This window comes from Phyllobacterium sp. SB3, assembly GCF_040009165.1.
Classification (GTDB): Bacteria; Pseudomonadota; Alphaproteobacteria; order Rhizobiales; family Rhizobiaceae; genus Phyllobacterium.
Window position 1 is genome coordinate 115,344 of sequence record NZ_JBDYKI010000011.1, and the last position, 40,658, is coordinate 156,001.

36 protein-coding genes and 6 pseudogenes (1 of these 42 only partly in view) are annotated in these 40,658 nt (G+C 54.5%); 14 read left to right on the top strand and 28 right to left on the bottom strand.

Annotated elements, in window-relative coordinates; genetic code table 11:
- From ABKW30_RS26905 to ABKW30_RS26935, 7 genes are all read right to left on the bottom strand, one after another.
- Positions 1–235, bottom strand: the beginning of a protein-coding gene (locus ABKW30_RS26905) for an ABC transporter ATP-binding protein (RefSeq protein WP_348602025.1). 494 nt of this gene lie to the left of the window's left edge; 235 of the gene's 729 nt are visible here — the first part of the coding sequence; the start codon lies at positions 233–235; its stop codon lies beyond the left edge, outside the window.
- Positions 236–250: 15 nt separating this feature from the next.
- Positions 251–1,384, bottom strand: a complete 1,134-nt coding sequence (locus ABKW30_RS26910; RefSeq protein WP_348602026.1) for an ABC transporter substrate-binding protein — start codon at positions 1,382–1,384, stop codon at positions 251–253.
- Between the two features lie 44 nt (positions 1,385–1,428).
- Entirely contained in the window at positions 1,429–2,979 is a 1,551-nt protein-coding gene (locus ABKW30_RS26915) for a hydantoinase B/oxoprolinase family protein (RefSeq protein WP_348602027.1), read from the bottom strand.
- Positions 2,976–5,090: a hydantoinase/oxoprolinase family protein gene (locus ABKW30_RS26920; protein ID WP_348602028.1), complete on the bottom strand. Its 2,115-nt coding sequence runs from the start codon at positions 5,088–5,090 to the stop codon at positions 2,976–2,978. The genes ABKW30_RS26915 and ABKW30_RS26920 overlap by 4 nt, the downstream gene beginning before the upstream one ends.
- A 17-nt stretch (positions 5,091–5,107) precedes the next feature.
- On the bottom strand, positions 5,108–5,989 hold the full coding sequence (locus ABKW30_RS26925) for a 3-keto-5-aminohexanoate cleavage protein (protein WP_348602029.1): 882 nt from the start codon (positions 5,987–5,989) through the stop codon (positions 5,108–5,110).
- Positions 5,986–6,780: an aldolase/citrate lyase family protein gene (locus ABKW30_RS26930; RefSeq protein WP_348602030.1), complete on the bottom strand. Its 795-nt coding sequence runs from the start codon at positions 6,778–6,780 to the stop codon at positions 5,986–5,988. The genes ABKW30_RS26925 and ABKW30_RS26930 overlap by 4 nt, the downstream gene beginning before the upstream one ends.
- 64 nt (positions 6,781–6,844) lie before the next feature.
- Complete coding sequence (locus ABKW30_RS26935; RefSeq protein WP_348602031.1) at positions 6,845–7,213, bottom strand: cupin domain-containing protein; 369 nt, start codon at positions 7,211–7,213, stop codon at positions 6,845–6,847.
- 111 nt (positions 7,214–7,324) lie between these two features.
- Between ABKW30_RS26935 and ABKW30_RS26940 the strand changes: the two genes are divergently transcribed.
- Positions 7,325–8,218, top strand: coding sequence for a LysR substrate-binding domain-containing protein (locus tag ABKW30_RS26940; protein WP_348602032.1), 894 nt, complete (start codon positions 7,325–7,327; stop codon positions 8,216–8,218).
- A gap of 1,155 nt (positions 8,219–9,373) precedes the next feature.
- Here ABKW30_RS26940 and ABKW30_RS26945 read toward each other — a convergent pair.
- The 3 genes and pseudogenes from ABKW30_RS26945 to ABKW30_RS26955 all read right to left on the bottom strand — a co-directional run bounded on the left by ABKW30_RS26945 (position 9,374) and on the right by ABKW30_RS26955 (position 10,893).
- Positions 9,374–9,958 carry a nucleotidyl transferase AbiEii/AbiGii toxin family protein gene (locus ABKW30_RS26945; RefSeq protein ID WP_348602067.1) on the bottom strand — a complete coding sequence of 195 codons (585 nt, stop codon included), beginning with the start codon at positions 9,956–9,958 and terminating at the stop codon, positions 9,374–9,376.
- A 37-nt stretch (positions 9,959–9,995) separates the two neighbouring features.
- Positions 9,996–10,115: pseudogene (locus ABKW30_RS26950) on the bottom strand (nucleotidyl transferase AbiEii/AbiGii toxin family protein); the annotation flags it as partial.
- A 163-nt stretch (positions 10,116–10,278) separates the two neighbouring features.
- Complete coding sequence (locus ABKW30_RS26955) at positions 10,279–10,893, bottom strand: type IV toxin-antitoxin system AbiEi family antitoxin domain-containing protein (protein ID WP_348602033.1); 615 nt, start codon at positions 10,891–10,893, stop codon at positions 10,279–10,281.
- A gap of 190 nt (positions 10,894–11,083) precedes the next feature.
- On the opposite strand from ABKW30_RS26955, the pseudogene ABKW30_RS26960 reads away from it, so the two are divergent.
- Positions 11,084–12,080 (top strand): annotated as a pseudogene (locus tag ABKW30_RS26960) (IS110 family transposase).
- 543 nt (positions 12,081–12,623) lie between these two features.
- Here ABKW30_RS26960 and ABKW30_RS26965 read toward each other — a convergent pair.
- Both ABKW30_RS26965 and ABKW30_RS26970 read right to left on the bottom strand, forming a co-directional pair.
- Positions 12,624–13,262, bottom strand: a complete 639-nt coding sequence (locus ABKW30_RS26965; protein ID WP_348602034.1) for a dihydroxyacetone kinase subunit L — start codon at positions 13,260–13,262, stop codon at positions 12,624–12,626.
- A 10-nt stretch (positions 13,263–13,272) separates the two neighbouring features.
- A complete protein-coding gene (locus ABKW30_RS26970) occupies positions 13,273–14,274 on the bottom strand; it encodes a dihydroxyacetone kinase subunit DhaK (protein ID WP_348602035.1) in 1,002 nt (333 codons plus the stop codon).
- Between the two features lie 427 nt (positions 14,275–14,701).
- Between ABKW30_RS26970 and ABKW30_RS26975 the strand changes: the two genes are divergently transcribed.
- From ABKW30_RS26975 to ABKW30_RS26990, 4 genes are read left to right on the top strand one after another with little or no spacing between them, the layout of a single operon-like run.
- Positions 14,702–15,898: a CoA transferase gene (locus ABKW30_RS26975; RefSeq protein ID WP_348602036.1), complete on the top strand. Its 1,197-nt coding sequence runs from the start codon at positions 14,702–14,704 to the stop codon at positions 15,896–15,898.
- A gap of 52 nt (positions 15,899–15,950) precedes the next feature.
- Entirely contained in the window at positions 15,951–17,696 is a 1,746-nt protein-coding gene (locus ABKW30_RS26980) for an acetolactate synthase catalytic subunit (RefSeq protein ID WP_348602037.1), read from the top strand.
- A gap of 36 nt (positions 17,697–17,732) precedes the next feature.
- Positions 17,733–18,629: a CoA-transferase gene (locus tag ABKW30_RS26985; RefSeq protein WP_348602038.1), complete on the top strand. Its 897-nt coding sequence runs from the start codon at positions 17,733–17,735 to the stop codon at positions 18,627–18,629.
- Positions 18,626–19,468: a CoA-transferase gene (locus ABKW30_RS26990; protein WP_348602039.1), complete on the top strand. Its 843-nt coding sequence runs from the start codon at positions 18,626–18,628 to the stop codon at positions 19,466–19,468. The genes ABKW30_RS26985 and ABKW30_RS26990 overlap by 4 nt, the downstream gene beginning before the upstream one ends.
- 207 nt (positions 19,469–19,675) lie before the next feature.
- On the opposite strand, the gene ABKW30_RS26995 is transcribed toward ABKW30_RS26990, so the two are convergent.
- The 6 genes from ABKW30_RS26995 to ABKW30_RS27020 form a co-directional block, all read right to left on the bottom strand.
- The gene (locus tag ABKW30_RS26995) at positions 19,676–20,410 is read right to left on the bottom strand and encodes an ABC transporter ATP-binding protein (protein WP_348602040.1); all 735 of its coding nucleotides are present in this window, start codon (positions 20,408–20,410) and stop codon (positions 19,676–19,678) included.
- Positions 20,411–20,412: 2 nt separating this feature from the next.
- Positions 20,413–21,171 (bottom strand): ABC transporter ATP-binding protein, encoded by a 759-nt coding sequence (locus ABKW30_RS27000; RefSeq protein WP_348602041.1) that lies wholly within the window; start codon positions 21,169–21,171, stop codon positions 20,413–20,415.
- Positions 21,161–22,174 (bottom strand): branched-chain amino acid ABC transporter permease, encoded by a 1,014-nt coding sequence (locus ABKW30_RS27005; RefSeq protein ID WP_348602042.1) that lies wholly within the window; start codon positions 22,172–22,174, stop codon positions 21,161–21,163. Before ABKW30_RS27005 ends, ABKW30_RS27000 begins: the two co-directional genes overlap by 11 nt.
- Positions 22,171–23,028: a branched-chain amino acid ABC transporter permease gene (locus tag ABKW30_RS27010; protein WP_348602043.1), complete on the bottom strand. Its 858-nt coding sequence runs from the start codon at positions 23,026–23,028 to the stop codon at positions 22,171–22,173. Before ABKW30_RS27010 ends, ABKW30_RS27005 begins: the two co-directional genes overlap by 4 nt.
- Positions 23,029–23,045: 17 nt before the next feature.
- Positions 23,046–24,239: an ABC transporter substrate-binding protein gene (locus ABKW30_RS27015; RefSeq protein ID WP_348602044.1), complete on the bottom strand. Its 1,194-nt coding sequence runs from the start codon at positions 24,237–24,239 to the stop codon at positions 23,046–23,048.
- A gap of 69 nt (positions 24,240–24,308) precedes the next feature.
- Positions 24,309–25,322: a MaoC/PaaZ C-terminal domain-containing protein gene (locus ABKW30_RS27020; RefSeq protein ID WP_348602045.1), complete on the bottom strand. Its 1,014-nt coding sequence runs from the start codon at positions 25,320–25,322 to the stop codon at positions 24,309–24,311.
- Positions 25,323–25,928: 606 nt separating this feature from the next.
- Between ABKW30_RS27020 and ABKW30_RS27025 the strand changes: the two genes are divergently transcribed.
- Positions 25,929–26,840 carry a LacI family DNA-binding transcriptional regulator gene (locus ABKW30_RS27025; protein WP_348602068.1) on the top strand — a complete coding sequence of 304 codons (912 nt, stop codon included), beginning with the start codon at positions 25,929–25,931 and terminating at the stop codon, positions 26,838–26,840.
- A 46-nt stretch (positions 26,841–26,886) separates the two neighbouring features.
- Here ABKW30_RS27025 and ABKW30_RS27030 read toward each other — a convergent pair whose 3' ends face one another.
- The gene (locus ABKW30_RS27030) at positions 26,887–27,756 is read right to left on the bottom strand and encodes a 2-dehydropantoate 2-reductase (protein ID WP_348602046.1); all 870 of its coding nucleotides are present in this window, start codon (positions 27,754–27,756) and stop codon (positions 26,887–26,889) included.
- Between the two features lie 156 nt (positions 27,757–27,912).
- Here ABKW30_RS27030 and ABKW30_RS27035 point away from each other — a divergent pair, with 156 nt between their 5' ends.
- From ABKW30_RS27035 to ABKW30_RS27050, 4 genes are all read left to right on the top strand, one after another.
- Positions 27,913–29,169, top strand: a complete 1,257-nt coding sequence (locus ABKW30_RS27035; RefSeq protein ID WP_348602047.1) for a mandelate racemase/muconate lactonizing enzyme family protein — start codon at positions 27,913–27,915, stop codon at positions 29,167–29,169.
- 95 nt (positions 29,170–29,264) lie between these two features.
- Complete coding sequence (locus ABKW30_RS27040; RefSeq protein WP_348602048.1) at positions 29,265–30,356, top strand: mandelate racemase/muconate lactonizing enzyme family protein; 1,092 nt, start codon at positions 29,265–29,267, stop codon at positions 30,354–30,356.
- Between the two features lie 13 nt (positions 30,357–30,369).
- Positions 30,370–31,530: an alpha-hydroxy acid oxidase gene (locus ABKW30_RS27045; RefSeq protein WP_348602049.1), complete on the top strand. Its 1,161-nt coding sequence runs from the start codon at positions 30,370–30,372 to the stop codon at positions 31,528–31,530.
- A 72-nt stretch (positions 31,531–31,602) separates the two neighbouring features.
- Positions 31,603–32,526, top strand: coding sequence for an N-acetylneuraminate lyase (locus ABKW30_RS27050; protein WP_348602050.1), 924 nt, complete (start codon positions 31,603–31,605; stop codon positions 32,524–32,526).
- A gap of 90 nt (positions 32,527–32,616) precedes the next feature.
- On the opposite strand, the pseudogene ABKW30_RS27055 reads toward ABKW30_RS27050, so the two are convergent.
- Positions 32,617–32,736 (bottom strand): annotated as a pseudogene (locus ABKW30_RS27055) (transposase domain-containing protein); the annotation flags it as partial.
- A gap of 249 nt (positions 32,737–32,985) precedes the next feature.
- Here ABKW30_RS27055 and ABKW30_RS27060 point away from each other — a divergent pair.
- Together ABKW30_RS27060 and ABKW30_RS27065 are read left to right on the top strand one after the other, a co-directional pair.
- A complete protein-coding gene (locus ABKW30_RS27060; protein WP_348602051.1) occupies positions 32,986–34,167 on the top strand; it encodes a Fic family protein in 1,182 nt (393 codons plus the stop codon).
- A gap of 12 nt (positions 34,168–34,179) precedes the next feature.
- Complete coding sequence (locus ABKW30_RS27065) at positions 34,180–35,994, top strand: SIR2 family protein (RefSeq protein WP_348602052.1); 1,815 nt, start codon at positions 34,180–34,182, stop codon at positions 35,992–35,994.
- Here the strand turns inward: ABKW30_RS27065 and ABKW30_RS27070 are convergent.
- From ABKW30_RS27070 to ABKW30_RS27105, 8 genes and pseudogenes are all read right to left on the bottom strand, one after another.
- A complete protein-coding gene (locus ABKW30_RS27070; RefSeq protein WP_348602053.1) occupies positions 35,933–36,445 on the bottom strand; it encodes an ABC transporter permease in 513 nt (170 codons plus the stop codon). The genes ABKW30_RS27065 and ABKW30_RS27070 overlap by 62 nt on opposite strands.
- 92 nt (positions 36,446–36,537) lie before the next feature.
- Positions 36,538–36,873, bottom strand: coding sequence for a cobalamin-dependent protein (locus tag ABKW30_RS27075; protein WP_348602069.1), 336 nt, complete (start codon positions 36,871–36,873; stop codon positions 36,538–36,540).
- Between the two features lie 244 nt (positions 36,874–37,117).
- Positions 37,118–37,234, bottom strand: a pseudogene (locus ABKW30_RS27080) (hypothetical protein); the annotation flags it as partial.
- A gap of 4 nt (positions 37,235–37,238) precedes the next feature.
- Positions 37,239–37,604: pseudogene (locus ABKW30_RS27085) on the bottom strand (methylmalonyl-CoA mutase family protein); the annotation flags it as partial.
- Positions 37,549–37,953, bottom strand: a complete 405-nt coding sequence (locus ABKW30_RS27090; protein ID WP_348602054.1) for a methylmalonyl-CoA mutase family protein — start codon at positions 37,951–37,953, stop codon at positions 37,549–37,551. The pseudogene ABKW30_RS27085 and the gene ABKW30_RS27090, both read right to left, overlap by 56 nt.
- A 363-nt stretch (positions 37,954–38,316) precedes the next feature.
- Positions 38,317–38,952: a LysE family translocator gene (locus tag ABKW30_RS27095; protein WP_348602055.1), complete on the bottom strand. Its 636-nt coding sequence runs from the start codon at positions 38,950–38,952 to the stop codon at positions 38,317–38,319.
- A 213-nt stretch (positions 38,953–39,165) separates the two neighbouring features.
- A complete protein-coding gene (locus ABKW30_RS27100) occupies positions 39,166–39,561 on the bottom strand; it encodes a CopG family transcriptional regulator (RefSeq protein WP_348602070.1) in 396 nt (131 codons plus the stop codon).
- Between the two features lie 38 nt (positions 39,562–39,599).
- Positions 39,600–40,241: pseudogene (locus ABKW30_RS27105) on the bottom strand (type IV secretory system conjugative DNA transfer family protein); the annotation flags it as partial.
- Here ABKW30_RS27105 and ABKW30_RS27110 point away from each other — a divergent pair.
- A complete protein-coding gene (locus ABKW30_RS27110) occupies positions 40,237–40,437 on the top strand; it encodes a hypothetical protein (RefSeq protein WP_348602056.1) in 201 nt (66 codons plus the stop codon). The pseudogene ABKW30_RS27105 and the gene ABKW30_RS27110 overlap by 5 nt on opposite strands.
- The last annotated feature ends 221 nt before the right edge of the window (positions 40,438–40,658 follow it).

Here is a 40,658-nt window from a genome sequence, read left to right on the forward strand (position 1 = left end):
CCGGATTGTTGCGTTTTGTTTCCTGTCCGAGAAATGCCACCGAGCCCGAATTTTCGACAAGTCCCATAGTGGCGCGCATGAGCGTGGATTTGCCTGCACCGTTCGGCCCGAGAACGGCAACAAACTCACCCTTGTCGAGATGAAAACTTGTCGGACGCAGGGCCTGTACATTGCCGTAGTTCGCGGTCAATTCCCTGACTTCGAGAAATCTATTTTCCGGTACCTCCACGCTCATACCTCCCAGTACGATTTACTTGGCGAAAACCAAGGCTCCACCCGAAATCTGCATCAATGAGAGCGGGTTTTCCGTCATGCCGAAATGGGCTGTAGGGGAAAAATTATAGATTCCGCCAGCACCCTGTAATCCTGATAGCTTCTCAATCGCATCGCGGACCTTGGCTCCTTCAGTAGTCTGGGCTTTTTTCATTGCCTCAGCAGCTATCATCACTGAATCCCAGCCCCTCACTGCCCAGTTTGGATCGCGCTGCCCATACTTCGCGCGCCATGGTTCAAGAAACTGCCAGATTGCTTTTTTCTGCTGACTGTCATCCAGCAGGTCGTAGATTTGCGGAGGTGACGCCACAAAGAAAAACTTGTCGCCAAGCACTTCCGATACAGGCTTGAACACCGCTACGTCCTCCAGCGACGTGAGCAAGAGCACATCAAAACCGAGCTGTTTGATGTTCTTTGCCGCAGTCAAAGTGGTGCCGCCAAGACCAATTTTTAAAATCGCACCAGCGCCAGCTTCTTTTGTCTTGATAATCTGCGTACTGAGGTCGGCATCATCCTGCTTGTATCGCTCATTGGCGACCAGCGTAAGACCGAACGACTCTGCCCTCTTTTCTGCAATGTCCGACTGAAGCTTTCCGTATGGGCTTGGGTCGGAAAGGACGGCGATCTTTTTGATCGAGGTATAATCTCTTATATACTCAAGGCGCTTTTCAATTTCGAACGCTGGTGGTGTTATCGGGGTAAAAGCCCATTTTTCCTGAGCGGGTGGCTTGGGAAGAATGGAGCCGAGCAACATGGGAATTTCCGCCTGTACTGCCAGCGGAGCACCGGCGAAATTGCCCGCAGACAGAACGCCGTTGACCAGGATGTCGACTTTATCAGATGTGATCAACTTTTTATAGATCGTCACCGCCTCCTGCGGCTCCGAACGGTTATCTTCGGCTTGCACAATTATTTGCCGGTTCAAAATACCGCCATGCGCATTTAGATAATCAGCCGCAAGCATTACACCGTCTCGCCAGCCATTATCAGCTGTAGCGGCATAGCCCGTGAGACCGACGGATACGCCGATCTTAATGTTGTCTTCGGCTTTGGATGCTCCCGCTGTCACGACACCCATGATGGCCATCGCCGCAATCACTATTTTTTTCATTTGTGTTCCCTCCCTTGTTGTTTTTTAGTTTCCGGCAAGAAATATTACGCCGCCGGGCCGTAGCCACCACCACCTGGTGTCTCCATGAGAACATGGTCATCGGGTTGCATGAGGATTTTGTTGGCAACGATGACGGCTTCACCGTTGACAATGAACTTGCCTACCGCGCCTGGATTACCGCCGGCCATGCCTTCTGCCGGGCAATTCAACCGGCTTGGAACCGCGTTGAGTGTCCAGGGCACGTCCGTGTTCATGTGAAATGCAATCACCTGGCCTTCTCCTCCGGAAAACTTGCCCTTGCCGCCCGAACTGACCCGGAGTTCCCGCCTGTCGAAAACGATCGGCATCGTTGCTTCAAGAATCTCCACAGGCACCGCCGCCACACCCGTGGGGAAACAGGTCGCGTCCGGTCCATCCTTCGTCGCACGGGCTCCCATGCCGCCAGAATAGTTGAACATGGATGACGTGAAAGGCGAACCGTCCGCCTTCTGACCCTGGATCTGCACAGTCCATACCGCGCCCGAGCCCTCTGCAATGACCTTGTCAGGTATTACCTCGTAAAGGGCTTTGAGAATGGGCATGGGAACAAACATTCCCACAACATGTCTGGCATTGACCGGGGAAGGGTACTGCGCATTCAGGATGCAGCCTTTCGGCGCTTTTACTTTTATGGGAGACAGCGAGCCGTAATTGTTTGGCAACGATGGATTGAGGCAGCTGCGTATTGCAAATGTCGAATAGGCGTGCGTGTAGTTCATGACCACATTGACGCCGCTTCTGCTCGCTCCCGAGCTGCCCGCAAAATCGATTATGATATCGCCCGCGATGGGGTCGATTGTCACAGCCGCCATCAACTCGATCAAATCCCCGCCTGGAACGTCGATCTTGCTTTCCCCGTGCCAAGTTCCCGCAGGCAGTTCGGATATCGCTTGTCGGGTAGCAGCTTCTGAACGACTGATGATCTGTTCGGATAGCTCGTCAATGTCATCAAGTCCGTGTAATGCGCAGAATGTGGCCAGCCTCTCGCCGCCGATCTTTCCGCTGGAGACTTGCGCTGACAGATCGCCGAATACGTGGTCGGGCGTCCGCACATTGTGCCTGATAATATTATGGAGCATCTCGTTGGGCTCACCGGCCGAGTATAGCTTGGATGGCGGAATCCAGAGGCCCTCCTCGTGTACATCACGTGCTCCGGCGCCTATCCCATAGCCGCCGATATCTGTGTGATGGATGGTTGACCCCAAAAACGCGATCAGTCTTCCATCAACAAAAGCTGGCGAGAAAATAGTGATGTCGAAAAAGTGTCCTGCGGAAAGCCATGGATCGTTTGTAATGATCACATCGCCCTCTACGAACTGTCCTTTGAACATCTCTGCCAGGGCAAAGCCGGCGTGCCCCAGCGAATTGATGTGACCCGGCGTTCCAGTTGTAGCCTGAGCGACCATCCGGCCCTTTGGATCAAAGAGTGCCGTGGCCAGATCGCCAGCCTCCCGGACAATCGGGCTGAAAGCGATGCGTTGCAGAGCCTTTGCCTGTTCCGTGACCAGCCCGATAAGATTTGACCAAAGTATTTCGAGTTCGATGCCGTCCATCATATTCCATTCCTCGTGGCGACTATGCATCCGATTTCATTGACCGTGGCGGCCCATCTTGGTGGTATGACGATAGTGGTTTCCCGCTCTTCGATTATTGCCGGTCCGGCGATCGTTTGTGCAATTCGCAGGTGGTTTCGCTGATAGAGCGCGACTTGGCCATCATCCTCCCACAAATGAACAGTTCGCTTCGTGGGTGGCACATCTGTTCGGTTTTCATCGGTCAGACGCTGCGTCTGCACCGTGATCTCCGGGCCCATTGCAGTGACCCGCCAGCTCACGACTTCGATTGGAACGTGAGAGGGCGTAACGCCATATTGCGCGAAGTATGCCGTCTCGAATGCTTTGCGTATTGCCTCGGAATCGTGCTCCTGGCGAGGATTCGTTTCGAGAAAGACAGTAACCTCATTCTGCTGACCGAAATATCTGAGATCAGCTCCAAAATTGAGGTGAATATCTGCAGTCGTGCATCCGGCGTCCCCTAAGGCAGCATTTCCTTCTTCGATCATGCTGTCGAGTATTGTATCGACCCTGGTCCATTCAAGTTCATCCAGTCTTGAAAGCCCGCTTCTGACCAGGTCCAGTCTCACGGGCGTGACCAGTGTACCGAAGGCAGAGAGCACGCTTGCCTGGGGTGGAAAGATGACGCTGGTACTTTGCAGCAACTCCCCAACGGCGCAGGCATGAACCGGTCCAGCACCGCCGAATGCGAGCAGGGGCATACCTCTGTAGTCAACGCCCCGATCCGTTGCGTGCGCCCGTGCCGCAAGTGCCATCGTCTCAGCGACAATTCTGAAAATACCACGAGCCGTTTGTATGGTTCCCGTGCCAAGCTTTTTGCCCAGCCCCTCTAGCGCGTGAAGTGCTGCAGTCTTGTCCAGCGGCATGTCGCCACCTAGAAATCCGTCGGGATCAAGCAGACCCAAGGCCACGTCGGCATCCGTTACCGTGGCTTGTTCACCACCACGACCGTAACAAGCAGGACCAGGCTCCGAACCGGCGCTGCGCGGTCCAACTTTCAGCAACCCAAGACTATCGACAGATGCGATACTGCCGCCGCCCGCACCAATTTCGATCATGTCGATAGATGGGATCGTGAGCGGCATCCCGCTGCCTTCGCAGAACCGGTAAACCCGGTCTACTTCGAAAGCCCCGGTCACGAGTGGCGCGAAATCTTCGATCAGGCACGCTTTGGCCGTCGTTCCGCCCATGTCGAAGGAGAGCAGTCGGGTCATGTCCAATTGTCGGGCAAAATGCGTCGCTGCCAGTGCCCCGGCGGCAGGGCCGCTTTCAATCATGCGCACGGGATTGCGGCCTGCTATATCAGCACCGATCACACCGCCAGAACTTAGCATGATCAGCGGTTTATTCTTGATGCCTTCTTCGATCAATTTTCCCGCAAGCGCCTTAAGATAAGGCTCTGTTATCGGCATTGTGAATGCATTGACCGCCGTTGTCGAGGCGCGCGGATATTCACGGATCTGCGGCGCGACGGACGAGGAAAGACTGACATAAATCTCAGGCAAAGCCTTCTTCAATCCTTCGAGGACCGCTTCCTCATTCGCTGCATTGCGAAACGAATTCAGAAGACAGACTGCAACGGATGCAATGCCCTTTGCGCGCAGCTCGCCTGCTAATTTTTCAATGTCCGCAGGATGGACTGCTTTTCGGATCGTGCCGTCGGCAAATGTGCGCTCTGAAATGCCGAACGTGAATTCAGCCGGGACCAGAGGTTCTGGAAATTCGATCTGGAGATCGAACATCTCATAGCGATGTTCGTTGCGAATTGACAGAATATCGCGAAAACCTTCAGTTGTAACAAGCGCGGTTGGCGGGCCTTTGCGCTCGATCAATGCGTTAGTCACGACCGTGGTAGCGTGCACCACAACTCCTGTCAGGCTCGCCGGTTCGACCTTTGCCTTGTCCAGTACGGAGTGAACCCCTCGAAAAAAGCCTTCCAGCAAGTTCTGATGAGTCGACAATGTTTTATCAACGAACAAAGTGCCGTCATCAGCACGAAGAACAATATCCGTAAATGTGCCACCTATATCTACAGCGAGAGAGTAGGTCGTCGTCTTTATTCGAGGCGCCGTTCCACTGGTGGGATCTTTCATTAAAACTTCCATCGACATCACGCGCCTTTCAATTTCAGTATCTGTCGTGCTTGCGCCGGCGTAGCCAGTGAACACCCTTGCGAGCGGACAATATTTGCGGCGGCGGCAATCAAACTGGCATTCGTGGCTTTCGAACCATCCGGCATGAACCTCGTATCTTCCAGACCGACGCGAATGTGCCCCCCAGCCCGTACAATGTGCGGCACCAGCCCAAGCTGGTTGCGTCCGCAGCCAAAAGCAGCCCAGATTGATTGTGCCGGCAGCTGAGCTCGCATTCCTTCCAGCGCCGAAAGTGTATCTGGCGCGCCATAGCCGGTGCCAAGACATAGCTGGATGAAGGAAGGCTTCTCGACATAGCCTTCCTCAATCAGTTTCTTGGCCGTCTCAATTTGCCCGAGGTCAAAGCATTCGAGTTCCGGTCGTATTCCGGCATCCCTCATCAATACGGCCATTGATCTTAAATCTGAGGGCCGCCCTACGAAAATGCTCTCGCCGATGCCGAAAACGCCACAATCAATCGTTGCTATCTCAGGCTTTAGTTCCAGTGCGTGCCGGATGCGCTCTATCGGCATCGCAAGAGAGGTTCCGTCGGCCAATCTCAAGCCGTCGCTCCATTCCAGCGATACGAGCGATGCCATGCTGCAAGTAAGATTGAGAACAATATCCGTCCCGCTTGAGCGCACCATTGCGACGACTGCGGAATAGAGTTCAAAACTATTCGAACCGTGACCTGTCTGAGGATCTCGCACATGTATATGGGCGATAGCCGCACCGTTCTGCGAGGCATGCATGACTTCTTTGGCAATATCACCTGGCGTAATTGGGATCGCGGGATGTTCCGCCAAAGCAGCGGTTCCTCCACCATTTATTGCGCAGGTCAATATGACTTCCCGGCTCATCGGACGCTTCCATTGGAGAGTTCGCGTACTCTAGCGCAGCCGGAATCCGCCGCCTGTGACATGAACATCGCATCCTGGGCAAGCGCGACAAAGTTGAAGCCGCGCTGGAAATGGCCAACCGCCTGTTGAGCGTCGAGTGCAAAAATGCCTGCGTGTTTGCCATGCTGGCGGCAAGATGCGGCGACGGTTTCGACAGCCGTGAGTACCATATCGGAAGTTACTGCGAGGGATCTGCCGTTGGTAAGTGAAACAGAAAGGTCGGTTGGTCCGACGAACACACCGTCGACGCCCTCTACTCTGAGAATCTCGTCAAGGTTGCTGAGTGCCTCCGCCGTTTCGATCATGACAAAACACTGGGTCAATTCATTGCTGCGTTGCAAATAGAGATCGCCGCTAAGTCCGGACAGCGGAAGCGCTCGACGGGGACCCCAGCTTCGAAGTCCTACCGGGGGGTATTTTACGAAGGTTACCAACTGCCTTGCGTCTGCGGCGCTGTTGATCATTGGGCAAATGATTGCGGCTGCACCAAGATCCAGTGCTCTGCTGGCAAACGCAAAATCACCGACTGGAATGCGTATAAGTGCTGGCTTATCGGAATAAGCCGCTGCAGCTATGGCAGGACCAATTGTCGACCCGCTAAACATTCCGTGCTGGCAGTCAAGTATAAAGGAATCGAGTGCAGTTCTGACCAATATCTCAATGACGTTTAAGTCAGGGATTTGAACGAAGGTCGTTAAGTGCTGCGAGCCGCTGTTTAAAGACAGCAAACCTCGGCTGTGCGTTTCTGCCATGCTGGAACCTCCCGGTATCGAACTAATGCGCTTCTCTGGCTTTTAGTGACGCTCGAGCCGAGGCTTAAAAATCAGGCTTCTGGTGTTCCACGAGATGCAGGTAATCTTGACGGAGCGGGACAAAGATATCCAAATTCATGACAACTTCATCGCCGATAGGGATGCCGCCGTGGACAACATCCGGTGGAACCCGCAGTACTGAACCTGCTCCAACCTCAAACGTCTCATCGCCCACTACCCAGCGCATCCGTCCTGTCAAAATGCAGGCGATCTGCTCAAAAGGGTGGCTATGAGGTTTGAGTTCCATACCAGGGCTCAACGTATTCATGACGAGAAGAACATTTTCGCCCCTGAAGCCGGCTCTTTCCACACAATCGCGCACTTTTTCAGTTGGTAAATTCGCCCAGGATACAGGGCCCTTAAAGTCTTCCATGAGGTCCTCCCAGACGCTCGGTGCGTCTCTGCAAGCGCACCAGTACTTCTAAAGATTGCGTACTGTGCTTCATTTGACAAATCGAATAATCAGTTTTATTCATCGAAAATTATGATTTATCCGAGCTTGAAGCAATTGCAGGCATTTGTGATCGTTAGCGAATTGAAGAGTTTCGCGAAGGCGGCGGAATTCTTGCACCTTTCGCAACCGGCCCTAAGCGAAGCTGTCAACCAGCTGGAACAACGAGTGGGGAGCGTTTTGATCAAGCGAACAACACGCACTATGTCGCTGACATCGGTTGGAAGATATATGCTTCCACGGGCGCGGAGTATCGTCGATGAGCTTACCCGCATGATGTCGGACGTATCCGACCTGACAAATCTGAAACGTGGACACGTGAACGTTGGATGTCTGGCTTCGATCGCCTATCAATATTTGCCGCGCGTCATCTCGCAATTCCAGCAGCGGCACCCCGATATACGATTGAATGTGAGAGATGATAATGCTGCCGGATTGTTTCGCCTGCTTGAGACGCGCGAGATTGATTTTGCCATAACAAGCAAGACAGATTCGAACGTTGGCATTGAATTCGAAACCCTCCTCACCGACAATTATCATCTTCTATGCCGGTCCGACCACCCGCTCGCCGGACGGCGGAGTGTCGAATGGAGTGAACTTGGATCACACGCTTATATTGGATGGGCCAAAGGTACAGCAAATCGTTTTGCGGTAGAAGTGGGCCTTAACGAGGTCGGGATCGAGCTAACACCTACATTTGAATTATCGCAGTTGGGAACGGTGCTCGGAATGGTAGATCTGGCGCTTGGCGTTGCCGCAGTACCGTTTCTTGCATGCCCAACATCAGCAAAGTATGCCGCCCCTCTGCTAACGAACCCACAAATCAGCCGGGAAGTTGGGATAGCCACGTTGACGGACAATCTTCCATCGCCCGCCGCCAAAAGGTTTATCACAATGGTCGCAAACCAGCTGCGCGATACCCTGTGATAACAATAATTGGCGCCAGACTGGCGAACAATACGTTGGCCCATATGTGACATTGGGTTCACTCACGGCGTCGTGGGTTCTTTAATGTTTACGGAGTCTGAATTTCTACTCACATATTCTGGGGGCGTGGGGTGCTGTGTCCGCCTAGAGCAATATGGAATCTCAGTAAAGCCACAGCTGACAATGTTCTAGTGCACTTGGCACTGACCAAAGTCTATCGTTTTGCGAACGTGGATAAGATCGAGGATATGGTTTGGCGACGCGGGCATCTTTTTCGGGCTCATCGATTACAGGCCCCCTACTTTTCAAAAAGGTGGGGATGGCCCCTTCGAACAATCATCGCATTGACTGAGACAGTCCCTGATCGGAAAACCACAACATCCAAGAAATCACCGAAGCGCTTCACGATTGGCAGCTGGCGGTCGAGCATAGAATTATCGAACTTTCGGGTGACGCGGTCATTTTCGGGTGGGACAGAGATGAGGTATTGAAAGCTATCGCAGCGATCTTGGACAACAAGTCACTGGCGCTCTACGCAAGTGAACTGCTCTCGGTGGAGACAGAACTGAGCGATTCCATAAAAAAGCCATTTCTAAATTCCCGCTATTCCGTGCCGCAGCTATCCAGCCGCACAGACCGTTCGAAAATATTCCTTTGATGATGCCGAACATGGCCATTTTGGATGAAGACTGCAGAGAGGACCAGTGTTGTCGGTTGGTCTTGGATCAATCGCTACCATTCAAGGACTATCGGAAGCACAATTACGAAAATCTTACCCGTTTGCCGCCGTCTGTCGCCGTTTTTACTACCCCTCACGCCCACTCTATTGTTCAAACAGGATATAACTACTTGAAAAAACACGCAAATTCTTTCTTCCGGTGAAAAAACTCCGACGCAGGGCCTGTCAAAATGCTACGCTTTTGATTTCAAAGGGAAAATCGGCACAAAAATTTTTCTGTGGTTTCAGTAACTATCGGGATCAATCGGACGATTTTTACACCTCGCGACCTCCGACAACGCACCTGACGCTGCGTCTAAAAGTACCGTCATCAAACCATATCACGCTTTGAAAACCGGTGCCATCGGGCCTCGGCACCGGCTGCATTGATAGTTGCGCGTGGTTGCGCGTAGAGTTCCATGTGCAACCTCGAAATGCTATGCGTCAATCCAGGGACCACCGGCCACCCACTGCGCATTGAAAGGCGTAGACTCAGTCGCTGCGATCGTGGGTGGCATCACAAGTTCGGCGATGCGCGCCTGGATTTCCGGAAGAGGCTCCGGCGCGAGGGCGATCTCGGTTCGCTTCAGAAACGCCGCCCATTGGACTTGCTTTGCGTCGGCGAAGCCCGCCGTCAGCGCCAACGGCATCTCGATGGGAAGCCGCGTCTCGCGACGCTCGAAGGTCGTCTGGATCGCCCGCGCCAGAACCTCTCCTTCAAAGGCGAAGGCACCCGCAATGGCCCAGAGATCGAAAAAATCCTTCATGCGCGAATTGAGCATGTTCAGCGCCACCATCGCTTGGAACTTCTCCGCCACAACAGTTTCAGGTGGATAGGCCCTGAGATGCGGCGCCGGCTGCCCCAGAAGCGAAGGATATTCTATATCGACCGGCTCCGGCGTAATCACATCGCCGTATCCAATGTCGACATGCATGGGCAGACGCGCGCCAGCGAGTTCGGCCACGAAGTCCAACCGCACGCCGGCATATTCGTCTTGCTCGCGTGCCGCGGCGGCACGCAGCGTCGGGCCGGAAGATTACCCCATCGTCTTCAACCTGTTTGGCCAGGATTTCCGCAAATACAGCGGCGATGGCAACAGAAGCGTTCTCGCCCAAGCCGAGGAGATCAAGGTCGCCGGTAACACGGTAGGGCACAGGCGCCCATAGGATGAACAACATCGCGCCCTTGAGGACGAAGTGATCCGGTACGGCGAAACACTCAGACGATAGAGCACACGCTCGATGGCATAACGCGTCATCAGCAACTGGGCGTTCTCGCGACGTTCGCGCGCACGCGGCGTCAGCCGATCGCGTACAGAGACGGCAATATTCTTCGGCGCCTTCATGAAACCATGGTCTCGATGTAGGGGCGCATCACGGTCTGGACACGATCAATCTCGGCGTAACGCCAAAGCTCGTTCAGCCCTGCGCGCGCCTTTTGTGATTTGAGGAGATCCCGCAGTGCTTCGATCGCAACATCTAGGCCAATCTTGTTGCGGTGCTTGAAACAGTCAGCGATGGTTTTTGCTGGCGAGGTGATCGGAACAGGCACGCCGTCGATCTGATGGGTCTCTATGCCAGCCGTGAGAACCTCACCGCTGGCACGGACGATCTTCAGCGAGACCGACGGATTGGTCGGCGCCCAGTCCTTTGGCCCGAGCAACATCCACACGGCATGCGGCGTATGGGTCGTGAGATTGTGGAATTGCAGCGCCGACAGCAGGCCGATGATCCCTTTTGGCTGGATACGTGCGGCTTCAGCCAGGCTGGTGGCACTGGCGACCTCAGCATTCGCCAGTTTGTAAAGGCCACGACCGACCTGCTGGAGAACTCCCTCGTCGCGCAGCCTTTGCAGGTAAACGCGGGGCACGCCGGCGGCATCGAAATCGCTACCCCGCGCGATTCCTTGTCGACGTGCGACCTCCAGGGCGCGGTCTCGGTGGGTTTGGGCAATCATAATGGATGTTATAAACCCTCGTTCTTAATTTGCAAGACACAAGGATTTATAACAGGAACACGGATACTGGAGACAAGAATCATCCCGGCAACCCGTCCAACTAAGATGGAGTGGTTGCCGCCCTCCCCAGACGGGATCGTAATGTGCCAAGGTGATGGTGACTTGCACCATTGAGCGGAGAGGACGGCAAATGAAAGATACAATGATCGGGGTTGATCTGGCAAAAAATGTTTTCCAGCTTCATGGATCGTCGATGATGGGCCAGTTAAAGTTCCGCAAGAAACTGACGCGTGGACAGTTTCTTCGCTTCATGGAGAGCCAGCCAATCGCCGTCGTTGTCATGGAGGCTTGCGGTAGCGCCCATCATTGGGCGCGCGAGTTGATGAAACTCGGCCATGAGGTCAAGCTGATCGCACCGCAATACGTAAAACCGTTCGTTAAACGCCAGAAAAATGATGCCGCTGATGCGGAAGCAATTGTCATCGCGGCGCGGCAACCGGAGATGCGTTTCGTGGAACCCAAAACTCCGGACCAGCAAGCGAGAGCGGTTTTGTTCCGGGCCCCTGAGCGCATCGTTCATCAGCGCACGGAACTGGTGAACGCGCTGCGTGCGGTGCTTTATGAATACGGGCAGGTTGTCCCGCTCGGGATCGGCCACGTCAAGCGTATTGAGGGGATTATCGAAGACGATGACATCGCCCTGTCCGACATCGTGCGGGAAGAGTGTTTCGATCTTCTGGCGCAGATTGGTGAGAAGACAGCGCGGATCGAAGGGAAGACGAAAAAGCTTACCGGGCTTTCGAAGCAAAGTGACGCTGCGCGTCGGCTTCAGACAATGCCAGGAGTTGGCCCAATAATTGCTCTGGCTGTTGAGGCTTTTGCACCTGCTATGGAGAGTTTCCGGTGCGGGCGTGATTTTGCAGCGTGGCTTGGACTTGTGCCCCGGCAGTTCTCGTCCGGCGGCAAAGAACGGCTTGGTAAGGTCTCGAAAGCGGGTCAAGCCGATATCCGCAGACTGGGCCAGTCACAAGCCTCCCATGCAGGGATCATGGCTGGCCCGGATGTTGGCGAAGAAGCCAAGAATGCTGGTAGCAATTGCGCTGGCGAACAAAATGGCTCGGAAAATCTGGGCCATGTTGACGAAACAGGAAGATTATCGAGATCCTGCGTTGGCCGTGGCAGTGTGATCTTACGCTAACCGTGATCACCAACGCCGGTAAGGAGGTGTGAGAAGTCGACGACCTGAATGGGCGAATGATCGAACCGATCGGGATAGGGAAAACCAGCTCGCGCCTTTGAGCCTTGAAGCTCGGAACTAAGATTTGGACCCGATCCGCAGATCACCATACCGGCCAGCGGTTTTTGAAAGTGCCGCACTCAAAGGCCTGACAGAAGACCGCACTCGATCACACGTTCACAAGGTCAAAAAGCTTCTTGCATTATGGGCGGCAACCACAGAAGGTGCTTCGTACCTGTTGCCGTTGAAATACAATTTCCGTGCCATAAGATCATCAACGTTTTTTTGGCAACTCACGCGTTTATGAGTCCAGCGGGAAAATTGGTCTTCAGACGTTACGGTAGGGAAGCCGCTCATACCGCGGTGTACACCGCTGTCACAGATCATGACCTTGCCGGCAATCGGCTCGAAGGCCGCCCGGAAGTGGTGTATCGATTTCAACACGACCACGCGCTTTTTTCACAACCGGGCATCGCACTTTATTTGTTGAGTGTTAGCGGGCGGCGAAATCTCGCATCGATTGCACAATAAAAAAGCCAACTGTCGCGCCAGCGTCCTGCAAACCGCGGGTCTTATTCTGGAAAGCCGCAGCCTTGCCGTGCTGAGCAACCATCGACTTAGTATTCTCCAAGGCTTCCGCAGCAACATCCGTTGCGGTTGAAAGCGCACTGTCCAAACTCTCTCCCGAGACTGCTGCATCTTCCAGGGATGCAGCAACAGGATCAAGGACGTCGAGCAGAGTTTTATCGCCAACTTTGGCTTTACCGCGTTCAGCAACACCTATGGCGAAGGCCCTCCAAAAATCGGCGACCTCTTTGGTTCCTAACGAGCTCGCATTTTCGAGCACCTTACTTCCCCGAATGAAGCCTGTGGCTGTCAGGGTTCCCATCGTCGATGGCGCTGTTTTTGCCATGATCACACCGGCTGTACGCAGCATTTTAGCAATCGTTGCACCTTCCTCCTCCTTTGACACGGCATCGGAAGCGGCGGCGAAAGCCTTGTTCATGGTGATCCCAAGATCGCTGTCACCCACCTTGCCGTCGAGCGCGATGAGAAACTCGCGCTGCTCCGAGAATACCGTCTGCCAGGCCTGAAAAAGGCCGGGAAGATCGCGCGCACTGATTACATCCATCGTAGGCACCTTACGCTTTGTAGTGATTGAAAAAAGGCGTGTTTGCGGGAGCGCCGACAAGGCGATCCAGTTCCTCATCAAGATGGAGGATGGAGATCGATGCGCCAGCCATTTCCATAGCGGTCGCAAACTCACCAATCCACACATGCTTGGCCGTGACGCCGCGCTCACCGAGTAACTGGGAAACCCGGCGGAAAAGAATATAAAGCTCTTCCTTTGGAGTTCCGCCCAGTCCATTGACCAGCACTGCCACCTCATCTTTATCGGAAAACGATTGTTCGGCGAAAACACGCTCCATCATCTCGTCAATGACGCTGTCAGCTGGCGCAAGCTTCTTCCTGCTGATTCCAGGTTCGCCATGAATACCCATTCCGATTTCCATCTCGTCCGGACCTATGGAGAATGTTGCATGTCCGATTTCCGGAACCACGCAGCTGCTAAGCGCCACACCGATGGTCCGCGTGCGCAATCGGGCCTTGTCGGCAATGCGCGTTACTTCATCCAGCGAGAAACCTTCCGCTGCCGCTGCACCTGCTGCCTTGAAGACGAAGAAAATGCCGGCGACACCACGCCGCTTATGCTCTTCCCCGACAATCGATGATGCGATGTCGTCATTTCCGACGACCTGTGTCACCTTGATGCCATCGAGGTCTGCAAGCTCGGCGGCCATATCGAAATTGATGATATCGCCCGTATAGTTGCCGTAAATATAGACAACGCCAGCACCCTGATCGATATGCTTCGTCACTTCATACACCTGCTGCGCGCTGGGGGACTGGAAAACACCGCCGACCGCAGCGCCGTCCAGCATTCCCTCACCCACATAGCCGAGGAAAAGCGGCAGGTGTCCAGACCCGCCGCCGGTCGCTAGCCCGACCTTGCCGCTTTTCGGCTTAGCGGTAACCATGCAGTGCATATCATCGGCGACGTAGGTCAGTTGCGGATGGGCGCGATAGATGCCGTCGAGCATCTCTTCCACGAAATCCACTGGATCATTGAGAAATTTCTTCATGTTGTCCTCTAGCCAAAAACAAGGTTTATCAAGATCTTATCTGAGCACTCAGCAATTATGATAGGCAACAACAATCAAGGTCCGCTATATCTTCCTAACTAGCACCGTCGTGCTCGAAGCGTCAGGAATGAATCCATTGATGCAATGTTGGCGCTCCTGCTGTGCCTCGCGACACCATGTTATGGCGTTCGTGGCAGGCGAAATATCTGGGAATTTGTCGCAAAAAGACATCTTTCAAATTACCACCCGCCAATTCTAGCAAGAAATCGCAACCCTTTCCGAAATCTATGTGGTTGTTCGCCACTGCAGCCCGATTGTAAATAGTCACCGTGTCTTTTTTTACCATGATATCGATTTTCTTGTAGCATACAAACGATTTTATGCTACGAATTGCAAATCACTAGGCTTCACGGGAGGATTTTAGATAATGCCAAAGGAAGGAGCCCTTAAAGGCCTCCGAGTACTGGATTTGTCACGCTTCATCGCGGGACCATTCTGCGGAATGCAACTCGGCGATCTAGGCGCCGATGTAGTCAAGGTAGAGCGTAAGGATAAAGGCGAGGACACAAGGCCGAATGAGCCCCAGATTAATGGAGAAAGCCTCTACATTCTGGTCCACAATCGCAACAAACGCGGTCTGTCCATCGACTATCGCCATCCTGGGGCCGTCGATGTTCTGAAGCGTCTGATTGCCGATTCAGATGTTCTCATCGAGAATTTTCGGCCGGGAACAATGGAGGCGATGGGTCTCGACTGGGATACCGTGCACTCCATCAACCCACGGCTCATTATGGTCCGAATCTCGGGTTTTGGTCAGGATGGTCCATGGGCCCGTCAGCCATGTTTCGACGTTATCGCCCAGGCAGGAAGCGGCCTTATGAATATGACGGGTCAGAGCGATGGGCCACCTACCATGGCGGGTACTTTCATCGTCGATTATTCTACCGGTCTATATGCGACAATCGCCACGCTCGCTGCTCTCGAGGCCCGGCATCGCACTGGCAAGGGACAGCTTGTCGAAGCGAGCTTGCTCGATAGCGCCGTATCATTCCTGATGACGGCCATCCCTGAATACGTTCTGTTTGGCAAGGAAACCTCCCGCCAAGGTACGCGGGACCGCTATGCGACTCCGGCGAACAACTTTCAATGTGTCGATGGTGTTTGGGTGCACATTTCTGCAGGCAATGATGGCCTGTTTTCACGTTTTGCCCATGCTGCTGGCTTGGAAAACATGCTGTCTGATCCGCGTTTTATGCCCGCCAGCGTCCGTATGAGTAACGTTGACGAAGTCGAGCGCATTGTGGCCGAATGGGCTGCAAACCGTAGTTCAGCGGATGTTCTGTCCATCTTGTCAGACGCCGAAGTGCCCTGCGCAAAGATTGCGACGATCGCCGACGTTGTCTCGAATCCGCAGCTGAGACATCGCAAACAGATCGTCGAGGTCGATCATGAGGCAGCGGGCAAGGTGCCCATGCAAGGGCCCGCAATCCAATTGTCAGAAACTCCCACCGTGGTGCGGAGGGGAGCCCCCTCGATCGGTGAACATACCGATGAAATCCTCGAAGAGTGGGGAGGTTACTCACGAGACGACATCGCGCGATTGCGTGAGGCAAAGATCGTCTAACCATCAGGCCATCACTTATTCACAATATGCGCATTTACGACGGAGCAACACAATGTCCATACCAGAGATAAAGCTTTCTAATCACCGGTTCTCAGAGCATAGCGGTGCTCATATCTTCGCGGAATCGCTGCAACGGCACGGTGTCACTCATATTTTTGGACAATCTATCCCGTCGGCGCTCCACCTGGTTGCCCCAGAATACGGCATTCGGCAGGTTGCCTATCGCACCGAGAACGCTGGAACGGTGATGGCAGATGGCTATGCGCGCGTTTCCAACACAGTGCCAGTCGTCACATGTCAGAATGGTCCGGCAGCTACGTTGCTAGTTCCAGGTTTGGCTGAGGCCCTGAAGGCGTCCATTCCAATCGTTGCAATTGTACAGGACGTGCATAGCAAGCAGACCGATCGAAACGCGTTTCAAGAACTCGATCATCTCGCCTTATTCCAAGGATGCGCCAAGTGGATCAGGCGTGTCAGTGAGCCGTCGCGGATAGCGGACTATGTCGATATGGCCTTCACGGCTGCTGCCTCCGGGCGTCCTGGGCCTGCTGTGCTAATAGCTCCTATCGATTTGTTCGAGAATCCGATCGGCCAGGAGATCCCATATCTCGATCGGGGGCGTACCAAGAATCTTGGCAAATTTCCGCTGGATCGTCCGACTGCGAACCGCGAAGAGGTCAAGCGTGCTGCGGAAATGCTAGCCAAGGCGAAAAGACCGCTCATCATTGCCGGAGGCGGCGTGCATACATCCGGAGCCGCAAGTGTTCTCGCCCAGATGCAAGATATTGCACATCTTCCGGTTGCCACCACATCCATGGGAAAGGGCACAATTGATGAAGGTCATGAGCTATCAGTCGGCGTTGTCGGCTATTTCATGGGCAAGGGCGGCATGAGCCGTTACAATCGCGCACTTGTTAGCGATGCGGATGTCATCCTTCTCGTTGGCAATCGGACAAACCAGAACGGTACCGATAGCTGGAAGCTCTATCCCACAGGTGCGAAATACATTCAGATCGACATTGACGGGCAAGAGATAGGCCGAAATTACGAAGCAGAAGTGAGACTAGTGGGCGATGCTCGCGAAACACTTAAAGCATTGATCGAGGCATTAGGCGAACAGGACTTGTCGATAAGGAAGAACGAACGCAGATTGGTGGCGTCGACTATCGCTGAGGGGAAGTCCAAGCACAAAGCCGAAGCTGCCGATTTCACCGCGGCAAGCGCATCACCGATCCGCCCCGAACGGGTGATGGCTGAACTGGATAAGATCATAGACGCAGATAGCATTGTCGTGGCGGATGCCAGCTATTCGTCGATCTGGATCACAAACTATCTTCGTTCGCGTAGACCAGGCATGCGCTTCTTGACGCCGCGAGGTTTGGCCGGATTAGGATGGGGCCTTCCCATGGCGATGGGAGCTCATATGGCAAAGCCCGAAGCACGGCTTTTCTGCTTGTCGGGTGACGGCGGCTTCGGCCATGTTTGGTCGGAACTGGAAACCGCCAGGCGAATGGGAATGTCGCTGACGCTGATCGTCCTTAACAACTCCATTCTCGGATACCAGGAACATGCCGAAGATCTTCTCTATGGCGACCATACGGACGCCTGCCGTTTCGTGGGTGTGGATCATGCAGCTATCGCCCGCGCCGTAGGCATAGAAGGCCTGAGGATTGAGAAAGTTGAGCAACTTGGACCTGCACTCGCCGCGGCGGCCAATCGGCGCTCCGTTACGCTCCTGGATGTCATAACGGATGACAAGGCATTTCCGCCAGTGACTATGTTCGATGGAAAATATTGAGCCGACGTTCTTGTAAACAACTTTCGGGCAGCCAAAATGACCAACCTTCGATCTAAACTCATTAGTCTCCCAAGCGCTGCCGCTATGGTCACCGATGGCGATCGCCTCGCCATCGGTGGCTTTGCCGTATATCAGCGTCCGATGGCGTTTCTGCGGGAATTAATTCGCCAGAAACGAAAGGATCTCACCATTGTCGGAACGGCTAATGGTGTAGATGTTGATATGCTTGTGGGTGCTGGATGTGTTAGGCGGATCGAGACTTCTTATGTCGGACTAGAAAAACGGGGCTTAGCCTTGAATTTTAGGCGAGCTGTTGAGAGTGGCGCGGTAGAAATAGTCGATTATCCAGAAATCCTAGCCTTCGACCGTTTTCGCGCCAGTCAAGAGAATTTACCGTTTTGGCCATGCACATATTTAGGTGGAACCGATATTCTCACTCACAATAAGGACATCAAGACATTTACTTGCCCGATAACGGGCAAGACGATTTATGCGGTGCCGCCAGCCGCTCCACGCGTGGGAATCATCCAGGCAGTCGCTGCGGACGAACAAGGAAATGTTCTGATTCCCTCCCACCATCTCGTACCACAGACACTTGATATTCTACTTGCGCGATCGTGCGATGTGTTGATTGTCGCGGCTGAACAGATCGTTTCCCGGGCAATGATCCGCAAACATGCACGGGTTAATGAAATCCCCTCCTATCGGACTGCCGCAGTTGTCGAAGTGCCTTGGGGCGCACATCCTACTTCACTTCTCGGCAGCTATCGTGCGGACGATGAGCACATGGACGAATACGTTGCCTCATCTGCCAAACCCGAGACGTTTAGCGCTTATTTGACCAAGTATGTGACCAATTTCGCAGATCACAATGCCTATCTCGAACAGGTGGGCGTGAAAACCTTGTCAGCGCTCCGTGAGGTAGCATTATGATATCAAATGAAAAACCAACGCTACCCGAACTTCTCGCAACGGCACTTGCCAAGACTTTCAGAGATGAAGAGGTAGGTTTCACTGGTCTGGTGACCGGGAACGCCGCAGCACTCTTCGCTACGGCCATTCCAGTGGCGGCGATGCAGTTAGCTCGCTTGACGCATGCACCCGGGCTGACAATCCTTCTCGCCGGCTGGAGTCATAATCCGGATCTTAGCCAGCTCGATGAAATCCCCGACAGCGAATTCGACGCTGTTTTGCGTGATCTGCCCTGTGAAGCGCAGCAAGTCGATTATCCCGGTCAGTATTCGCTCAAACGCGGCGACGTCAGCTTTGGTTTCTCATCGGGCGCACAAATCGATATTACGGGAAGCCTAAACAGTGTCTGTATAGGAGACTACCACCGACCAAAAGTAAGGCTTGTCGGGCCTATACTACAACCTGAGCACATGACCCTCTTCGGTCGCGAATATATTATGATGCCTCGTCATGACGCACGTACATTCATCGAGAAAGTCGACTACGTTTCAGGTGTCGGCTACCCGGGAGGCCTGAAAGGAAGGCGAGATCTCGGTCTCGAGAAGGGCGGACCAGAACTGGTTATGACCCCAAAATGCGTTTTTGAGTTCGATAAAATCGCAGGAAGCATGATTATACGATCAATTCATCCTGGCGTCAGCGCTGAAGAGCTACGCCGGTCCACGGGGTTCGATCTCGGCGACCTTACTAACGTCGCCCTGACCGACTCTCCGGATCGGGAGGAATTACGGCTTCTAAGAGAAGTCATCGATCCTAAGGGACTTCTGCTTCGGGGACCAGGCAGCGAGACATTCGTTTGATCCCTAGTTCCATGGGTCCTTGATCAGGTAGGTTGGAGGGGATCCTACTTGATGTGAAAAAAAGCCTACGGGGAGACAAAGTGAATTTGGCTTTGACCTCGCGCAGGCGCTCGTCCTTAGATTACTCGACAAAATTTGATCCTCAGTGACGACGAAAGAAACTGACCACTTGGCACTCCTTCGTCTAAAATTAGTGCAAGCGCCGCGTCAGTGGCCGCCGAGATAAGCCTTTAGTAAAACGTCGCTGTCGCGCAGGTCTTTCGCCGGACCGCTGTGCGCAATCTTTCCGGTTTCCAGCACATACACTCTGTCCGAGTGAGCAAGTGACTTTTCAATAAGTTGCTCGATGAGAAGGACAGCGACATTTTCTTCCCTGGTAAGTCTGGAAGCGATCATCAGGATTTTATCCACCACTATGGGCGCCAATCCTCCGGAGGGTTCGTCGAGGATGAGCATAGACGGTTCTGAGATGACTCCTTGAGCCACCGCGAGGATTTGCTGCTGGCCGCCGCTTAGACGAGAAGCAAACTGGTCTTTCCTGTCAGCGAGCTCGGGAAAGAGATCATACACGCGTTCAAGTTTGGTGCGATCGCCGCGACGGTTGTGAATATATGTGCCGAGCAACAGATTATCCTCTACCGTCAAACTGGTGAATACACGGTGACCCTGCAAAACTTGAGACAAGCCCAGTCGTGCAATGTTACGTGGAGGCGCCTTGGTAATCTCTTCACCTCCAAAGGTTATTCTTCCTTGCGTTTTTGTAAGGAGGTTGGAGATTGCCTGAACAGTGGTCGATTTGCCGGCGCCGTTGCGGCCAAGCATCGTCACAAACTCGCCTGCGCACACGTGAAAACTGACGTCGGAGACGACTTCGAGCTTTCCGTATCCTGCATGGAGGTTCTCGACTTTAAGTAGCGGTACTTCTGTGTTTAACGTGACCATCGTCAGGCTCCAAGATATACGCGGATCAAATCCGGATCGGACTGCACTTTGCGTGGGGGGCCAGACGCAATTACTTTACCTAGATGTAACGCTGTCACTCTATCGCAGATGCGGAATACGAAGTCAGTGTGGTGTTCAACAAGGAGGATGCCGACGCCGGCATCCCGCATCGCCGCGATGATCTGGCTCAGTTTTTCGATCTCGCCGACACTTAGCCCACCAGCTGGTTCGTCAAGAAGCAAAAACTTGGGGCGACTGACGATGGCACGGGCAATCTCGAGAAAACGTTGGGCACTGTGTTCGAGTTGCTCGGCCTTCACGTCGACGTCTCCACCAAGGCCAATTCCGCTGATTGCGGCCAAGGCTCGATTTCTTATTGAACGCTCCTCGTTCAAGACCCGAGGCAGGCCGAATGCAGTTTCAAGGAAGCCAGCCTTCGTATGCTGCCATCCGCCCAGCATCGCATTGTCTAGGGTGGATAGTTTGAGCATAAGCTTCGGCGCTTGGAATGTACGCGAAATACCCATACCGGCGCGATACCTGACTGACGTATCGCTGATCGCAGCGCCGTCCAGGTGGATATCGCCACCGTTGAGCGGATAGAACCCGGATATTAGATTCAATAGGGTGGTCTTCCCGCTACCGTTCGGACCGATTAAGCCATGGATTTCACCACGCCGTAGCGTCAGGGAAACGTGATCTACAGCAGCTACATTATTAAACTTGCGAGATACGTCGCGGACTTCGAGCTCAACCGACATGGACCGTTGCTCCCGTAATAATAGTTTTAAGTACATCTAAATCGGCAGGTGCAGCGGGCCGACGACCCTTGCCGGAAATGCGATTGTGGATCGTTGAGATAAGTTCGCTAACACCACCGGGAGCAACTAGGACGACGAACAGCAAAGCAACGCCATTGAACAAAACCCCATACCGCTGGAACGGACCCGAGATCTCTGGCAATGCCGCAAGGATCGCTGTGCCTATCAACGGTCCGACGATAACCCCGCGACCACCAACGATGATTGCCGTAAAGAAAAACATTCCAAGATCCGGTATAAAAGCATCAGGGGTAATATAGCTTTGCGAGGCGGCATATAGCCCGCCTGCAATGCCGGCCGTCACACCACTGAAGACGAACACAGTAAGTTTAGTCCGGAATATAGATACCCCAACCGACATTGCGGCGACGTCACTGTCCCGCACGGAAATCATCGCTCTTCCCCACATGAACCGAGACAGGTTCCAAGTCATCAATGTTATCACTGCAGCAATCGTCACAACAAAAAGGTGAAAAGTGGTCTGAGTGTTGAAGGGAGCCGGCAGAGAAGGCGCTTCTAAGCCGACACTGCCGTTCGTGAGCCATTGCTCGGCCAGCGCAAGCTCGGACACGATGAGACCGAACGCGAGAGTGACCATTGCAAAGTAGAACCCTGGTAATCGCAAAGACGGCAGCCCTAAGCCTAGGCCAATAAGACCACCGATGAAACCACCGGCCAACAACGCGAGGTACGGCCACTCGCCTCCGAAGGGTGCTATCAGGCAGTAGGTATAGGCACCGATTGCCAACAATCCTACATGGCCGATGGAAAGCTGGCCCGTGAATCCGACCAGTAGATTCAAAGTCGAGATCAGAATCCAATACACAGCAATCATTGTGAAGATATGCAAGTAGTAAAGGTTTGGACTGATCCACGGAAGCGCGAGCGCCAGAATTGTGGCGATAGCGAAGCCTATGGGCTTGACAACTGTGTTGGGGGTCATACGTGCCTCAAGAAAGTTTTAGGGAAGAGACCTTGTGGCCGGAAAAGGAGAAACAGTACTAAAAGGCCGATAGCGACGGTATTTTGATATTGAGAGCCCACGAAATGCGAAGTGAATGAGATAAGCAAACCCAGGAGCGTGCCACCGATCAGACCGCCCGCGTTACTGCCGATACCGCCGACAGCCAAAGCCACGAAGCCGCCCAGTCCAAGCGTACTTCCGAGAGCAAAATTCACGAAAGTTAACTGCCCTGCTGAAAATCCGCACGCGGCGCCGATAAGGCCCGATAACGCGAAGCTGAAAGCCCTCACATTATCTGTACCTATTCCGCGGGCCCGTGCAGCCAGCCCATCCTCTGCGGTCGCCAGAAAGACCTTACCTGTCATGGTCTTTCGATAAAAGATATCGATTGCCCCTGCCATAACCACGGCGGTTAGGATCGGCAGCCAGAACTTCTGGTCGAGTACGCCTGCATATCCCTGCTCAAATACGCGCGGAAAAGGGGTTGGTTCAGTACCCCACCATATCCCGGTAAGCTGCTGGACGATCGTCGCGAACGCCAGGGTACTGAGGATCCAGAGATGATCATCACTGGTGCGAACGATGCGTCGAATGGCGATGAATTCGGAAAGCCAGCCGAAAATTGCCCCGCTCGCGAGAGAGCCAAGCAGACCCAACCAGACAGGGTATCCGAGATGGAGCGTAACGTAGGCGCCGATGACGCCGCCTACCATTGCATATTGACCAGCTCCAAAGCTCAGCACCTTCGAGGTCGAAAACTGCATATTATAAACAATCGCAGTCATTCCATACAGCGCACCAAGCGCCAATCCGTTGACAATAATCAGCAGCATAATGCCCTCCCCGCCGCCTATGCCGCTCTATAACCGCCGTTTGGTTGCAACGAGCTTGCCGCGACCATCACGAGGTTTGAGTCCGCGTACCCATTATGGTCCGTATCGCTGTACTTGAAAATGCCTGAAGGAGTGCCGACTTCCATCCCCGTGTTAAGTTTCTGCGCGATTGCCGCAGCATCAAGATTCCCTGCCGCCTTAACACCTGACGCATAAATCAAAGGGCCGGCTTGGCCTTGGAATATGCACCACATCCCAGCCGCCAAAAACTGCTCATACTGGCCTTTATAGCGATCGAAGAAAGCCTGAGTTGAAGCGGGCAGTTTTCCGGCTTGGTCCACGATACAAAAATCGTATGCGGGGCTGTAGACGTTCTCCCAATAGGCCGGTTTGGTAAGAAGATCACCGACCTGTTTATAAAGGGCCGCCGGATGCGCAACGACTGGAACGTCCCACTTCTGTTCCCCGCGAGCGTTCAGAACGCGTGCCACGATGCCGGAGGCATTTGACCACATGGAGATCGCATCGGCTCCAGCAGCGCGTGCCGCATTGATCTGGTCGGTGGCATCGGTTTGGTTGGGATCGAGGAGTGCCTCGTAAGCAGGCTCCATACCAAGGGCTTGCAGTTGGGCCTTGGCGACCTTTGCCGACAGCTGTCCATAGCCCGTTGTGTCGCAAATAATCGCGACCTTTTTCTTATTCAATTTCTGTACTGCGTGAATTGTGGAAGCCTTGACCCATTGCGAATTGGTATTGATCTGTCTGAAGGCCAAAGGATATTTCGCCGGATTGATTAGATCGTCGACACTGCCAAGTACTACATGTATTCGATTGGCTGCGGCTACGACGCCCAACGTGGGGAGTGCCTCGCCGCTGTTGGTTGGTCCACAAATCGCATCCACGGAAGTGTTATATATAAGCTCTTTGGCATAGTTGACCGCCTTTGTGGGGTCAGCAGCAGAATCTCGCGTTACGAGTTCAACCTTGCGTCCCTCTATGCCGCCGCTCTCATTGATCTGTTCGATCGCTGCTTTAGCGCCAAAATCTTGGGCCTGAGCACTATTGGAAAAGACACCTGTCAAGGACACAATCCATCCAAGTTGGATGGGCTTGTTTTGAGCGATTGCAGGTGTGGGAAAACGCCCGGCAAGTGCCGCTGCACCTCCGGCCAGTAAGATCGTACGACGTGATATATTTATAGTCTTTAGCATTTCAAATCCTCCCATTTTGAGTATTGGTTTTTGCGAGATGCGGTTCCAGCTGGCGACGGGGACGTAGCGTTATCCAATGGTCCCCAGTACCGGAATTTCGACGAAAGCCACCATCGTGATTTCATTACGCTGGTTCAAAATAGCAACCTCCACCTCTATGGCTTTCGTATCTTTTAACTCCTGGGAAACGATCCCCTTAATCTGGAATTTGTCGCCCGGTAGCATGATCTTTAGGAACGTCGCCGAAATTCGTCCGCCCGACAGAAAGGCTGCCCCCCCCCATTTCACCATGAACTCTGAAAGCCAACATACAGCCATCAACCCTTGGGCAACTGAATCTGGAAAACCACACGACTTTGCGATGGAACCGTCGGTATGGGAGTTCCGATAGTCTTCCAGCGCGCCCGAGAACACAGCCATCTGGCCTCTGTCGACATCAGCTAGCCCATCCGGTATCCGCATCCCTGGTACAGCAATTGAGGGGTGAACTGCTACGGGGCCATCCGGCCAGTCACCAGTTATCTTGCGACCCGACGGTTCGGCGCTAGCCGCCCCGGTGATAAGACTCTCTGGGAGCTCTAAAATCTCCGTATTAACTTGTTCAATATAAAGCGTTCCGTCGTGACCTCTCGCCTCACTGCTATGGACGAAATAACCTTTGCCCCTACGCACATATTTGCGGGTTGTTCGACCCGTCATCACCAATTCCGTGCCAGCTGGTACGGGACGATGAAACTTAATTTCCTCGTGTTGGTGTAAGCCGTTGAGCCGAGCTCTATCGTAGCCCGTCTGGTAGAGCCACATCAGCTCCTTGACAACAAGACAACTCGGGGCAAGCCGCTGGCCAGTTTTCCCGCTGGGCGCCTGGTACTCGGACAACTTGCACCCGACAGCGTAGCAATAAGCTTCGATCTCGCGATCATCAGGGACATACCGCGCTGGTCCAAAAATGTCGCCTTCACTAATCACGTCGAAGCGGGGTTGCTTTAAATGCGGTCCGGACTTGAGATTCCTGGCGAATTGATAATTACAAGCTTCGCTTGGCGGAAGCGTAGCGTGTCGCGTGTCGGCGTCATTTGCCATACCGATATTCCTCCCAGATCGGACCACAACGTCAATGCTATTCGCTTGGTGTCGCTCATATGACATCCCGGCTTGAAGTCAACTCGCCAAGGCCGCGAAACGGCTGGCTTTCAAACCTACATCATCAAAGCTCAGACTCCGCCCACCGATCCTCCTTCGTGAGCGGTACCTCACCGTGCTGTAACCAATAATATCGTTTTTATTCTACCATGCAATCGTTTTTTTGGTATGTTCGGTGCGAATTTTGATATCAATGTGCTGGAACCTTTCCTATGCGGGAGGGCGAAGTAATTTGCAAAGGCTCGTCGGGACCAATAACTATATGGTAGGAACAATTTCCGGCTCAGGACCATGTCAGGAGATCGGCACTCAAAACTAAAGCCTTCGTTTACCAACCCTCTTACGGTAAAGTTCGGTCGGACATCGTTTGCTGGGGGAATTCTGTCCTATCCGAGCCCCAAATACTGCTAAAGTGAAGGTAGAAAATTGAACTTGAAAAGACGGGTTACATTAACCGAGGTAGCGCGTGCTTGTGGATTAGCCACATCCACGGTCTCCAACGCATTAGCTGACAAGCCGTATGTTCTTCCCGACACCAAGCGGAAAGTGCTCGAGGTAGCGAACCGCCTCGGTTACCGGGCGTCAACGACCGCTAGGAGCTTGCGAACTCAACGAAGCTGGACCATCTGTATGCTCGTCGGCGATATCGCTAATACTTACTACGCGGAGATAGTGATCGCCGTTGAAGAGGAGGCTTGGCGCCGAGGATATTCAATCATCCTTGCAAATACGCAATTCTCTGAAACCAAGCAGACCGGCTACGTCAATGCCATGCTCGACAAACAGGTCGACGGGCTGATACTCGCCTCACATAATCTTTCCGGGCGTGACATTGAAATTCTGAACGAACACGGAACTCCAGTCGTCTTTTTAAGCCGCTTTGATCCAAAGCTTGAAGCAGACAAGGTTGGTGTCGAGAATGCTCAGGGAGCGCGGTTGGCCGTCGAGCACCTTTTGTCTTTCGGCCATAGGCGGATCGCTTTCATTGGTGGTCGCCAGCTAACCACCGCGGCTTACGAGCGTTACAATTCATACAAGGAGGCCCTAGTTAACGCAGGCGTCGAATTGGATCCATTACTAGTCGCGCCAGGCAATTACTCACAGGCATCTGGTGCTGAGGCTGCGCGCCATCTGCTCAGCCTTCCCAACCCACCAACCGCCATATTCTGCGCCAACGATCTGATGGCCATCGGGGTAATTGGCGAGGCAAAACTCCGCGGAATCCCTATCCCGGAGCAGCTTTCGGTCGTCGGATTTGACAATATCGAGATGGCCGAACATCCGCTAATTCAATTAACCACAATTCACGTGCCGCGTGCAGAACTGGGACAGATCGCAGTGTCAACGCTCTGTAATCGCATCGAAGGTAAATCCGGTGGCTTACTAGACATCCGGCTTGCACCACATCTGATTTCGCGGGCAACGGTTGCCCCGCCTCCGTTAGCGAAGTCCGTTTAGGCGCGAGCGGGCGATTGCCACTCGGCGCGCCGTGCCCGTTGCTTAATCAAGTCGATGCTTCCAACAAAGCAGCCACTAACGCATTCACCGGTGTTGCAATTCCATGACGCTGACCCAGTCTCACAATGACACCATGCCGGGCGTCCACCTCCATGGCACGACCCGCCAAGCGGTCAGCATGTAAAGAATTGATGCCTTCCGGACTATCCGTACGATATCGATCTATTACCTGCTCGACAATCGACATATCAAGTTCTGCACCTTCGGCGATGCCGATCTGAACACATTCCGCAATCAGGTGTCGCATGATCCGCTCTGCCGAAGGATGATTGACGATGCTGGCCGGCTTGAGTGTCAAGGCAGAAACGGCCCCCGCACTGTTTAATGCCAGTTTTCGCCAAGCCGCCGACTTGAAGTCGGAGACGAGCTCCACATCGACAGGTGCGCCAAGAAACAGCGATTTGATTTCTTCGCCCTTGGGCTGGGCCTTAAGGGTGAGCTTGCCTCGATCGCGGTTGAAATATTCACCGACAGCCTTACGTTCGGCCGGTATGTCAACGACTACGGGAATAATTTGATCTTCCGGCAGAAAATCGCTGAACCTTTCGACGTGTTCGACACCGTTTTGCAGGATTGCGACCCTTGTCATATTGTCGACAAGCACGGGAAACCAAGCAGCCGCGCCGGCCGCGTCGTAGGTTTTTGTGGTAACGAAGACAAAATCCACGGCTCCCCTACCATCCTCGCCGGGCAGGAGGATATGCGGCGCCGCACGGTACTCATCGTAAGGGGTGATGAGATGTAACTCGCCGAGTCCAGTCCTTGAACATAGTGTGACGTCCACCCCCGCATTTGCGAGCCAGATGGCGATGGTACCGCCAATTGCCCCGGGGCCAATGATCGCAACTCTTGTCATCGTCGCATTCCTCGCATATACAATCGTTTTTATGGCGATAACGAGACGTATTTAGCGTGGATTGTCAAGCCTAGCCTCGTTGGGAGGAGGTCTAAGGTCTTTGTAACTTCAACAGCGCCGCCGCAGTACTTCGGCTCTATTCCCTCGGAGAAAAAGATGAGCGCCAGAATTGCAAGCTACGAAATTCTTCACTGTGACGCTGGCTGGAGAACCCTTTCATTTCTGAAAATGGTCTCAGACGATGGAACCATCGGATGGGCGGAATTCAACGAGTGTTACGGGAGCCTAGGGCTTGATGCAGTCCTCGATGCCATGGCTTCGCTGGTCGTTGGTTGCGATCCGATGCAAACCGAACGGATTATGGCAATGCTATATGCTATGTCCCGGCAGCTTCCTGGAGGCCTCAATGCACAGGCGATGGCCGCTGTCGAAAACAGCCTTTTGGATATCAAAGGCAAGATCCTCGGGGTACCAGTTTCGATGCTTTTTGGTGGAGCAGTGCGAGAGCGCCTGGCGCTCTACTGGTCCCATTGCGGAACTCGCCGCATCGCTTTTCAAGACATGCTGGGTTCCCCCCCTATGAACAGCCTTGAAGATGTAGCGCGTCAGGGACGGGAAGTTGCAGCAAGCGGTTTTCAAGCCCTGAAAACCAATATCATGCGATTCAGGCAAGGCACCGCTAGTATCTATATGCCTGGGTTCGGTCAGACTGAACACGCCCCATCTTTAACCCCTCCCCACTCTTTGATGCAGGAAATTCTAGATGAGCTGGCAGCCTTCAGAAAGGGTGCCGGCAACAACACCGAAATTTTCCTGGACTTGAATTTTAATTTCAAGCCAGAAACGTTGAAACTCATAGCGACCGCGCTGGAGCCACTTGGCCTTGGATGGATCGAAATAGACCTCTATGACCCACAGGCGCTCGCGCGGCTGAGAGCATCAATCAGGACTCCGATTGCATCAGGTGAGAGTCTGTTCGGAAGGCGCTCGTACCGGCCTTATTTTGAGGCAGGCGCCGTAGATATCGCCATCATCGATGTAATCTGGAACGGCTTTGGCGAATCCGTAAAAATCGCGTCAATGGCAGATGCTTATGAAATAAACGTTGCTCCACATAACTTCTATGGCCATTTGGCGACAGCGATCAGCGCTCATTTCTGTGCGCTCGTACCTAATTTCCGGATCATGGAGATTGATGTGGACGAGGTACCATGGATGGATGATTTGTTTTCTTGGTCGCCGGCTATCCGCAATGGCACATTACAACTTCCGGAGGGGCCTGGCTGGGGTGTAAACGTCAACGAAGCCGCGCTGCGCGCGCATCCGCCACGCGCGGAAGCCCGCTCCGAGTTAATGAAGCCCGTTGCAGGCATTTTATCGGAGGGCGTGCTGCCAACCCTGCACATCGACTGAACATCTTTGCGACTCTGATGACGACGGCGTCGGCAGGTTGGCAATGAAATACCCGCAGACAGTTTCGAATACCTATACGTGGAGGGAAAAACCAAATGAAGATTCAAAGCGCCTCCGCGAGGCTCTATCGCGTGCCACTCGCACAACCTGTGTCGGACGCCGCTCACGGTATACAGACACATTTTGAACTCATCGCGGTTCGGGTCACAGATGAGGATGGTGTCCAAGGATTGGGACTGACTTACACCGGCGGGAGCGGTGGCCTGGCGATTGTCAGCGCGCTCGAGGGTGGATTGCTCGAATCCTTAGTCGGCAAGGACGCCGACCTCATTGAACTTTGTTGGCGGGATATGTGGCGAGCCATGCATTATGTCGGCCAAGGAGGCGTCGTCTCGTTTGCTATCTCTGCGATCGACGTGGCATTATGGGATATCAAGGGTAAGAGAGCGCAGATGCCGTTGTGGCGCCTGCTTGGGGGCCATGATGGACACGTCCGATGCTACGCTGGTGGCATCGACCTCAATTTTTCCATTGAAGAACTTCTTGCTCAATCCGAAGCTTTTCGGGAGAATGGATTTCGCGCAATTAAGATGAAGGTAGGCAGACCAAGCCTTCGTGAGGACATAGAGCGCATCGAAGCTATGCGCGAGGAATTGGGCGAACAATTCCCCCTAATGGTAGACGCGAATATGGCTTGGTCGAGGATGAATGCGCTTCGGGCCGCAAAGGCATTTAATCCATATGGTCTCACTTGGCTCGAAGAGCCTGTTGAACCGCGCGACTATGCAAGTCACGCCTCGATCGCCGAATGTGGTTTGGTTCCCATTGCAGCCGGCGAGAACCTGAGGAACTTTTCAGAATTCAAGCAGCTTATCGATACTGGAAGGATTGGCTATGCAGAACCTGATGTGACTAATTGTGGAGGGGTCACCGGGTTTGCGAAAATTGCGCGATACGCGGAGTCCCATAGTGCAATAACCACATCTCATGGCCTGCATGATCTCTCCATACACCTTTTGGCGGCCTTTCCGGGTACAGATTTTCTTGAGGTCCACGGCTATTCACTCGACGCATTTCTTAGTCGCCCACTTCGAATAGTCGATGGCTATGCGGAGGCTCCCAATACGTCGGGACACGGTATCGAATTGGACTGGCAAAAGCTCGAACGACACGCTGTCCAAGGTTAGGATCACCGACTGAATGTCGCGATGTCTCCTCAACTTCTACGACTTTCGCCAGCGAGCCCGCACGCGGCTTCCAAGAGGTTTGTTTGATTTCGTGGATGGAGGTGCCGAGGACCAACGAGGACTGGAGTACCTGAGACGGTCGTTTGATGAGGTCAATATTATTCCGTCAGTCCTGGTTGATGTGAGCAACCGTTCCTTGGTTACTCGGGTGATGGGTGAACAGTACAACAGCCCACTTATCGTAGCCCCCACCGGCCTCGCAGGCCTTCTGCATTATGATGGCGATATTTCTCTTGCCCGGGCCTGCGCAGCTCTTGGTATACCTTTCTGTGTCTCGATGGATTCCACCACATCCTTTGAGCGGATCGCCCAAGCTGTTGATGCCCCTATCTGGCTCCAGCTTTATCTACACCGCGATCGATCAATTGCGGACCGACTGGTTCAGATTGCAAAGGCAACGAATGTCAGCACTTTAGTGTTAACAGTCGATATGCCGGTTCCACCGAACAGGGAATACAACGTGCGCAATGGTCTGATCCCGCTGCGACCATCAATGGCCACATATCGTGACATGGCCCGCCGGCCTGGTTGGCTCTTCAAGGTGCTGGGACGTTACCTCATGACGCGAGGCATGCCGGCTTTCGAACACTTTACCGACGAATACACCTTGAAAATCAACCATCAAGAACGCAAGCCAGGAGCTATCGTTGCTGATGATGCCACCTGGCAGGATGTTGAACGTCTTAGGAGGATTTGGCCGCGAAAGCTTGTCTTGAAGGGCGTCCTGAGCGTACCAGATGCGTTGAGAGCCTGTCAGCACGGCATAGACGGCATCGTCGTGTCGAGCCACGGCGTTCGAAACTTGGATACCTGCATCGCACCGATCCAGGTTCTCTCTGAAATTGCCGATGCAGTCGGTGAGCGTCTTGATGTGCTTGCCGACAGTGGCGTTCGCAGAGGCAGTGATGTCGTGAAGCTTCTTGCAGCGGGCGCTACCGCGGTGATGGTTGGCAGGGCGCCGCTCTATGGGATCGCTGCAGGTGGGCAGAGCGGTGCTGAGGAAATACTACGCATACTCAACGAAGAAACGTTGCAAACAATGGCAGCGATTGGCAGCAGTCGTGTCTCAGAGATTGGTTTGCACAATATTCGTCGAATTGGCGAAAGAGGCTGATCGTTCCGGACGGTTTCAGAGACCTCTAGAGTGGCTCTTGCGCGTTCAGACATTACATTCAGGAGTTGTAAAATGACAAGACTAGAGTACACGAACTTTCACCCAAAGCTTGCTGGTCTACATGCGGCCCTAATGACGCCCTATGATCAGAACGAAGAGGTTTCAGAAACGTGCCTTCGTCGTCTGATCGAGTTCATTTTCCAGCAAGGGGTCAGCGGTCTGTATGTCGGTGGCTCGACGGGTGAAGCTTTGCTTCAGTCGACCTCCGAGCGAGAAAAAGTGCTCAATATCGCGGCCGAAGCCTCCAAAGGTCGAGGGGCACTGATCGGACAGGTTGGCTCGATCGGTAGCAGGGAAGCGCGTTATCTAGCTAAGGTTTGCGCCAAAGCAGGCTTCGACGCGGTTTCAGCCATTCCGCCAATCTACTTCACTCATTCAAAGAAAGGCATACTATCTTACTACGAGTCGATTATTGATGCAGCAGATGGCTTGCCACTGATCATCTATAACATTCCAGCTATGAGCGGAGTGAGATTCACAGCGAATGATCTGAAGGAACTTTTGCAGCTTTCAGGAGTGATTGGTATAAAACAAACGGCAATAGACATGTACCAAATGGAGCAACTGCGACGCGCCCACCCCCAAATGTTGCTCCTCAATGGATACGACGAGATGATGTTAGCGGGACTTGCATCCGGTGCAAATGGTGGTGTGGGGAGCACTTATAATATCATGGGTGGCCGCTATGTGGATCTGGTCAATAGGTTTCATGCTGGTGACCATAAGGAGGCTCTAACGATTCAGTCGAAATGCAATATGGTGATTGACGAACTTGTCACCTATGGCGTCTTTCCGGCCTTAAAATATCTACTCTATAGAATGGGAGTGATCGCCACGCCGATCTGCCGAGCACCACTTGACAAAATTGAGGGCAAAGCGGCGCAGCGTTTAGACGAAATTGCAATTGAGTTGGCAACTCAGGGTGCAGGTGCGTAGCGCAATGGCGTATAATAAGATTTCGGCCCCCACTTGGCATTCCCCTATGAAATGCCGAATGTTGCACTGTAAGCTACAAGCCGTGGCCGTTCAGGCGGCGTAATTCCACGGCATAAGGGTATCGATTTCACTCCTCGGCCATCCATTCGCAAGGCGCTGGAGTGTCTGGGTATGACAGGCTTGTGGATCGACGTTGTCCATCTTCGCTGTTTATGCCGACCGTCGAATGAATGATCTTGTGGATCACTCGCTATCGTCCGTGTTGCCGGGGACGGACCATTTAGCGAACACTATCGGCGGCGCTTCCGCCACTGAAAGCGGAAAAATACTGCCAAGAACCGTTTGCGTGTGCCTACCGATGATGGTGTCGACCCTTATTTAAGAGCGCTTATCTTAGCTCGCCCCCTATTTAAGCCAAAAGCTGATTGCTTAAATAACGCCACGTTCGCATAATGGGGCATGTCCGAATCAGCATCCAACTTCCGGCTAGGCCGCTTTGTTGAAACCCCCGTTTCGGGGGAAATCGTGCGTGCCTTCGTACCGCCCTCACTGCCTCCAGAACCGGCCATTGACGTGCTGGCCCTCCTGGAGCGGTTAAGTCTGGCCGAACGCGCCTTGGGGCGCCTGGACGGCATTACCATGCTGCTGCCACGTCAAGAGCTGTTCCTTTATATGTATGTGAGAAAGGAGGCCGTCCTTTCATCCCAGATCGAAGGCACACAATCGACTCTTTCGGACCTGCTCCGCTTCGAAACCGAGGCGCAGGCCGGCCAGCCGATCGACGACATCCGTGAAGTGTCGAACTATGTCGATACGATGATGTATGGGCTGGAGCGTCTGGAAGACCTGCCGCTGTCACTACGTCTGATCCGCGAGATGCATGAGCGACTGCTGCAAAGCGGGCGGGGCGGCACGAAAAATCCCGGCGAGTTTCGGCGGTCTCAAAACTGGATCGGTGGTTCACGTCCAGGCAACGCACTGTTCGTGCCGCCGCCGCCGACCGAGATGGATGCTTGTCTCGATGCGCTTGAGCGCTTCATGCACGAGGACGGCTCGCGTCTGCCCGCCCTGATCAAGGCCGGGCTGCTGCACGTCCAATTCGAGACCATCCACCCGTTCCTGGATGGAAACGGCAGGATCGGTCGCTTGTTGGTGACGCTGTACCTGTGCGTCAACGGTGTGCTGCGCAAGCCGCTGCTCTATCTGAGCCTCTACCTTAAAACGCATCGCGCCGACTATTACCGCCTGCTTCAGGAGGTGCGCGAGCACGGGGCATGGGAAGCCTGGCTCGATTTCTTCCTTGCCGGTGTTGCGGATACGGCCAATCAGGCATTCGAGGCCGCCACCCGGATTGTCGATCTGTTCAAGGAAGACCGCGAGCGGATTACGACAGAGAGCGACCGGGCAGGCTCTGCGCTGCGTATCCACGATCTGTTTCAGCAAAACCCGTTCCTGACGGCCAACCAACTCGTTCAGCAAACAGGTCTCTCAGCCCCCACGGTCAATGCGGCGCTCGCCGATCTGGAACGATTCGGCATCGTCGAAGAAATCACCGGGCGCAAACGGGGGCGCGTGTTCAGTTACCGGCGATATCTCGCCATCTTGAGCGAGGGAACCGACCCGCTCCCCACGACCGCTTAAAAGGGGGAGTCCGTGCCGATAAAAACTATATCCGCCGCACAATTCGCGACCGTCTTCGATCTCAGGCCAAACCTCGTGGCATGGTTCCTCGGTGCTGGTGCATCGGCCGCCTCTGGCATTCCGACCGGCTATGCCATGATCCGCGATTTCAAGGCGCAAATCTTTTGCCGCGAGACAAACCTGTCAAAGCGGGAGATCGATACGGCTGATCCGATCTGGATCGACAGGATCGATGCCTTTTTCCGCCAAAACTCGCAGTTGCCGCCTGACGGTGATCCTACGGAATATGCCAAGGCCTTCGAAGCGGTTTATCCAGAGGCGCGGCATCGCCGACAGTATATAGACGATGCGATTTCCAAGGGCACTCCCTGTTTTGGACATAAGGTGCTTGGCAGTCTTATGGCTGCTGGCAAGGTCGATAGCGTTTTCACGACGAATTTCGATCCGCTCATCGAGGAGTCGGCGCATTCGGCAAATGCAATCCTGCCGGTAGACGATCAGAACCGTCCCACTGTGGCGGCCATCGATTCCGCGAACCGCGCCATGCGGTGCCTCAATGAATCGGATTGGCCGTTGGTCGCTAAGCTTCACGGCGATTATCAGTCAATCGCGATTAAGAACACGGGGTCGGAACTGGAGGAACAGGACGCCCGGATGCGGCATGTACTGGTGGAATCCGGCAAGCGCTTCGGAATGATCTTCGTCGGCTACAGCGGACGCGACGCTTCGATCATGGAGGCGCTGAACAGGGTCCTCGATACGCCGTCGCCATTTCCCAACGGACTGTACTGGCTCACCTCGTCAGCTTCGCGTTTACTGCCTGCAGTGATCGAATTCCTAGAGCGCGCCGAAGCGGCTGACGTGGACGTGGCGGTCGTTGAGTGCGCGACCTTCGACGAACTGGCTGCCGATATCATCAAGGTAACCGATTTACCCAAGCCGCTTCTTGATCGGGTGATGGAAGGGCGACCTACGCCGCGCCTCGTACCCGTTCAGATTCCAAATGCCAAAGCCCGGGCATTCCCGGTGCTGCGCTATTCGGCAATTCTGCTCCAATCGATGCCGACCGCGGCCAGGCGCATCAGGCTGAGCCGACCGACGACATCGGCAGAGGTGCGCGAGATCTTCAAGGCGAAGGGATGTCGGGCGACGGCGGCCGTCGATGGACCCGGGCAATCCCCTCGGTTGGGGGGTAGACGTTGCCATTCACGTCGGGCCGCTGCCGGACTCCTCGCTGATTGCACGCCGGTTTTCGGGCACGCGGTGGATCATTTGTGCCGCGCCGTCCTATCTCGACCGGTACGGAACGCCGAATTCGCCCGCAGACCTTTCACGGCATCAATGCCTAAATTTCACACCGTCGATCGCTCACCGGCCATGGTCGTTCAAGGACAAAGACGGTTCCATGCAATACCTCCGGATTACCGGTCGCATCGGGGCGAACCAGAGCCAGATGTTGCATGCCCTTGCATGTGGTGGTGCCGGAATCGTCCAACTGACGGAATTTGCAGTTCGAGACGATCTCACGGCTGGTCGAGCTTTTTCCCGAAAGGCAGAACGACGAGATTGATCCGATCTATGCGATCCACCGGACGCGAAAGTTCGTCCCGCCGAAGATCCGGGTTTTCCTGGACTATCTGGAATCTGCGTTCAAATCTTGATTCCCAGATTGTCGCGAGCGAGACGAAAGGCGGTGCGATCATCTTTTACCCGCCGGAGTACGGGTCAAAGATCGCTGCAGGTGTTTGCAGAAACGCATCGACTGTCACCTGCGAGACCGTGCGAAAGCATCGAGCGCGACCGCCGCGACGACGATCGTACCTTTGATAACAAGCTGATAATTGGAATCCACTGCAAGGCTGTCGAGGAGGTTGGTGAGAACCGCGACGATCAGCAGGCCGATCGCACTTCCCCAGACGGAGCCCTCGCCGCCCATCAGCGAGGTACCGCCAATTACCACGACTGCAATCGAATCCAACGCCATCGAAGAGCCGATATCAGCCTGCCCGACGGAAAGCCGTGAGGCGATGATCATGCCCCCGAGAGACGCGCATGCGCCGCAGATGACATAGGTGGACGTGCGCAGGAACGCCGTCGGAAGGCCTGCAAGCCGCGAAGCCTCGTCATTGCCGCCGATTGCATAGAGGCTGCGGCCGCAGACTGTTTTCCAGAGGACGAATTCCCCGACGATGAGCACCGCGCCGAGGATCCGGATACTGACTGGAAGTCCGAAGACATTGCCACGGCCTATGAAGGAAAATGCCTTGTCAGAGACCACGAAGGGCGAAGTGTTCGAGTATATAGGGCAATGGCGGCGTCGAGATCCGGCACTGCGATGGCAATGTGGTTTATGGCGCCTAGCATGTCACCTCACTGATTACGCAAATTGCCCTGCATCAAATCGATGATGGCACGGGCAGCTTCGAGGACGTTTGTGCCGGGGCCGAAGACCGCGGAAACTTCGTTTTGGAGCAGGAAGTCATAATCCTGACGCGGAATAACGCCACCGACGACAACGACGATGTGCTCCGCTCCGCGTCCCTTCAGCGCCTTTACGAGTTGCGGCGCGAGCGTCTTGTGCCCTGCAGCAAGAGACGATATTCCGACAACATGAACTTGGCTCTTCACGCCATGTCGGCCGCTTCGTCCGGGGTCTGGAACAAGGGGCCGGCCAATACGTCGAAACCGATATCGCCAAACGCGGATGCGATGATCTTGGCGCCGCGGTCATGCCCGTCCTGCCGAGCTTGGCGACCATGATCTTTGGTTTGACCGACAGCGTCTTTGCAAAATCACTGAGACGGTCGACCAGAGTAGAATACTCCGGATCATCGTCATAGGCAGCGCCGTAGACATTAGCAACGACCTCAGGTGTGGCGGTATGATCACTAAATACCATACGCATCGCATCCGAGATTTCACTGACCGTGGCACGTGCCCGCGCGGCCTTCACCGCCGCCTGCAGAAGATTTCCAACGCCTGTACGGGCAACCGCCGCCAGCGTCGACAGTACTGCGCCGACGATCGCGGCGACGCTTCGTTTCCTCAATCCGCTTGATCTGGGCAAGGCGGACAGCGGCGTTATCGATATCCAGAATGTCTACTGTGTCTTCGTTCTCGAGCCGGTATTTATTGACGCCAACAATCACCTCTTCACCGCGATCGACGGCGGCTTGGCGACGGGTTGCCGCCTCCTCAATCCTGCGCTTTGGCATGCCAGTCTCGACCGCATGGGTCATGCCGCCGAGAGCCTCGACTTCCTCGATCAGCGCCCAGGCTTGCTTCGCAAGCGCGTCGGTCAGGCTTTCCAAGTAGTAGGATCCAGCGAGCGGATCGACCACCCGTGTAACGCCGGTCTCATATTGCAAGATCAACTGCGTGTTACGTGCAATACGCCGAAAACTCTGTCGGCAGCGCGATAGCCTCGTCCAGCGCATTCGTGTGCAGCGACTGCGTGCCGCCTAGCGCGGCCGACAGCGCCTCGTAGGCGGTGCGGATGACGTTATTGTACGGATCCTGCTCTTGCAGCGACACACCAGAGGTCTGGCAGTGCGTGCGTAGCATCAGCGACGATGACTTTTGCGGCTTGAACTCCTGCATAATCCGCGACCAGAGCAGGCGCGCAGCGCGTAGCTTTTGCCTGTCTCTCTGCCGTTTCCGGTAATTGCCAATCCATTTGCGCACGAGATTCGAGTTTAACCCATGTGCCACCGCAATGCCGGCCACCGAGACCCCGGGCTTCAGGCAACCTCGCCTTGTCAGCCAGATCGTATTCCCGACCGCCATTCGCCCGGATGCCTATCGGCTTCAGTTTAATGTTGTTTCTGTCGTTTCCATCCATCGCATCGCGCCCCTCCTTCGGGCGAGACGCAAAGTGCAGCATCACCCGCATCAAGAACAGGCGCAGAGAAATGCGCGCTTACTCCGGTTCGACTCGGCTCGTTAGCCACCATTCCGATTTGGGGTGGGTAGAAGACGGTCCGGTTTGTGCACGATTTCCAAAAAGCTGACAAAGGGCGCTAAACTTGGCTATCGCATAAGCCGACGGCGAAATGCCGGATGTTGCATCCGGCTTTGTGCCAGAAATTCTCCTGGAAGGTTCGCAGTCCCGATTTCAGTATCAAAATTCAGGATTATCGCGATAATAGCTCATGCATTTGAGCGACGATAGAATGCGAGTAAGCCGGCAAGCGTCAGCAATGCGCCTCCGCAAACACGATCGAGCCAGAGCGCTCCGGACCTCTTCAACAGTCTGACGGCTTGCGAGCCAAGCAGCGCGTAAGCGAGCATGACCATGAAATCTATGCATGCGAACACAAGCGCAAGGATTACATATTGCGGAAGCTGCGCTTCCGTGGGGTTGATGAACTGCGGCAGGAACGCCGAGAAGAACAGATAGCCCTTCGGGTTCGTCACGGCCACCAGGAGGCTCTTGAGGAAGATGGGCTTTGCCGATCCAGACCCGGAAATACTCGCCGATCGAAGCGACTCGTCAAGCGTTCCTTTGGAACGCAGAAGCATGACGCCGAGATAGGCAAGATAGCAAACGCCCACCCATTTAACGACAGTGAACCAAAATTCCGATGCGGCCAAAAGCGCTCCCAGCCCAAGAGCAACGGCTCCGATCAGGACGAAGTCGGACAGCACCGCACCGATCATGCCGAAGCAGGCGCGGCGCACCCCGAACCGCGAACCGTTCGCCAGAGCAAGCAGCACGGTCGGACCGGGTGTCGCAATTCCGATGAGCGCGACAAGAGCAAATGCAAGAACTGTCATTTCGGTCATAACTTCTCCCCCTAAAGGCCGGAATATCCTCTATCGCACCATTCATGGTCAAGTCCAATGTCCGCTTGCGGGCAAACTGGACGCTGGCCGCTGCGACCGAATTGAGGTCGGAAGCAGACAGCTTCAAAACCTGATTAACTTCTGATTTGAAGTGCTCAATAGTTGCCGATATTCACCTGCCTCACAAGTAAAGTTATTCTTGAGCTGTTTCGCTCACTGATCTGAGCCTGCCACATCCTCCGAAATCTCCTGACGGAGTTTCGGCCCCTGTGCCAAACGCCGGCCAAGGGCGGTGATGAACGCCTCATAGCGCTCGCTCGCCTTGGCTCGCGCTGCCTGCGCTGCCGGCTCCGGCAAAGCGGGCGGCGTAGTGATCCAGAAGCGGATGAACACCGCAAGGGTTTCGAGGGCGATGCCGACGTCCCGTTCTAGGCGCGTCATGCGGCGGTCGATTTGGTCGAGGCGTTTGGCGATGACCGCCTCGCGCCTTTCTGCGTCGTCCGGCGACAGGAACGACGCGATGGCGGCCTCCGCGATCACGGACTGCGATTGATCGCGCCGCGCGGCGAAATCCGCCAGCGTCTTCTCGACATCGGGGTCCAGGTAGATCGTGGTCTTTACCTTCTTCCGGCGACTGGTCGTGGCCCCTAAAACTCCATGCCATCATTCGGATCGAGTGAGACCTGCCGGGCGACGCCCTGCATCTGGCGGATCATGCGCCGGTTGCGAATAGCATCCTCATCGAGGTCGTCCGGCAGCTCGATCTCGAATTCGTTCTCGATCGGCACCTTCTTCTCCACCGGCTTCGCACGGCCAAGTTCCGGTTGCAGTCGCCGTTTGGATTCGGTCGGGTCCTCATCGCTTGATCGCTCTGCCGGTTGCGCATCAAAGGCTTCCGGCCGCGCCGGGATGGGCAGACTGCTCCAATCATCCGGCCGGGTCTGATCCGGGCGTTTGAGATCGGGAGGCGACAGCAGGTGCTCACGGAAGCGGGCGTCCTCATAATAGCGCGCCTTCTTCGCCCGGATCGGGGGAGTGCCGGCCACCATGACGATCTCGTCTGTCGGCGGAAGCTGCATGATCTCGCCTAGCGTGAGCGACTGGCGGGCGGTTTCCGAGCGCGACACCATCAGGTGCCCGAGCCAGGGCGACAGCCGGTGCCCGGCATAGTTCTTCATCGCCTTCATTTCGGTCGCGCTGCCAAGGGCGTCACTCACCCTCTTCGCCGTTCTCTCGTCGTTGGTCGCAAAGCTGACCCGACCATGGCAGTTATCGAGGATCGAATTGTTCACGGCGGGCTTCGACATCACGGTCATACGCAGTTGGCTTGGCCACTTGAGCCTCGACACCACCAACCACTACGCGAAAGCGAATCTGGAAACAAAGCGAGAGGCATTGGAACTGGTCGATGTTCCGACGACGGCAGGTCATCAGCCATCATGGAAGCGGGATACGGGCTTGCTCACCTGGCTCGATACGCTCTAAAATAATGCGAAGGAATTATGGGGGGAGGCTCCTGCAATCAAGGCGTTCTGCGCGTGTTCCTTCGCATTATCGTCAACTGATGATTACTGCGGTTGGACTAACCCGCTCGGCTACGCCGGAGCGGCAAGGAGGTCATGTCTTCAGTAGGAGCCCCAACTGCGCGAGGATGGGACGGCTGTTTGTAGCCCATTCCATCAGACAGAGGAGCTCGTCATGACCCC

Coding starts and splice junctions, on each gene's coding strand:
- ABKW30_RS26910 (WP_348602026.1), bottom strand. CDS start 1,384: ATGAAAAAAATAGTGATTGCGGCGATGGCCATCATGGGTGTCGTGACA.
- ABKW30_RS26915 (WP_348602027.1), bottom strand. CDS start 2,979: ATGATGGACGGCATCGAACTCGAAATACTTTGGTCAAATCTTATCGGG.
- ABKW30_RS26920 (WP_348602028.1), bottom strand. CDS start 5,090: ATGAAAGATCCCACCAGTGGAACGGCGCCTCGAATAAAGACGACGACC.
- ABKW30_RS26925 (WP_348602029.1), bottom strand. CDS start 5,989: ATGAGCCGGGAAGTCATATTGACCTGCGCAATAAATGGTGGAGGAACC.
- ABKW30_RS26930 (WP_348602030.1), bottom strand. CDS start 6,780: ATGGCAGAAACGCACAGCCGAGGTTTGCTGTCTTTAAACAGCGGCTCG.
- ABKW30_RS26935 (WP_348602031.1), bottom strand. CDS start 7,213: ATGGAAGACTTTAAGGGCCCTGTATCCTGGGCGAATTTACCAACTGAA.
- ABKW30_RS26940 (WP_348602032.1), top strand. CDS start 7,325: ATGATTTATCCGAGCTTGAAGCAATTGCAGGCATTTGTGATCGTTAGC.
- ABKW30_RS26955 (WP_348602033.1), bottom strand. CDS start 10,893: ATGATTGCCCAAACCCACCGAGACCGCGCCCTGGAGGTCGCACGTCGA.
- ABKW30_RS26965 (WP_348602034.1), bottom strand. CDS start 13,262: ATGGATGTAATCAGTGCGCGCGATCTTCCCGGCCTTTTTCAGGCCTGG.
- ABKW30_RS26970 (WP_348602035.1), bottom strand. CDS start 14,274: ATGAAGAAATTTCTCAATGATCCAGTGGATTTCGTGGAAGAGATGCTC.
- ABKW30_RS26975 (WP_348602036.1), top strand. CDS start 14,702: ATGCCAAAGGAAGGAGCCCTTAAAGGCCTCCGAGTACTGGATTTGTCA.
- ABKW30_RS26980 (WP_348602037.1), top strand. CDS start 15,951: ATGTCCATACCAGAGATAAAGCTTTCTAATCACCGGTTCTCAGAGCAT.
- ABKW30_RS26985 (WP_348602038.1), top strand. CDS start 17,733: ATGACCAACCTTCGATCTAAACTCATTAGTCTCCCAAGCGCTGCCGCT.
- ABKW30_RS26990 (WP_348602039.1), top strand. CDS start 18,626: ATGATATCAAATGAAAAACCAACGCTACCCGAACTTCTCGCAACGGCA.
- ABKW30_RS26995 (WP_348602040.1), bottom strand. CDS start 20,410: ATGGTCACGTTAAACACAGAAGTACCGCTACTTAAAGTCGAGAACCTC.
- ABKW30_RS27000 (WP_348602041.1), bottom strand. CDS start 21,171: ATGTCGGTTGAGCTCGAAGTCCGCGACGTATCTCGCAAGTTTAATAAT.
- ABKW30_RS27005 (WP_348602042.1), bottom strand. CDS start 22,174: ATGACCCCCAACACAGTTGTCAAGCCCATAGGCTTCGCTATCGCCACA.
- ABKW30_RS27010 (WP_348602043.1), bottom strand. CDS start 23,028: ATGCTGCTGATTATTGTCAACGGATTGGCGCTTGGTGCGCTGTATGGA.
- ABKW30_RS27015 (WP_348602044.1), bottom strand. CDS start 24,239: ATGCTAAAGACTATAAATATATCACGTCGTACGATCTTACTGGCCGGA.
- ABKW30_RS27020 (WP_348602045.1), bottom strand. CDS start 25,322: ATGGCAAATGACGCCGACACGCGACACGCTACGCTTCCGCCAAGCGAA.
- ABKW30_RS27030 (WP_348602046.1), bottom strand. CDS start 27,756: ATGACAAGAGTTGCGATCATTGGCCCCGGGGCAATTGGCGGTACCATC.
- ABKW30_RS27035 (WP_348602047.1), top strand. CDS start 27,913: ATGAGCGCCAGAATTGCAAGCTACGAAATTCTTCACTGTGACGCTGGC.
- ABKW30_RS27040 (WP_348602048.1), top strand. CDS start 29,265: ATGAAGATTCAAAGCGCCTCCGCGAGGCTCTATCGCGTGCCACTCGCA.
- ABKW30_RS27045 (WP_348602049.1), top strand. CDS start 30,370: ATGTCGCGATGTCTCCTCAACTTCTACGACTTTCGCCAGCGAGCCCGC.
- ABKW30_RS27050 (WP_348602050.1), top strand. CDS start 31,603: ATGACAAGACTAGAGTACACGAACTTTCACCCAAAGCTTGCTGGTCTA.
- ABKW30_RS27060 (WP_348602051.1), top strand. CDS start 32,986: ATGTCCGAATCAGCATCCAACTTCCGGCTAGGCCGCTTTGTTGAAACC.
- ABKW30_RS27090 (WP_348602054.1), bottom strand. CDS start 37,953: ATGGCGGTCGGGAATACGATCTGGCTGACAAGGCGAGGTTGCCTGAAG.
- ABKW30_RS27095 (WP_348602055.1), bottom strand. CDS start 38,952: ATGACCGAAATGACAGTTCTTGCATTTGCTCTTGTCGCGCTCATCGGA.